Annotated in this window: 40 protein-coding genes and 1 pseudogene (1 of these 41 cut by a window edge); 22 read left to right on the top strand and 19 right to left on the bottom strand. The window is 38.9% G+C overall.

The features are described 5' to 3' along the window. Both pulA and AC0UA9_RS06775 read right to left on the bottom strand, forming a co-directional pair. Positions 1-1,382 carry the start of a pullulanase-type alpha-1,6-glucosidase gene (gene pulA, locus AC0UA9_RS06770; RefSeq protein ID WP_475658732.1) on the bottom strand. The gene continues 1,492 nt to the left of window position 1, outside the view, so only the first 1,382 of its 2,874 coding nucleotides appear in the window; the start codon lies at positions 1,380-1,382; its stop codon lies beyond the left edge, outside the window. A 190-nt stretch (positions 1,383-1,572) separates the two neighbouring features. After that, entirely contained in the window at positions 1,573-5,499 is a 3,927-nt protein-coding gene (locus tag AC0UA9_RS06775) for an alpha-1,6-glucosidase domain-containing protein (protein ID WP_475658734.1), read from the bottom strand. 282 nt (positions 5,500-5,781) lie between these two features. Here AC0UA9_RS06775 and AC0UA9_RS06780 point away from each other — a divergent pair, with 282 nt between their 5' ends. The 3 genes from AC0UA9_RS06780 to AC0UA9_RS06790 all read left to right on the top strand — a co-directional run bounded on the left by AC0UA9_RS06780 (position 5,782) and on the right by AC0UA9_RS06790 (position 10,680). Continuing rightward, the gene (locus AC0UA9_RS06780; protein ID WP_475658736.1) at positions 5,782-8,538 is read left to right on the top strand and encodes a TonB-dependent receptor; all 2,757 of its coding nucleotides are present in this window, start codon (positions 5,782-5,784) and stop codon (positions 8,536-8,538) included. Positions 8,539-8,738: 200 nt separating this feature from the next. After that, a complete protein-coding gene (locus tag AC0UA9_RS06785; protein ID WP_475658739.1) occupies positions 8,739-9,635 on the top strand; it encodes an aldo/keto reductase in 897 nt (298 codons plus the stop codon). Positions 9,636-9,783: 148 nt separating this feature from the next. After that, a complete protein-coding gene (locus AC0UA9_RS06790) occupies positions 9,784-10,680 on the top strand; it encodes a mechanosensitive ion channel family protein (RefSeq protein WP_475658741.1) in 897 nt (298 codons plus the stop codon). 88 nt (positions 10,681-10,768) lie between these two features. On the opposite strand, the gene AC0UA9_RS06795 is transcribed toward AC0UA9_RS06790, so the two are convergent. From AC0UA9_RS06795 to AC0UA9_RS06805, 3 genes are all read right to left on the bottom strand, one after another. Then, positions 10,769-11,302: a DUF2780 domain-containing protein gene (locus AC0UA9_RS06795; RefSeq protein ID WP_475658744.1), complete on the bottom strand. Its 534-nt coding sequence runs from the start codon at positions 11,300-11,302 to the stop codon at positions 10,769-10,771. A 215-nt stretch (positions 11,303-11,517) separates the two neighbouring features. Next, the gene (locus AC0UA9_RS06800) at positions 11,518-13,308 is read right to left on the bottom strand and encodes an alpha-amylase family glycosyl hydrolase (RefSeq protein ID WP_475658747.1); all 1,791 of its coding nucleotides are present in this window, start codon (positions 13,306-13,308) and stop codon (positions 11,518-11,520) included. A gap of 119 nt (positions 13,309-13,427) precedes the next feature. Continuing rightward, a complete protein-coding gene (locus tag AC0UA9_RS06805; RefSeq protein ID WP_475658751.1) occupies positions 13,428-15,119 on the bottom strand; it encodes an alpha-glucosidase in 1,692 nt (563 codons plus the stop codon). A gap of 240 nt (positions 15,120-15,359) precedes the next feature. On the opposite strand from AC0UA9_RS06805, the gene AC0UA9_RS06810 reads away from it, so the two are divergent. From AC0UA9_RS06810 to AC0UA9_RS06830, 5 genes are all read left to right on the top strand, one after another. After that, positions 15,360-17,993 carry a glycoside hydrolase family 31 protein gene (locus tag AC0UA9_RS06810; RefSeq protein ID WP_475658755.1) on the top strand — a complete coding sequence of 878 codons (2,634 nt, stop codon included), beginning with the start codon at positions 15,360-15,362 and terminating at the stop codon, positions 17,991-17,993. Positions 17,994-18,005: 12 nt separating this feature from the next. Then, positions 18,006-18,995 carry a glucokinase gene (locus tag AC0UA9_RS06815; RefSeq protein WP_475658758.1) on the top strand — a complete coding sequence of 330 codons (990 nt, stop codon included), beginning with the start codon at positions 18,006-18,008 and terminating at the stop codon, positions 18,993-18,995. A 268-nt stretch (positions 18,996-19,263) separates the two neighbouring features. Continuing rightward, positions 19,264-19,815: a BON domain-containing protein gene (locus AC0UA9_RS06820; protein ID WP_475658761.1), complete on the top strand. Its 552-nt coding sequence runs from the start codon at positions 19,264-19,266 to the stop codon at positions 19,813-19,815. A 314-nt stretch (positions 19,816-20,129) separates the two neighbouring features. Beyond that, entirely contained in the window at positions 20,130-21,959 is a 1,830-nt protein-coding gene (locus tag AC0UA9_RS06825; RefSeq protein ID WP_475658764.1) for an ABC transporter transmembrane domain-containing protein, read from the top strand. A gap of 277 nt (positions 21,960-22,236) precedes the next feature. Beyond that, complete coding sequence (locus AC0UA9_RS06830) at positions 22,237-23,709, top strand: MFS transporter (RefSeq protein ID WP_475658766.1); 1,473 nt, start codon at positions 22,237-22,239, stop codon at positions 23,707-23,709. Between the two features lie 160 nt (positions 23,710-23,869). Here the strand turns inward: AC0UA9_RS06830 and AC0UA9_RS06835 are convergent, their stop codons facing one another. Together AC0UA9_RS06835 and efp are read right to left on the bottom strand one after the other, a co-directional pair. Further along, on the bottom strand, positions 23,870-24,895 hold the full coding sequence (locus tag AC0UA9_RS06835) for a LacI family DNA-binding transcriptional regulator (protein WP_475658770.1): 1,026 nt from the start codon (positions 24,893-24,895) through the stop codon (positions 23,870-23,872). Positions 24,896-25,217: 322 nt separating this feature from the next. Further along, a complete protein-coding gene (gene efp / locus AC0UA9_RS06840; protein ID WP_475658772.1) occupies positions 25,218-25,790 on the bottom strand; it encodes an elongation factor P in 573 nt (190 codons plus the stop codon). Positions 25,791-25,858: 68 nt separating this feature from the next. On the opposite strand from efp, the gene epmB reads away from it, so the two are divergent. Both epmB and AC0UA9_RS06850 read left to right on the top strand, forming a co-directional pair. Next, positions 25,859-26,899, top strand: coding sequence for an EF-P beta-lysylation protein EpmB (epmB, locus tag AC0UA9_RS06845; protein ID WP_475658776.1), 1,041 nt, complete (start codon positions 25,859-25,861; stop codon positions 26,897-26,899). A 55-nt stretch (positions 26,900-26,954) separates the two neighbouring features. Beyond that, positions 26,955-27,263 carry a hypothetical protein gene (locus AC0UA9_RS06850; RefSeq protein ID WP_475658779.1) on the top strand — a complete coding sequence of 103 codons (309 nt, stop codon included), beginning with the start codon at positions 26,955-26,957 and terminating at the stop codon, positions 27,261-27,263. 69 nt (positions 27,264-27,332) lie between these two features. Here AC0UA9_RS06850 and AC0UA9_RS06855 read toward each other — a convergent pair whose 3' ends face one another. The 4 genes and pseudogenes from AC0UA9_RS06855 to AC0UA9_RS06870 form a co-directional block, all read right to left on the bottom strand. After that, complete coding sequence (locus AC0UA9_RS06855) at positions 27,333-28,403, bottom strand: YeiH family protein (RefSeq protein ID WP_475658782.1); 1,071 nt, start codon at positions 28,401-28,403, stop codon at positions 27,333-27,335. A gap of 256 nt (positions 28,404-28,659) precedes the next feature. Beyond that, positions 28,660-30,852, bottom strand: coding sequence for a prolyl oligopeptidase family serine peptidase (locus AC0UA9_RS06860; protein ID WP_475658842.1), 2,193 nt, complete (start codon positions 30,850-30,852; stop codon positions 28,660-28,662). Between the two features lie 448 nt (positions 30,853-31,300). Beyond that, positions 31,301-31,801, bottom strand: coding sequence for a DUF3016 domain-containing protein (locus AC0UA9_RS06865; protein ID WP_475658786.1), 501 nt, complete (start codon positions 31,799-31,801; stop codon positions 31,301-31,303). 95 nt (positions 31,802-31,896) lie between these two features. Then, a pseudogene (locus tag AC0UA9_RS06870) lies at positions 31,897-32,436 on the bottom strand (PhoH family protein); the annotation flags it as partial. A 111-nt stretch (positions 32,437-32,547) separates the two neighbouring features. Between AC0UA9_RS06870 and AC0UA9_RS06875 the strand changes: the two are divergent. The 12 genes from AC0UA9_RS06875 to AC0UA9_RS06930 all read left to right on the top strand — a co-directional run bounded on the left by AC0UA9_RS06875 (position 32,548) and on the right by AC0UA9_RS06930 (position 46,831). Continuing rightward, positions 32,548-35,820 (top strand): hypothetical protein, encoded by a 3,273-nt coding sequence (locus AC0UA9_RS06875; protein ID WP_475658790.1) that lies wholly within the window; start codon positions 32,548-32,550, stop codon positions 35,818-35,820. Further along, positions 35,810-38,179, top strand: coding sequence for a hypothetical protein (locus AC0UA9_RS06880; RefSeq protein ID WP_475658793.1), 2,370 nt, complete (start codon positions 35,810-35,812; stop codon positions 38,177-38,179). The genes AC0UA9_RS06875 and AC0UA9_RS06880 overlap by 11 nt, the downstream gene beginning before the upstream one ends. After that, positions 38,172-38,876, top strand: coding sequence for a hypothetical protein (locus AC0UA9_RS06885; RefSeq protein WP_475658797.1), 705 nt, complete (start codon positions 38,172-38,174; stop codon positions 38,874-38,876). Before AC0UA9_RS06880 ends, AC0UA9_RS06885 begins: the two co-directional genes overlap by 8 nt. Before the next feature lie 3 nt (positions 38,877-38,879). After that, a complete protein-coding gene (locus tag AC0UA9_RS06890; RefSeq protein ID WP_475658801.1) occupies positions 38,880-39,332 on the top strand; it encodes a hypothetical protein in 453 nt (150 codons plus the stop codon). Beyond that, positions 39,323-41,554, top strand: coding sequence for an AAA family ATPase (locus AC0UA9_RS06895; protein ID WP_475658804.1), 2,232 nt, complete (start codon positions 39,323-39,325; stop codon positions 41,552-41,554). Before AC0UA9_RS06890 ends, AC0UA9_RS06895 begins: the two co-directional genes overlap by 10 nt. Beyond that, on the top strand, positions 41,547-42,896 hold the full coding sequence (locus AC0UA9_RS06900; RefSeq protein ID WP_475658807.1) for a hypothetical protein: 1,350 nt from the start codon (positions 41,547-41,549) through the stop codon (positions 42,894-42,896). The genes AC0UA9_RS06895 and AC0UA9_RS06900 overlap by 8 nt, the downstream gene beginning before the upstream one ends. A 453-nt stretch (positions 42,897-43,349) precedes the next feature. After that, positions 43,350-43,529, top strand: coding sequence for a hypothetical protein (locus tag AC0UA9_RS06905; RefSeq protein WP_473618219.1), 180 nt, complete (start codon positions 43,350-43,352; stop codon positions 43,527-43,529). 134 nt (positions 43,530-43,663) lie between these two features. Then, positions 43,664-44,041, top strand: coding sequence for a MerR family transcriptional regulator (locus AC0UA9_RS06910; protein ID WP_475658810.1), 378 nt, complete (start codon positions 43,664-43,666; stop codon positions 44,039-44,041). Between the two features lie 60 nt (positions 44,042-44,101). Continuing rightward, positions 44,102-44,491: an organomercurial transporter MerC gene (merC, locus tag AC0UA9_RS06915; protein WP_475658812.1), complete on the top strand. Its 390-nt coding sequence runs from the start codon at positions 44,102-44,104 to the stop codon at positions 44,489-44,491. Continuing rightward, positions 44,479-44,703, top strand: coding sequence for a GDCCVxC domain-containing (seleno)protein (locus AC0UA9_RS06920; RefSeq protein WP_138628171.1), 225 nt, complete (start codon positions 44,479-44,481; stop codon positions 44,701-44,703). The genes merC and AC0UA9_RS06920 overlap by 13 nt, the downstream gene beginning before the upstream one ends. Positions 44,704-44,768: 65 nt before the next feature. Next, positions 44,769-45,521: a phosphoribosyltransferase family protein gene (locus tag AC0UA9_RS06925; RefSeq protein ID WP_138628172.1), complete on the top strand. Its 753-nt coding sequence runs from the start codon at positions 44,769-44,771 to the stop codon at positions 45,519-45,521. 443 nt (positions 45,522-45,964) lie between these two features. Further along, positions 45,965-46,831 (top strand): hypothetical protein, encoded by an 867-nt coding sequence (locus tag AC0UA9_RS06930; RefSeq protein WP_138628173.1) that lies wholly within the window; start codon positions 45,965-45,967, stop codon positions 46,829-46,831. Between the two features lie 79 nt (positions 46,832-46,910). On the opposite strand, the gene AC0UA9_RS06935 is transcribed toward AC0UA9_RS06930, so the two are convergent. From AC0UA9_RS06935 to AC0UA9_RS06970, 8 genes are all read right to left on the bottom strand, one after another. Continuing rightward, positions 46,911-49,415, bottom strand: a complete 2,505-nt coding sequence (locus AC0UA9_RS06935; RefSeq protein WP_475658815.1) for a DEAD/DEAH box helicase — start codon at positions 49,413-49,415, stop codon at positions 46,911-46,913. Then, positions 49,412-50,305 (bottom strand): HamA C-terminal domain-containing protein, encoded by an 894-nt coding sequence (locus AC0UA9_RS06940; protein WP_475658818.1) that lies wholly within the window; start codon positions 50,303-50,305, stop codon positions 49,412-49,414. Before AC0UA9_RS06940 ends, AC0UA9_RS06935 begins: the two co-directional genes overlap by 4 nt. A 72-nt stretch (positions 50,306-50,377) precedes the next feature. Then, entirely contained in the window at positions 50,378-51,343 is a 966-nt protein-coding gene (gene kwaB, locus AC0UA9_RS06945; RefSeq protein WP_475658820.1) for an anti-phage protein KwaB, read from the bottom strand. Further along, positions 51,343-51,921, bottom strand: a complete 579-nt coding sequence (gene kwaA, locus AC0UA9_RS06950) for an anti-phage protein KwaA (RefSeq protein ID WP_138628177.1) — start codon at positions 51,919-51,921, stop codon at positions 51,343-51,345. The genes kwaB and kwaA overlap by 1 nt, the downstream gene beginning before the upstream one ends. Then, positions 51,918-52,505: a recombinase family protein gene (locus AC0UA9_RS06955; RefSeq protein WP_475658824.1), complete on the bottom strand. Its 588-nt coding sequence runs from the start codon at positions 52,503-52,505 to the stop codon at positions 51,918-51,920. The genes kwaA and AC0UA9_RS06955 overlap by 4 nt, the downstream gene beginning before the upstream one ends. Before the next feature lie 137 nt (positions 52,506-52,642). Further along, complete coding sequence (fliE, locus tag AC0UA9_RS06960; RefSeq protein ID WP_158088296.1) at positions 52,643-52,951, bottom strand: flagellar hook-basal body complex protein FliE; 309 nt, start codon at positions 52,949-52,951, stop codon at positions 52,643-52,645. Positions 52,952-53,183: 232 nt separating this feature from the next. Beyond that, positions 53,184-53,444, bottom strand: coding sequence for a DUF5676 family membrane protein (locus AC0UA9_RS06965; RefSeq protein ID WP_085282010.1), 261 nt, complete (start codon positions 53,442-53,444; stop codon positions 53,184-53,186). Between the two features lie 39 nt (positions 53,445-53,483). Next, on the bottom strand, positions 53,484-53,726 hold the full coding sequence (locus AC0UA9_RS06970) for a hypothetical protein (RefSeq protein WP_475658827.1): 243 nt from the start codon (positions 53,724-53,726) through the stop codon (positions 53,484-53,486). Positions 53,727-53,900: the final 174 nt, after the last annotated feature.

Consider the following 53,900-nt stretch of genomic DNA (forward strand, 5'->3'; position numbering starts at 1 on the left):
CTTACACCCTTTGGGTTAACGGCATAACTACCCTCTGGTACTGTGTAATGAAAAGGATCATACCCCCAGTTAAACTGGTCAAACTGGCGTAGTTCGCTTACTATTTTTTGCGCATCTGCGCCATTAACATCAAAACTAGCCAGTAATGATTTTAAGCTTTTCTGCTCGCTAAAATCAGGAACATCTGCGAAATTAGCAGTGCAAATTGTTAGGGTTGGTATGGTCGTTGCTAGCGTCAGGGCACATACTTTAGCTTTTACTTGCGCGATTGTGTCATTGATATCTATTACTTGTGTAGGGTCCTCGTTAATAGTCGCTAGATCATAAGTGGGCAGTAAATGGATATTATTTAAACCTGCTTTTTTTAGCGCTTTTAAATGTTGAATACCGTTGGAGTTTTGTTCACTAAAGGCTTGGTATTTACCACGAAAAGCGTGATTAGATAACGCGCTATCATCAGCGCTAAAATCACGAATATGGATTTCATAGAAAATATTATCTTCGACATTTTCAACGGTAGGCACGGTATGATTTTGCCAATTTTCGGGCTGAGTTGCCGCATTGTCTAAATCTACAACTTGTGAGTACTTACTATTAACTGACAAGCTAAGTGAGTAAGGGTCTGTTGTAATAAGCGTTTCAATTTTTCTAGACGCTGGATGATATACAGTGATTTTATATTGGTAGTAGGCACCATTAAGTGAATTATCGCCCACCACAGACCAAATACCCGTATGAGTATCTTCAAGCATAGCTAAGCTACCCGCCTTAGCAGGCGACAAGTCGTCGTTAAAAAGTAACAGCTCAACTTTTTGTGCGGTTGGCGCCCATAACTTAAAACTAACACCTTGCTCTGTGATCGTTGCGCCTAAGTGTGCTTCTTCATTGGCGTCATTTTCGCCTGCTGTATAAAGGGCATCTAACACCGCCCCTGCTTGAATAAAAGAAACCTGTTGTGCTTGCTGTTTGCTATTAAGTGCAACTACTATTATTTGCTGTTTTAGCCAGCTTTTTATTTGAGCAGCAGGCAAATCTACCTTATAAGCTTGAAAGTCTGCAAGGTGGGGATATTTTTCAGCTAATGACACCGGAAAATCAGTCGAGACTAACGCTTGCGTTGTAATACCCTCTGTCGTGGTACTGGTATTGACTAACTGGTAACTGCCAGCGCTGTTAGATCTTGGCAGCACGAGGATATCTGGTGTTAACCAATGCGCGGCACTATCAGTTGCCTGCTGAATTAAATCATTGTGATTTTTTAAGCTTTGCTTTGCCTCGAGCAAGTGTAAATCTTGATTTTGAGTAGGGTTACCACATGCGGTTAACAAGCTAGGTATGCTTAACATTAAATAAATAAAAAGTAAGTTATTGTGCTTTTTCATAATAATAAGTCTAGTCAATTTAGTGTTGTGATTAACTTACTTGTTTGGCACCGATAAACAAACTAGTTTCGATAAATTGCATACGTATTCAATTTATTAGCTTAACCTCGTTAAGTAAAAACAAGGTTAAGCAGGGCTAATTTACACTAATAATTAATGTAAGCTAACAATCGTTACAGGCGCTTGTGCGCTATAGTTGGCATTGTTGAATAATCAAGCTACCTACGTTAAAACCTTCCTCAGGGTTTTCTTCATTTAATGTCAATAAAAAGCTATACTTCCCTGCAACTAACCGAGTTTTATTATTGTTAGTTCCTGCGTTTTGGTATGCAACTGCATAACGAACACCCAGTGTTAAATCAGCTAGGTTAATATCATTACTGCCCTTTGCCTGTGCCCATAACTGGGTTGTCCAAGCACCATCGCTTGAGGCCAACTTAAACTGCATTGCCCCCTCAACATCAGCAACAGCTTGATAAACATTATTGCCTTTGTAGTGCAACCGATATGCTTCTTCCGCGTTCCAACCGCTATGATCACCTTTCACGTATAACTGACCATCACCCGCAATTGTAAATGGTATAGCGTCTGTTGTATCAGGCAAGTGATTACAATCCACTGTAGGGGCAACGCTATTAACCGTTAAAACTGGCGTAGCACTTGTTGCATCAAGAGTAAAAGTAAAGCTCCCACGGGTGCTGGTTGTAAAATTGAGACGATTACTGCGGTTGGCCATAGCAATTGAGTGTGCGCTAATATTTACATCGCTAAAACCTAAGTTAACAGCAACAGCGTTAATTGAAGTAAGTGCAAAGCTGTGTGTTCCTTGTGGAAGTTGCGTTGTTAAACTATACACACCATTGCCCTCATAGGTGAAAGTATCTGCCGCCGTAAAACCACTATGACCATCATTGTTCATTGAACCACGAAGGTAAAGTGTATTATTGCCATAAGGCGCTATATCAGGTGCATCACGTGTTGCGCCTGCCGACAAGCCTGTGCCTTGGCTAACACCTTGCGGTTTAACAAAAACCGCTGTGCTTAATGCAGGTACGGTAAAAGTACCGTCAGTTGCACCAACGCTAAAGCTTGCAGTTTGCACCCGACTATCAACCGATGCTTGTTGTATGGGGTGTAATTCAAAACCTGTTGCCGTTGGTACGGTATAAGATTGTTCCTGACTTGTGCCATTAATGACCACTACAATAGCATCAAAATTTGCATCGAGATCAGTCAGTTTAGGGATGTGTTCAATACCATCATCAATGCTCATTACAATTAAGCCTTTGATTTGATTACTCCCTGTATTATGAAACCCCACACGATCATAAATAGCTTGCGCTGTGGTTAATCTAAATAACTTGCTGCTATGGCGAATAGCCAAAAACTCGCTAAACACTTGGCTTGCAAAATCAATATGACGCGCTTGTACTGATGTTTCAACATTGGCAATAATTGCTTTTACCTCATCAACCGTTTTGCCCTCGTCTATCTCTACTGGCAAGCCGACATTCCAGTTGTTAGTATTTTTAGTAAAATCGACTAAGTTAAACCAATCACCATTGTTGTAACTGTTTTTGTCCATTGATTTTGAACGAATGAAATCACCACCCATTTGTAAAAAAGGAATACCTTGGCTTAGTATTGGCATGGTAATCGCTATGTTTTGTGCGCGTACCCTGTCGTCAACCGACATATCATGCGATAAACCGTATTGCAGTTTATCCCACAAGGTTGAGCCGTCATGTTTAGAAACATAGTTGATAATATCTGCTGGATCTTTGGCGTATGCTTGTTGTGAAAAGTTTTTTCCTGACTCAATAACCCCTGCTTTATTTTGTAACTGATAATCTTGCAAGGTGCCCGCTAGCCCTAAACGCATAATATCTTGCTCATGTAGGCTTGCAGCTTCATTAAATAAAGAAGCGCCACGAATAACATCACGCGGCCTATCATTAAAGGTGCCTATTTCTGAGCCTGCCATTTCATTTTGCCCTGCCTGTTCATACCCTTGATTTGAGCGAGGCCAGCCTTCACCATAAAAATACGTATCTGCATCAACCGCTTGTACAGCAGCACGAGCATTAATAATAGAGCTTTTAGCATGACTGCCCATAATATCAAAACGAAATGCGTCAAACTTATAGGCACTCGCCCATTGTACTAAGGAGTCGGTCATTAACTTTTCCATCATTCGGTGCTCAGTTTCCGTATCTTGACAACAGGTTTCATTACGCACCTGCCCTGTCGTCAAATCTCGGCGGTAGTAATACCCTGGCACAATTTTATCAAGTACTGAGCTATTCCAAAGGCCAGACGCGTTAGTATGATTATAAACCACATCTAATGACACTCTTAGTCCCATATCATGTAAGGCTTTAATCATGGCACGCATCTCGACAATCCGGCTAACGCCATCAGCATTAGAAGAAAAACTGCCATCGGGCACATTAAAATGCTGAGGATCATAACCAAAGTTATAACCATCAAGGTCTTTCATTGCTTCGGTTAATGTTTTAGCTTGCGCTGTTGTGGTGTCATAACCTGCAAACACTGACAATAAAGTTGCTGCTGTGTCGGTAACCGCACCTGCTGTGCCACATACAGGCGCGTCTGCACTAATGGCACAAAGCTCTGCCACTGTGTTTGTTAAGTTTATTTGTTTGCTAAAGTCTTCTTCAATACTGGCAATATCGTTAACAGGCAACACTTGAAAGTGAGTTAAACCTGCTGCAACTAAGGTTTTTAGGTGATTAACTGGCGCTGAGTTACTTTCAGTAAACGCTAAATATTTTCCTCTGTTAGCCTCACTAGTGCTTTCATCACGCACACTAAAGTCGCGCACATTGCCTTCGTAAATGATGGCATCTTCAATATCATCAATCACGGGTACCACATGAGAGTCCCAGTTAGTGGGCTTTAAGTCAGCATCAGCCAGGTTAACAAATTGCGAATAATTACCGTTAGTTGCCAGTGACACTGAGTAAGGGTCTGTGGTTAAAATCGTCTCAAACTGCTGGCTTTGATGATGATAAACAGTCAGTTCATAACGATAAAACAACCTGTCGTTAGTTATAGGTGTTGCGAGAGACCAAATACCACGCGTGCTGTCAAAGTTCATCGTTTCTCTACTTTGTAAGACTTTGGCACTGTTATAAATATTTAACCAAACTTGCTGTGCCGTTGGCGCCCAAACACGGGCAGTTATATCATTAGCACTATAGCTTAAGCCTAACGCGGCTTCATCAGCATCGTTATTACCTGTAGTATAAAGTGCATCTAGCACGCGAGGTGTTTGCACATAGGTTGCATCAATGACCTTATTTTCTACATCATAGGCTATCGCTAATAATTTTCCCCTTAGCATTTGTTTTGCCTTAACGCTATTTGGGTTAGAGGCTTCAAATGCATTAAGCCCATTATAACGGGGTATACCTAAGGCATTAGCCGTATTCGCTACGGGAAAAAATTCAATAAAATTATCACCGCTTATGCCTGTATTACCATCAAAGCCTAAATCATTAACATCTGCGCTATATACCCTTACCTTGGCAGTATGAGTTGCGTCAACCTGCCAAAACACCGTAGTAAGTGTTGCCCAGTGTGCGGCAATGTTTTTAATGAGCACCCCTGAAGGCGGTAATGTTGGCTCTGTGAAGACTTCGCTAATACCATCAAGTAACCAAAACATACGTTTACCAGACAAGGCTGCCTGTTGATCAGCTTCGTTAGGTGCCTTGTTATCCCCGTTATGCATAATGTAATTAACACAGTCTGACGTGGCAAAATCACTTTTTAAGTTAACAACCCAATAGGCGCCATAGTTTGGATCATCCCCCGACTTTTCTTGCGGCTTAGCCCAGTCGGTGTCGGATCCACCATAAGCTGTGCAAGTATCATCAGCCCATAAATGTAACCCCCAACCGGCTTTATTATCGCCTAAGTGGTTATAAAAAATAACCACTTCATTGTCACCTGGGGTAACTACAGGCTCGGGCGGCAAGGTATCTGCTTCAGGTAGGATCGCGCTTGCTTGCTGTTCAGAGCCACCGCAGGCAACTATACTGCTGATGACCAAAATAACCATTAGGTATTGAACGTACTTTATTACTGTCAAAATTTATTCCTTTTTATTATGTGTTTTTTTTAAACATAATGACTTGATAGTTTTTTAGACAGTCACTGCATACGTATTCAATGCCTTTATAGCACTTACCCACCTTATGAATACGTATGCAAGCGCTATTCATCTGCAACACTCCCATCTATATTAAAGTTGTCACCCGTTTACTAGACTCCATAAAAGGAATATAACGAGGTGATAAAAAAACATATAATAATTAAGTCGACAGGAACTGGCTTATAAAAATTAATCAAGGATGGCTAGGGGAGATAATCCATGTTAAATTTTAAACCAAGCAAAATGTCAATAGCGCTACTTTCAAGTGGTTTGTTCGCATTAAGCACACCAACCTTTGCAGCAGAAGAAGCACAAACTGCCGATAACGCAGCTGACGTTGAAGTTATCACAGTCACTGGTATTCGTGGCAGTTTACAGCGCGCCCAAGCAATAAAAATGAGTGCAAACTCAATAGTGGAAGTGCTTTCAGCAGAAGATATTGGTAAATTGCCTGATACCAGCGTTGCTGAATCATTAGCACGCCTTCCTGGGGTAACGGGTGAGCGCCGTAACGGCCGTACTAGTGGCTTATCTGTACGTGGCTTTAATGAAAACTATGTAGGCACTTCATTAAACGGTCGTGAATTACTGGGTATGGGCGATAACCGTGGCGTAGAGTTTGATTTATATCCCACTGAAATCGTTTCTAACATTGTTGTTTATAAAACACCGGAAGCTGGCCTTATTACCCAAGGTATTGGCGGTACTATTGATTTACAAACTGTTAGCCCATTGAATTCACCTTCATCAATGACATTGAATGCGGTATATGAGCAAAACCAGAAAGATTCAGCTAACCCAGACTATGACAACAGTGGTCACCGCTTATCGTTCAATTTCGTTGACCAGTTTATGGACAATACGTTAGGCCTTGCTTTTGTTGTTTCATCTCAAGAAACACCGCGCCAGGAAGAAAACTTCCGTGCTTGGGGTTACGCTGACACACCAGACGGTGACAAAATTTTAGGGGGGCATGACTCTTTCGCACGCTCGGCTTTAATGGAGCGTAATTCTTTTGCTGCCATTGTTGAATATCAACCCAATGACAAACTTAGCGTTAAATTTGATGCCTTATACATAGACTTTGAAGAAGGCGATGTGCGCCGTGGTCTTGAAGAAGGTGGCCCGGTGTGGGGTGGCGCAGACTATACCGCTTCAACCATTGAAAACGGCTTAGTGACTTCAGGCTATTGGGATGGTTTCCACTCAGTCATTCGTAATGACGCCAGAACACAAGAATCTGAATTAACTACCTTTGGTTTAAATGTAGATTATGCCTTAAACGATGACTGGCATGTGGTGGTAGATTTATCAACCGGTGACGTTGACAAGTCTATTATCGATTTAGAAAGTTACTCAGGTACTGGTCGTGCTGGTATTGACGGACGCCCTTCTGCGGCGCGCTCATGGCAAATGACTTCTACCGGCGTTATGTACAGCGCTCATCCTACACTACCAGAGCTTGACTATACTGATGAAAGCCTGATTCGTCTTGCTGGCCCTCAATCTTGGGGCGCCCCGGTTATTGGTAGTGATGCGCAAGATGGTTTTGTTAATCGCCCTGAATTTGAAGAAAAACTAGACAGCCTTAGATTTGAAGTTAATGGTGCTGTGCAGTACGGTATTATTAGTGGTGTTAGCATGGGACTTAACTATTCTGATCGTACCAAGTCTAAAATTAATGAAGGTGATTACCTCACATCACCAGAATACCCTGGCGATGCAGCCATTCCTAATATATTAGGTGTCACTGATTTAAGCTTTATCGGTCTTGGCGGCATGCTTGCCTATGACAGTATAGGCCTATATAAAAGTGGCTATTACAACGCAACAGAAGCGTCTTTAGTACAAACTGACCGCTTGGGCGATACCTATAGTGTTAATGAAGAAGTGTTAACCTTATATACAAAAATTAATTTAGAAGCCGATTTTGCTGGTATTTATATGTCAGGTAACTTTGGCCTTCAATTCATTGATGTTGACCAATCTTCTACTGGTTTTTCAACGGTTGAAAATGCATCAGCTTACGTCGTTGCAACACCGGTAGAAAGCGGCGCTTCCTATTCAGATATTTTACCAACGCTGAATTTAAACTTTGAAGTCGCTGAAAACCAATTTATTCGTACCGGTTTATCCAAAGTACAAAGTCGTCCTCGTATGGACGATATGCGCCCGAATGCCCGTGCAACATTTGCTTACAATGACAATCAAATTCAAAGCACAGATCCTCAAAATGGCCCTTGGAGTGGTAGTGCAGGTAACCCAACATTAGAACCGTTAACAGCGAATCAGTTTGACCTTTCTTATGAGAACTACTTCACTGAAGATGGATATTTTGCAGCCACGTTTTTCTATAAAGACTTAACTAACTGGCATAGAACCACGGATGTATTAACTGACTTTACTGAAGTGTATATCCCTGAGATTCATCAAGACTCTAATGGTGATGCACCTGCAAGCCTCAACGGTTTTATTAGTGCCACTACCGATGGTTTAAAAGGTTTTGTCCGTGGTTATGAACTACAAACCAGCTTACCACTGCGTATAATGCATGATTCATTAGAAGGTTTTGGTGTAGTGTTAAGTGGTACTTTCTTAGACGGTCAGCTTAAAGATGGTGGTAAAGTACCAGGACTTTCACAAGAGAGTTATTCATTAACAGCTTACTATGAAAGAAATGGCTTCGAATTTCGTATTGCCGGCACAAAACGTGATAATTTCTTAACGGAAACACGTGGAACCAGCCTAGCACTACAAGCAACCGAAGATTTAGGTGCCGAAATTTGGGATGCGCAAATCAGTTATGATTTCGATGAGTCTGGCATTTCATCATTAAAAGGATTACGTATTTCATTCCAAGCTCAGAACATTACTGACGAAGATACTATTCAAGCAGAGGCAAGTGATGGTAGACAAATTACCTCATACCAATCATTTGGTGCTAACTACTCGTTAGGTCTTAACTATAAATTTTAATAGGTAGTACCGAGCAGCAATAATATATAAAAACCTGTTAGTTTCATTCACTGACAGGTTTTTTATTTATTAATACCATTAAATAACTTCAACTTGGTCAAATAAGTTCAACACCTATTGACCAAAAGAAGCAACCCGTTAAACCATAAATGCTGTCACGATGAACTATTTATCCTCTTGATGAAACAAGGACATACTAAATGCAAACTTCAACATTACATTCTGCCAACATTCATTCATCACGCCTTATATATGGCTGTATGCGTATTGCAGGCGACAACTCTTCACAAGATAGAGCTAAAGGTAAACTGGCTATTCAAACGGCGTTAAATGCTGGCTATAACCATTTTGACCATGCCGATATTTATGGTGAGGGTGAAAGTGAAAGCTTATTTGGCGAGTTATTAACAGCCTCTCCCCATTTACGTGATAAAATTATTATTACCTCAAAAGCAGGCATTCGACCCAATCCTCAACGTTATGATTTCTCTAATAGTTATTTAGTTCAACAAGTAAACAGTTCATTAAAGCGATTAAATACCGAGTACTTAGATTTATTTTTATTACACCGCCCAGACTATTTATTTAATGCCCAAGAGGTCGCTGAAACTTTTCAACAGTTAAAGCAAAGCGGAAAGGTAAAACAATTTGGTGTCAGTAATTTTAGCCCTTCACAACTGGCGTTATTACAATCTGCTTTAGATGAGCCTTTAGTCGTTAACCAAGTAGAAATTAATATTCATAACATTAGTAGCTTAACCGACGGTACGTTAGACCAATGCCAACAGTTAGGTATAACACCGATTGCATGGTGTCCGCTTGGCGGTGTCGCCTACCCTGCTTGGGGTAATACCTTTTCAGCAATAGATGAACAACGCATCGCGGCAGAATTATCAGCACAAGCCGTGCGCTATAACTGCTTACCATGGCAGCTTATTTTAGCTTGGTTATTAAAGCACCCTGCTAACATTCACCCTATTATTGGTTCAACCACACCTGAGCGTATTCATGCCGCTAAAAAAGCGCTTGATATAGAGTACAGTGCTAAAGATTGGTATCGTTTACTTGAGGCAAGAAACGGCCAACCAGTGGCCTAAAGTACAGGTAAGGTAGGTAACTGCTTACTTGCGTAAGCAGTTCTTGATGCTTGCCAAAATACTTACCTTAATAGAATAAAAATACGCTATTATTACGCTACTATTCAATAGGCACATTGTCTGTGCCACCATAAATTAAGGAATGTTTGTGTTTACGACCCCATTAGCCCAAAGCGCTGAAAAAGATACTACCCCGCTCAATCCTGCCAATTTGCTCAAAGATGAAATAGATCAGGTCACTAATATTTATAATATTATTATTGAGTTTTTCACCAATTATAGTTTTCAGCTTATTGGTGCGCTGATTGTTTTTATTATTGGTTATATCTTCGCAGGAAAAATAGCGAAATGGGTATTAAAACTATGCCTTAAAAATAAACTCGATATTACCTTAAGCCAGTTTTTATCAAACACCACAAAAATGATTATTGTCATCATGATCTCTATAGTTGCCCTAAATAAACTTGGGATCAGTGTTACCCCTTTTATTGCCGCAATAGGTGCTATATCTTTAGGTGCAGGTTTAGCATTACAAGGCTTGCTGGCTAACTATGCCGCTGGTTTTAATATTATTATTATCAGGCCTTTTGTCGTTGGTGATACCATTACTGTACACGGGGTAACAGGGGTCGTTGAAGAAGTGTTACTTGCTTACACCCTACTAAAAAATGAAGATGACGTTATTATTACTATCCCTAATAAACATATTGTGGGTGAAATTCTGCATAATTCACAGCATGATTCACTACTGGAATTAAAGGTAAACATTTCTGCTGAACACAACCCTTTAGCGGTAGTTGAGCTGCTGAAAGAAACCATGTTATCACTTGACGTTACAGGCAAAACTAGAACCCCACAAGTGGGTATAGACGGTTTTTCAGAAGGCACTATTAGGCTAGCGGTGCGGTTATGGACACCAACAGTTAATCTTTATCACGCTAAATATAAATCGTATGCTGCGATTTATTCTGCATTAGACAAAGCCAATATCCATATTCCATTTCCTCAACGCAATGTTCACCTTCGTCAAGTTGCATCAAAGTAGCTGTTAATATTACTGATAAAAAAAACAAAAAAGCCGAAACTTTTATAACCATTAACTATAAAAGTTTCGGCTTTTTTAACGCAAATGCTTATAAAAAGTTTAAGCCTTTTTTCAAAATACTTGCAGCATTATCATAACCATTACTTTCTAAATAGCCTGTCACCGTGCTGATCATCAACGGTAAGCTTTCTGTTGGAATACCGAGTTTTTTAAATGCTGAATCTAAGTAACCGACACTTTGCGCGGTTTTAGACGCTGAGCTATTGCCTAACAATGAACCAATGGCCGACGTTGAAAACTCTGGCGCTTGTTCTAGGTAGCTTCCCATATTAGGTATTGCACTACTTAATTCAGAAAAACTTTCTGTATTAAGGTTATCTTTAGCTACTTTAAAAATTGAAGATAAGCCACCGCTAACCATTGCTTCTGACATACCAAGCTCTTTTGCGGCATAGCTTGTTAACGCACCTTTTGCTATTTCGGTGGCGACATTACTTGCTTTACTTTCAGTTGCCTTACTTTCTGATAATTTACTGCTTAATGACTCGGGTAATTTAATTGCTAAAGCCGGCAAGGTTAAGCCGCTTAATGTGATAGAGAGTAAAATGATAGTTGCTTTCATTGGTACACACTTCCTTGAATAAATTTAAAAATATACTTGCTAGATTAACACAATGTTAACCTAATGCCTTTTATTTTTTATCGTCAATAAGCAATTAGCACACTAAATTAAGCGCAGACAGAGCCTAATCACACTGAAACTTTAATTTGTGCGCGCCTATTAACGCCTTGGTACAATGCTCCATTAACACTCCCCTGCCCTTGTGCTGTTTAACTTTACTCAACTAACCACATCGCAAAACTTAATGGCGCGAGCACCCCTGTAGCGTTTACGGTAGATTGATATAGTAACTTATCGTGCTGAGTATTTTCTACGAGGCCTTTAAGGCGTTGTGCTTGTGTTGATGTGTTAAAGGCTACTTTAATCGTTTGCGTTTTACCTTGTGCTGTATAAGTCCGTTGCAGCGCAAAAATACCAGGCTTATTTTGCGCATATAAAGTGCTTTGTTGACCAAATCGCAATGCTGGGTATTGCTGATAAAGCTCGGCATATTTGGCGAATGTTTGGTAAAACAAGTGCGTTGTGTCAAAGTTATCATCCGCTGTGGTTTTATCGGTAGCGAGTAAATTATCATCATTATAACTCGCGACTTTTGACGGCATCATATTTTGACGTGAGTCTTGATCGCCGCCATCTCCAACAAAACCTTGTTCATCACCATAATAGATGACTGGCACACCGCGGCTAAAATAAATTATCGCATGGGCAAGTAAATTACGTTGAATTTGCGCTTGCTCACTGTAATTGTGCTTACTTTGTTTTAATAAATAGGCAAAGCGTCCCATGTCGTGGTTACCTGTAAAGTTAACCAATTGATTAGCATTAGTATTGTCAATATTTTTATGGGCAGTGGTGTAAAGAGAATCTTGGGAAAATAATGCGGCTAAAACATCGGTTCCTTGTTGCTCCACTAAGGCGTTTTCTAATGACTTTTGCAAAGCAAAGTCTAATACTGAAGGTATTTTTCCTACTGTTGTAAAGCGGCTTAATTCTATTGGGTCAAAACTATACACTTCGCCAAACATAAAAAAATTATGAATACCTTGCGTTTTAGCATGTGCGGTTAATGCGGGGGAAAATGCTTGCCAAAACTCCATGTTTACGTGTTTTACCGTATCAATACGAAAACCGTCTGGCTTAAACTCATCAATAATGGCTTTGTATATTTCGATCATGCCGTTAACGACAATTTCTTGGCTTGTATCAAGATCATCAAGGCCGGCAAAGTCACCACGAAGAGCACTTTCACCCGCCCAGTGTGAGTCGCCTTGGTTATGATAAAGCTCAATATTATTTAACCACTGAGGTACTTTTATATTTTCATTACCGACAGGAATAATGGGGGTATATTTATCGCCTTTATTTAATTGCGCTACTGACTTATAAGGGCAATCTCCCCCTTTGGTCATCTGGCTTAAGCCGTCATCACCATGGCATTCTTTGTATTTAATCACATCAGCGGTATGGTTAGTGATAATGTCAAAGAACACTTTAATATTACGTTGGTGCGCTTGGTCAATAAAGTATTTAAGATCTGCATTTGTGCCAAAGTGAGGATCAATTTCAGTAAAGTCTAAAATCCAGTAGCCGTGATAACCTGAAGTTCCTTCTTGTACCGCTTGGTTTCTTAACACGGGTGTTAACCAAATGGCGGTTATACCCATGTTGTCAAGGTAAGGCAATTTCTCAGTGAGTCCTGCTAAGTCGCCACCGTGATACATTCCTTTGTGTGTTTGATCAAAGCCACCGCGCGATAAAGCACGTTTAGTATCCGTTACCACTGCCCCTAAATCATTACTTGGGTTACCATTGTAAAATCGATCAGGTAAAACAAAATAGAAAACTTCATCTTGAAAATCACGCGCTTGATAAGGTGCAAGCTTGGCCGCTTTGGCTGTTAAGTTTTGCTTTGGCGATAAATTTTGGCTTACACCAGTAGCATGCCCTGTAAAATTACACAGTAAATTTAAAACCAATGCACCGAACACTGTTAACAATAATTTCATTATTTATATTCTCTTTTCTTTGCTCTAACACCTGACACATCGCGCTAAGTGCTACTACTTACTACCTAGCGCCTAAGACCTAAAACCTAATAACTATTATCCATTATAACGAGTACCTCTTATAACGAGGCATAAAAACAGCCAAAAGCGGGCAACGTAATTTGACCACTAACGCTACTGTCATTACCTTTAGCATCATGAACAAAGTCACCTGTTGATAAGTGATGATCAGTGAGCACTTTAAGGTTAACATTGGCTAGCTCATCACTGACTAATTTATTGTTCGCTAGATCAAGTGAAAAGGTTTGTGTTTGGTTGCTAAAGTTAAAACACACCAACAGTGTTTCACTGCGCTCTTTACGAATAAAAGCAAGTATGGGCTCTGCGGTATCAAAAAAATCTATCTCACCGTAAAGTAAGGCATGGTGCTGTTTACGCCACTGGTTAAAGTGACGGTAGCTATTTAAAACCGAATCTGCGTGGTTTTCTTGTATATCAACGGCTTTGGCTTGGTGGTCTGCAGAAACCGGCAACCAAGGTGTGGCCTGGCTAAAGCCGGCATGTGCTTCATTGGCTTGCCAAGGATGCGGTGTACGACAACCATCACGGCCTTTAAACTGAGGCCAAAAAGTAATGCCATAAGGGTCTTGAACATCTTCAAAAGCGATATCGGCTTCAGTTAAACCCAGCTCCTCTCCTTGATAACTACAAAGGCTCCCACGTAGAGAGGAAATCATCGCATATAACATTTTGGCTAAATCAGTATTTTGCTCTGCATTTTGGCTTTTACCCCAGCGGCTAATCACACGGGGAACATCATGATTGGAAACAGCCCAACACGGCCAACCGTCTGACACTCGTGCTTCAAGTGTTTGTACTACTTGCTTAATATAACTGGCAGAAAATTCGTCGGTGAGTAAATCAAAGCTGTAACCCATGTGCAAACGACTATCGCCTTGAGTATATTCCGCCATGGTTTGTAATGAGTCTTCTGAGGTTATTTCACCTAAAGCAACCGTCCCTGGGTATTGGTTTAATAAGGTGCGAACCGACTCAATAAAGCCTAAGTTTTCGTCTTGCGTATTATTAAAATAATGATATTGATAAGCATAAGGATTTTTCTCATCAAAACCGATACTTTGTCTTAACGCTTTTGGTTTCGCTGGGTTATCGCGTAATTGAGCATCATGAAAACAGAAATTAATCGCATCAAGCCTAAAGCCGTCTACGCCACGTTTTAACCAAAATTCAACATTATCAAGTACCGCCGCCCGCACCTTAGGGTTATGAAAATTAAGATCTGGCTGGCTAGATAAAAAGTTGTGTAAATAATATTGCTGACGACGCGGTTCCCACGTCCACCCCGTTCCACCAAAAATAGACAACCAATTATTGGGTGCAGTACCATCTTCTTTGGCATCAGCCCAAACATACCAATCTGCTTTATCATTGGTTTGATCTTCTCGGCTGTCAATAAACCACTGGTGTTGATCAGAGGTATGGCTTAACACTTGATCGATCATGATTTTAATATTACGCTCATGCGCTTTGGCAATGAGCTCGTCAAAATCAGCTAACGTCCCAAAAATAGGGTCTATATCTCGATAATCACTAATATCGTAACCAAAGTCTTTCATTGGAGATTTAAAAAATGGCGAAATCCAGATGGCATCAACCCCCAAACTCGCAATATAGTCTAATTTGCTAATAATTCCAGGTAGATCACCAATACCATCCTGGTTAGCATCATAGAAGCTGCGCGGATACACTTGATAAATTACCGCACCACGCCACCACATTTGTTCACTCATCCTAAACTCCTATACCGTATTTGAAATTCAACAAGTAATTAATACAACCTCACAGGTTTCATTATTGAATTTACACTTCATCATTATCATTTAAGAATACGCAATTCATGTGCTAGGGGACAGCCTTTGCATACGTATGCATCTGCTTTCCTTCATGTTGCATACGTATTCAAAGTACTACACTGGTACAGAGAGGGTTATTATCTTGATCATGGTATAAATAATTAGAGAGCGAATTAAATGGCACGTTTCATTATCCGTTTGCTACAACGTTCTATAGGGGATTTTATCTTGCGTTCACTTTTACTGGCAAAATATACTGGGCTGTTATTTCTCTTTTGGTTAAGCCAAGCTTTTGGTCAAACGATAGAAAACAAAAGCTTTGTTGATTCAAAAGCGCGTTACAAAAATAATACTTATCTAAGTCATCAACTCACTAACAACGAGATAGCAATCACAACAACATTAGGAGAACTCACGTTAACTGCCTATAGCGAGCAGGCCATTGAAGTGCACTATCACTATAAAACCCCAGACAATCAGGCGGCATTTTTACCCTCTTTTGCTATTAAAGAGCACGCCCCAACCTATAATTTTTCGCTCACTGAAACACCACAACAACTACGAGTTTCTGCCGGACAGCTTACTGCGGTTATTAATAAGTCACCGTTTAGCATTCACTACTATCAAAACGAGCAACTACTGCTTGCAGAAGAAGCAGGGTATTTTACCGGCACCGCATTAGAGGATAACCAACAACACCAGGTGCAAGGGTTTCGCTTTCATTTAAGCGACCATGAAAAACTGCTCGGCGGCGGTGAACGCATACTGGGCATGGACAGACGTCATCAGCGCATGCCGCTATATAATCGTGCTCACTACGGCTATGAAACACAATCGAACCAAATGAACTTCAGTTTACCTGCCGTTCTTTCAAGCAAAAAATATATCCTACTTTTTGACAATTCAGCTAAAGGTTGGATGGACTTAGGGAAGTCTGAGAAAAATATTATGCAATTTGAAGCCGTATCAGGTCGCATGTCTTATATTATTTTTGCTGGTAACACTTACCCTCAATTAATTAACAACTATGTTGATGTAACTGGCAAACAACCAATGCCGCCAAGGTGGGCGCTTGGTAATTACGCCTCTCGTTTTGGCTATCGCAGCGAACAAGAAGTACGAGATACTGTCAATAAATTTATCGATTTAGACTTCCCGCTTGACGCCTTAATTCTAGATTTATACTGGTTTGGTAAAGATATTAAAGGGCACATGGGTAATTTAGATTGGGATAAAACGACCTTTCCGACCCCAATAAAGATGATCAGCGATCTTAAAAAACAAGGGGTAAACACTCTATTAATTACCGAACCTTTTGTTCTCACCAGCGCTAAAAAATGGGCTGATGCAGAAAAAAATCAAGCGCTGGCAAAAGATGCCAGTGGCAATCCAAAACGTTTTGACTTTTATTTTGGCAATACCGGATTAATTGATGTTTTTAGCACTCCAGGCCAAAACTGGTTCAATAACATTTATACCGATTTATATAAACAAGGGGTTCGCGGTTGGTGGGGTGACTTAGGTGAGCCAGAAGTTCACCCTAGCGATATTCTGCACACGCTTGACAATGGCCGTGTGGTAAATGGTGATGCTATTCATAACGTTTATGGTCACCAATGGGCAAAAATGCTCTATGAAAACCAGTTAACCTTGGCACCAAGTGAACGCCCTTTTATTTTAATGCGCTCAGGTTTTGCCGGCTCACAACGCTACGGTATGATCCCTTGGACAGGCGATGTAAACCGTACTTGGGGTGGTTTAAAGCCGCAAGTAGAGTTGAGCTTACAAATGGGCGTATTAGGCATGGCATATACCCATTCCGATTTAGGCGGTTTTGCCGGTGGTGAAAGATTTAATAAAGAGCTCTATATTCGCTGGTTACAATACGGGGTGTTCCAACCCATTTATCGCCCACATGCACAAGATAACATCGCCCCAGAAGTGGTCTTTCATGATAAGGAAACCCAAGATATTTTGCGTAAATTTATCAAACTCAGATATAAAATGCTTCCCTACAATTATACCTTAGCATACCAAAATAGCAGCACTGGCATGCCGTTAATGCGCCCACTCTTTTTTGATAAAAGCTTTGAAAATGCGCTTAAAATTAATAATAACGACCTTAGCTTAATGGATAATACCACCAGCTATTTATGGGGCAATGACTTGTTAGTTACCCCCATTGTTGATGCTGGTGTTGAGTCTGTAGCCGTGCCTTTACCTAAAGGTGTTTGGTTTAATTTTTTTAACGGTAAACGCTATCAAGGCGGGCAAACAACCCCCATTAAAACCCGCTTAACAACCTTGCCTGTACTTGTGCGTGCCGGTGCTTTTATTCCTATGATTGACGATATTCAATCAACCAAAGATTATGACAGCAGTAAACTTGCAATACATTATTACCATGACAAATCAGTAAAACACAGCCAGGGCCAAATGTATGAAGACGATGGTAAAAGCTTTCAGTCACTGACAAAAAACCAGTATGAAATATTACACTTTAGCGCCAAGCAAAATAGCCATAGCAAGGCAAAGGATAACATAGTATTCTCGTTTAACCGCACGGGTAAAGGTTACCCTACTATGCCTGAAAATAGGCAAATGTCGTTAGTGATTCACCATTGGCTTATGCCGCCAAAAAGCGTCACTATTGCAGGGAAATCCATGCCGGTAATTAGTGCGCAAGTAAGTACTCCCCCAGTAAGTAGCAACACAGAAACGTTTACTGCCTACTGGAATAACAATAACAACACACTGACAGTGCAATTTACTTGGCAACACCACCCCTTAACGTTAAGTATAGAGAACTAGGTAAAGTGATACATGAACATCAAAAATAAAAAAATAGTTAATTTAATCGCCGACATTGGCGGCACCAACATTCGATTAGCCCAAGCAGATGCTCAGGCTGACGCTAAATACACTGACATTGAAGCTTATCGGTGTGCAGATTTTGCCAGCTTAATTGACGTTATTGCCTTGTACATAAAAAGCAAAAACATCGCTGATGCATGCATTAATGCTTGTTTAGCTATTGCTTGTCCAACGGATAACGATATTATTTCAATGACAAACCTGCCTTGGCAGTTTTCACAAAAAGCGTTGATCAAAACACTTAACTTAAATAGTTTAACTATGATTAACGACTATACCGCCATTGCGATGGCGATTCCGTTATTAAATGAGAATCAAAAAGTAAAAATTGGTGGTGGCGAATTTGTCGCGAACAAGCCCATTTCTGTCTGCGGCCCAGGTACGGGCTTAGGTGTTGCTAATATAGTGCCAGTATCTATAGCAGGAAAAAGCCAATGGCATTGTATTAGTGGTGAAGGCGGCCATGTCGACTTTGCTCCGGTAGGTGAACTTGAAATTAGCGTACTGCGATATTTAAATACGATAAAAGAACGCGTTTCGTACGAACAATTACTTTCAGGTTATGGTTTAGAGCAAATACATCAATCGCTAACTAACACTGACCCAGATGAAGAAGAGCCGCGGTTATCAGCGCAAGAGATTAGTCAGCGTGGCATTGAAAACACCTGCATTATCTGTCACCAAGCCATGTTAATTTTTTGCCAAGTATTAGGTAGTTTTGCCGGTAATTTAGCCTTAACCATGAATAGCCAAGGCGGTGTTTATATTGCAGGTGGCATTGTGCCACGTTTTATTGACTTCCTTAAAACCAGTAAGTTTAGAGAGCGCTTTGAAGCGAAAGGCCGCTTGTCTCATATTACTTTACAAGCACCTACCTATGTGATTACCGAAGAGCAACCGGGCCTATTAGGTGCAGCTGCTTATTTACTACAACAATAACAGTTTAGCTGGGTCAGCAATATAATTAGCTGACCCTTTTCAAATCTGCACTCTTCTTTGATAAACATTCCCTCCCTAGCAACTCACCTGGTATGAGTGCTGTTTAACACAATACACTATGTATTTTTTACACTCACCGTGTATAAAAAACCATAGTAACGCGCAGTCCAACTCGATACAAACAAAACAAAGCATTCAATTTCAACAGGTTACACATTGGCACAATTACAGCATTGCAATAGATGATTCATTCAAAAAGGAGATTACTATGAAAAACTCAATTAGCTCAATCATCATTGCAACAGCTCTCACTGTAGGTTCAACTACCGCCTATGCGGAAAATACTTGGCAAGATCAGTCAAAAGATGCATGGATTGATGGTAAAGCAGAAGCCACTTTATTATTTAGCGGTAATTTAAACTCTTTTGACATTAATACTGATGTTGCTCAAGGTGTGCTCACACTGACGGGTAAAGTTGACAGTAAAGTAGACAAAGCACTCGCTGAAGAATTAGTAGAAGGCTTAGACGGCGTTAAGTCAGTTGATAATCAATTAACTGTATTAAAGAATAAGGAAGCAAAAGATGATTCTATGCTCGCCACCCTAATGGATTCTAAAGTGGCCACTGTCGTTAAAACTAAACTGCTGGTTGAGTCTGAAGTGAATGGCTCAGATATTGACGTTGACGTAACTGATGGTACTGTTGTATTAACGGGTGAAGTGCAGTCTGACAGTGAAAAACAATTAGCGATTACCATTGCTAAAAACACGAACGATGTTAAAAATGTTATTAACAAACTCACTATTGTTAATAGCTAAAGCCTGCTTGGCTTTATGTGGAGCTTGTGTCGATAGCTTGTAGCTTACTGGCTCTTTTATACTCTAGTACTGCATTAACAGACAAATAAACAACGTAAAGCTTACAAAGTCAGTGGTTCTGCCACTGACTTTTTTATGCCTGTGCTGTTTCAATATACTATATCAATAGCCTTCTACAACAGTCACGTTAATAAGCCTTGCTCATAAAGTAATGGATTAATTTCTTACAAATTTTAGAACAGTGGTAACATACGCGCATACTTTGTTTATTGCCCTTCTGCCAAGCTGGTTACTGATTAAAAAACGAGACTAAGATGACCAAATCAACACAATTACCTGCTCAAGTTGATGCAGCTAAAAAAACCCATACAGCGCCAGCCGAGCAAGTAGTAGCGCAACAAAACTCTTTTAAAAGCCTAAAGCCTATTTTTAATTTTATTCGTCCCTACAAATTAATGGTATTTTTCGCACTTATTGCGCTGGTATTAACTGCAGGTGTTTCCTTGTCATTAGGGCAAGGCGTGAAAATGGTTATCGACAACGGCTTTGTTGCAGGCTCAGCAGAGCAACTTAAATCAGCCGTGTTTGTTATGATAGGTCTGATTTTCTTGTTAGCGTTAGGTACTTTTAGTCGTTTTTATTTAATGAGTTGGCTTGGTGAAAGAGTTATCGCTGACCTTCGTAAAGCCGTTTTTGAAAAAATCGTTATCCTACACCCTAGCTATTTTGAAAAAAACAGAAGCGGTGAGATCACCTCAAGATTAACAACCGACACCACACTATTACAGTCTATTGTTGGCTCGTCATTTTCGATGGCACTGCGCAGTGTACTCATTTTAGTGGGGGGATTGATTATGCTACTAGTGACCAATATTAAACTCACCTTAATCGTCCTTGTTTGCGTACCTGTTGTATTAATGCCCATGCTTATTTTTGGTAAACGCGTACGTAGCTTAGCTGCCAGTAGCCAAGACGCTATAGCAGATATTGGCACCTATGCCGGTGAAGTTATTCAACACATTAAAGTAGTACAAAGCTATACCCATGAAAAATCAGAGGCTACCGCTTTTGGCGGTGAAGTAGAGGCTGCCTTTTTGGTTGCCAAACGTCGAGTAAAACAACGCGCGTTTCTTATTGCGGCGGCGATATTCTTAATTTTTACCGCCATTAGCGCCATGCTATGGGTAGGCGGCAATGATGTTTTAGCAGGACGTATAACCGCCGGTGAATTAGGAGCTTTTGTTTTTTATTCCGTCATGGTGGCCATGTCGGTTGCCACGGTGGCTGAAGTTTACGGAGAGTTGCAACGCGCAGCTGGCTCTGCACAGCGACTACTGCAATTATTAAGTGTCACAAGTGCTATAGATGAGCCTAAAACACCTCAAACCTTAAATGCTAACAACAGCCTTAGTATTGCCTTTAATCATGTTAACTTTTGCTACCCGTCTAGGCCTGATAATTTGGCACTGAGTCAAATTACAATGACGGTTGCACAAGGGCAAGTCGTCGCCATTGTTGGCCCCTCAGGTGCAGGCAAAACAACCTTATTTGAAATGCTGCAACGCTTCTATGACCCACAGCAGGGCTGCATTACTTTAAATGACATCAATATACGTGATATCGCATTAGCTGAATTACGAAACTCTATGGGTACGGTACCGCAAAATCCGGTCTTGTTTAGCTCAAATGTATTGCATAATATTCGCTATGGTAACCCTGACGCCAGTGATGCCCAAGTAATAGACGCGGCTAAAAAAGCTTATGCTCATGAGTTTATTGAACAACTCCCTCAAGGCTACAATAGCTTTTTGGGTGAGCAAGGCGTGCGACTTTCTGGCGGGCAAAAACAACGTATAGCGATTGCCAGAGCAATATTAAAAGACCCCAAAATACTCTTACTCGATGAAGCAACCAGCGCACTAGACTCTGAAAGTGAGCACCATGTTCAAGCCGCCTTAAATGAACTCATGCAAAACCGTACTACTTTGATCATTGCGCACCGATTATCAACGGTTATGCATGCCGATAAAATCGTAGTGATGAATAACGGTAAAATAGTTAATACCGGCACTCATCAGGCATTATTAGCCAGTGATCTTGTATACAAACGTTTATGTGAATTACAATTTTCAGTTGATAAGTAGTGGCGGTGTTTGTTTATTGAATACGTATGTAATGAATGGCTGTTTCTCAATATTATGCGTATATTGAGATTATTGAAATGATGTTATTCAGGCGGTTCTCTTTTCCTTGTATGTCGGCGCTTTCTAAGTAAGCTGACCGCTCTTGGTCAATATACTGCCTATGCATTCCAATACCCACGTTGTTTAATATCTGTCTTGCCACATTAGACCCTAAGCACTCTTAATGGGTGCTTTTTTTATTAAACAAGTTTACATGATTTATATAAGAGTCTAAAACATGACCACGACGCATAACCTTAATAGTAGTGATATCTCTCAACGCAAGCCCCGCTTAAGCTTTTGGCAAATATGGAATGTAAGCTTCGGTTTTTTAGGGGTGCAATTTGGCTTTGCGTTACAAAACGCCAATGCCAGTCGCATCCTTTCAGACTTAGGAGCTGATTTACATTCTTTATCACTATTTTGGTTAGTCGCTCCTATTATGGGCTTGCTTATTCAGCCCATTGTTGGCGCAGCTTCAGACAAAACATGGAACCGCATTGGTCGCCGGAACCCTTATATTTTAGCTGGGGGATTTGCTGCCGCCATTGGTATGTTATTAATGCCCAACTCGGCCACCCTTGCGAGCTTTATTACGCCATTATATTTTGGTGCTATGATGCTTGCCTTGATGGACGCTTCCTTTAACTTAGCTTTTCAACCTTTTCGCGCCCTAGTCTCAGACATGGTGCCGTCAGAACAACGAAATGTTGGTTATTCTATTCAGTCATTTTTAATTAATATAGGTGCTGTTTTTGGCTCAATTTTACCGTTTGTGCTCACCAATGTTATTGGTTTAGAAAACACCGCTAGTGCAGGCTCTGTTGCACCATCTGTTATTTGGGCCTTTTACATTGGCGCTTCTGTTATGTTAGGTTCGGTCTTATGGACTGTTTTTAGAACCAAAGAATATGCACCTGGCACCAATGGTTTAGCGCTTTTAGACACCCACGTTCAAACACAGTCTCTGACTCATAAATTATCTGATTTTTTTGGTCTAATGAAAACAATGCCAAGCACGATGAAGCAATTAGCCATAGTGCAGTTTTTCTCTTGGTTTGCGTTATTTATTATGTGGGTTTACACCATGCCTGCAATTACACAACACATTTGGGATATAGAAGCTAAATGGTTTGACCCGCATTATTTAACCGCTATTGGCACTATACCTGAGCATATAGCGAAAGCGAAAGGTACTGCTGGCGACTGGGTCGGTATTATTTTTGCTGCTTATTCATTGTTTGCTGCTATTGCCTCTCTTTTTATGGCTAAAGTTGCCAATAAAATTGGCCGCAAACTCACCTACTCTTTATCATTACTGGCCGGCGCTATTGGCTACCTAAGTATTATGTTAATGCAAAACCCTGAATTAACGATGGTTAACTTAGTAATAACTCAAATTGAAGTACCTAAAGGTGCCGTTGCTTTGTTTTTACCTATGGTAGGTATTGGCACCGCTTGGGCTGCCATATTGGCCATGCCATACGCTATTTTAGCGGGTTCGTTGCCGGTAAAACAAACAGGCGTTTATATGGGGATTTTCAACTTCACTATTGCCGCACCGCAAATAATTTCAGGTATATTTGCCGGCTGGATTTTAACAGCTGTGTTTGATAATCAAGCGGTTTACATTATTATGCTAGCAGGGGGGTCGATGCTATTAGCCGCGCTGTCGGTGTACTTTGTTAAAGAGGGTGTAGAAGAGGCTTAAAAGCTACAATACGAGCTAAGTATGCCAATAATCTGTCTACAGGGAAGTAGACGTATAGGCTTTATTTGACACAAGACAGCATCCTGCTTATGTCTGCTTGATGCTATGCCCTGCATAAATAACAGCAAGCGTTGTTATTTAAAGAGTTAATCCTTGCACGCTAACCTAAGCCGCAAGACTTTCTTACAACCAACTCTGGTACTATTAAGGTGGTTGAAATTTCTTTTCCTGCTATAGATTCCAACAAGGTATTGACCAGTAACTCTCCCGCTAACTTGGTGTCTTGTTTGACGGTTGTTAAAGAGGGAAAAGTAAAGCTCGCGATCGCAATATCATCAAAACCGACTAAAGCAACTTGTTCTGGAATTGTAATATTATACTCTTGTAAAGCTCGCATAGCGCCGATGGCAATTAAATCACAGGCGGCACAAATAGCGTCAAATTTCTCGCCACTTTGAATCAGTTCACAAGCGGCTTTATAACCTGCTTCCTCTGTGTATAGTGCATTAAACTGCATGGCACTATTAACAGTTAAGCCATGGTCTTTTAGTGCTTGGCAGTATCCTTTATAGCGCTCAAAAAATTCAGGAGCATGGCTTGATGCCGTTCCTAAAAAAGCAAAATGTTGTCGGCCCGCTTTAATCACGTGCTCTGTAATTTCCTTACCACCTCTAAAGTTGTCGCAACCAATAGATACAATGGGTAGTTCTTTTACTTCTGCGCCCCAGCGAACAAAATGTGTGCCTTGTTCATTGAGTTGAATCAGCTTTTCTTGAAAATCAACATAGTCACCATAACCTAGCAAGATCAGACCATCCGCTTTTTTACTGTCTTCAAAATCAGCATGCCAATCATTACTTGCTTGTTGAAATGACACCAATAAGTCGTAACCTTTTTGCGCACAAGCTCTGGTTATGCTACCTAACATAGACAAAAAGAAAGGGTTAATGGCCGAGTCATCATTGGTAGGGTCTTCAAACAATAACAACGCAATTGTATCGCAATGTTTTGAGCGTAAATTACTGGCATTTTTGTCTACCTTGTAATTTAACTCTTTGGCAATCGCTTGAACCCTAAGCCGTGTTTCCTCATTCACTAAAGGACTGTTTCGCAACGCCCTAGACACTGTTGACTGAGAAACGCCCGCCTGATGGGCAATATCAAAAGAAGTAGCTTTTTCTTTCACTGGAACATCTCTAAATAAAGCGTTTAAAAAACAAAGTGTTTAAAAACATTGATTCAAGAATATACCTTAGCAAAGAAAAGAATACCAGTTTCATTCATTAGGTGAATTACTTTATAGGAAGCGCAAATGCCTAAAGACAAAGCATCAATGTTAACAGCCAGTAGCGATGCTGACGTAGTAGCTGAGATTGCTATAGGGATAAGGACAGCAAAAGATAAAAACCAAATAGAAACTATTTGGTTGTTATCAATATTTATTTTAGATGTCGCTTGCTGGGTTATCGAGTTTAAAAGGTGCTCTACCAGCGGTCAGCTCTCATTATTTACTTCGTTGTCGCGCGTGATACATATTCACCCGAACGAGTATCTATTTTTACTTTCTCGCCAATTTGCACAAACAAAGGTACACGAACTACCGCGCCCGTTGCTAATGTAGCAGGCTTGCCGCCTGTGCCTGCAGTATCGCCTTTTAGACCGGGATCTGTTTCTGTAATATCAATTTCAACAAAATTCGGCGGTGTGACAGAAATAGGTGAGTTGTTCCACAGCGTAATGGTACAAATGTCGCCTTCTACTAACCACTTAGTATTATCTGACACAGCTTTTTCATCGGCAGCAATTTGCTCAAATGTTTCATTATTCATAAAGTGCCAAAACTCACCATCAGCATATAAATAAGCTAACTCAACATCCATTACGTCGGCGCCCTCAACTGACTCGCCAGATTTAAACGTTTTTTCTAATACTTTGTCAGAGACCAGTTTGCGAATTTTAACTCGGTTAAAAGCTTGTCCTTTTCCCGGTTTCACTAACTCGTTTTCAATGATATTACAAGGTTCGCCGTCAAGCATGATTTTAAGACCGGCTTTAAATTGGTTGGTACTGAAGGTAGCCATAATGAATACACTCTTTAATTAATTGCCTATTACCTTCATACTACACAGTATCTCAGGTAGAACATAAGTTGAATTTAGAATTGTCGCAGATAATACCTCAAATTGACCCACAATTGCATCTTTGTGATGAAAAATCATGGCAAAAAGATTTACGTCAGGTCATCACTGACCCAAAAAAATTACTCTCTTTGCTTAATATAGATGCCGAAAAATATTTAGATCACTTTAATGCTAGGCAATTGTTCCCTGTACGTGTGCCTTTGCCTTTTATTCGCCGCATGAAACCAAACGACTTTAATGATCCCTTACTAAAACAGGTTATGCCTTTATCAAGTGAGTTCTTGCGTTCTGATGGTTTTATAACCGACCCTTTAGCAGAGCATGATACAGTGGCCGAAGGTTTGCTGCATAAATATAAAAACCGAGTATTAATGATAGTAAAAGCAGGTTGTGCTATTAATTGCCGCTATTGCTTTCGTAGGCACTTTCCTTACCAAGACAACAGCCCGAATAAACAGCGCTGGCAGCAAGCTTTACATTATATTAGCCAACACAGTGAAATTTCTGAGGTGATTTTTAGCGGCGGCGATCCTTTAATGGCCAATGACGATCACTTAGCTTGGCTCGTTAAACAAATAGAGCATATTACGCATGTAAAGCGATTACGCATTCATAGCCGCTTACCGGTTGTTATCCCTCGCCGTATCACCCAGGGGTTAATTAACTTATTAAAAGATACTCGTTTAAAAGCAACAATGGTATTGCATATTAATCATGCTAATGAGATTGATGATGATTTTGTCAATGCCCTAGAACCATTAAGAGCCGCGAGAATACCTTTATTCAACCAAAGCGTGTTACTAAAAGGCATTAATGATAATAGCCCAACTTTAATCACGCTAAGTGAGCAATTATTTGATGCTGGTATTCAGCCTTATTATTTACACTTATTTGATCCTGTCCAAGGGGCTAGTCATTTTGACGTAAAGGAACAAGAAGCCGTACGCATTGCTCAAGAGATGCTCGCCGCTCTACCCGGTTTTTTAATGCCTAAATTGGTGCGTGAAATTGCCGGACAAGCTAACAAAACCCCCATTAATCTGGCATAATTGTACGAACTACTTACCTCTTTTAGCAAAGACATTTAAAATAAAGTTAACCAATATGACAAAAGCAATTGAACAACAATTAATAGAGAACATTTCATTAATTTTAAAAAGAGCATTAACTGCAGACGCCACTTTGGCTGATTTACGTGAGCATAAAAAAGCGGGCTTTGAAGCGGTATTTAAAAAAGATGCTGGTTTTACTTGCTCTGCTAATACTTTTCAGCCCTACGTTGAAGAAGTGGCTGATGACTTATTGCATTGGCAAGCCAATAAAGAAGATCAACTGTTATTGATTCCGTTAGTGAAAAAAATTGAGCAATTATTTACTGTACTCGCTGGGTTTGAGCAAAGTCACAGCGCCTAACACATTAGGTCAAAACACTCAATACTAGCTAGCGGGTAGCTATTTTACCCGCGCTTGCTAACTAGATTACTAGATTACTAGATTACTAGCCAAAAAATACCCCGCCACCATTAGATACACAAACAAAGCACTGGCAAGGTAAACGGGTTTCAAGCCAACCCCTTTAAATTGACTAAATCGGGTTTCCATACCTAATGCCGTCATCGCCATGGTTAAGAGAACGTTATCAACTTGGTTAATACTGTCAACCACCCCTATAGGTAATAGGTTAAGTGAATTCACCCCAACAACACCAATAAAGCCAAAAGCAAACCAAGGAATAACTATTGCAACGTTACCGTTAGGCGCTAATGCATATGCTTCACTTTGGCGCTGGCATGTCGCTTTGTTTCGTTGCACTACGGTGGTTGCAAACCATACGCTTAACATCAGTAAAAAAGGGGCTAACAACATTACTCGCAGCATTTTAACAATCACCCCAGTGTGGGCAATTTCATCACTCATGGACGCACCTGCGCCCACAACATGAGCCACTTCGTGCAAGGTACCGCCAGTATAAGCTCCCATCACCTGCTCACTTAACCCTAAGACACTATGCTGATATAAAAAAGGATAAATAAACATAGCCGTTGTGCCAAAAACTACCACGGTTGCTACTGCAATGCCCGCCTTATAAGGTGCAGCTTTAATAATAGGCGCTGTTGCTAAAACAGCTGCAGCCCCACAAATTGAACTGCCCGCGCTAATTAAAATACTGGTATCACGATCAAGTTTGAATACCCGAGTACCAAGCCAACAACCTAACAAAAACGTAGAAACAACAATAATAAAACTGAGTAAAACGCCGGCAATACCGACCTCAAGCACATGTTCAAAAGTGAGACGAAAGCCATAAAAAACGATACCTGCGCGCAATAGAGTTTTAGTAGAAAAAACAATGCCTGGTTGCCAGTTTTCGGGCATTTTATTGCGTAAGCTATTTGCATAAATAATACCAATAGTAATACCAATAATTAAAGGGCTAACCGCCAAGTGTTTAAAAAATGCCAGCTCTGCTAGATAAGTGGCAGCCATCGCTAACAAAGCCACAAACAACAAGCCATTTAATATATCGCCGGGCTTATTTTTTGGAAGTGTCATACTTACGCTCTTTGTATATTTATTGTCGCTATAATGTTGAGGTTAACAACAGATGCAACGATGGACCTGAATTGCCCATCGTTTCTAGAAGACTGGTTGAGACACGTTTTATGCAGCGTTATTGATTTTATCAAGGTTTCTAAATGCATGTAGCTTATTAGGCTAACGCAGGAGCAGTAACCAAAAAACCTGCCCTGAAATATTTTTCCTTGCTGCCAAAAGATCACAAACTTAATGAAACTGATATAACATGGGGCTAAGGTAATGTTTCAAAGCCCATATTAAATAAAGTAAAAGCAAATAAATCTGCGTAAAGATCAATCGTCTTAGAAACAGGTGTACCAGCGCCGTGACCACCATCCGTTTCAATGCGAATTAACGTGGGTGCAGTACCTGCTTGTTTCGCTTGTAACTGAGCAGCAAACTTAAATGAATGTGCAGGTACAACACGATCATCATGGTCACCGGTGGTGACCATAGTCGCAGGATAACTTACGCCAGCTTTTACATTATGTACTGGTGAATAAGCTTTTAAATAGTTAAACATTTCTTCACTTTGCTCTGCAGTACCGTAGTCGTAGGCCCAACCAGCGCCAGCAGTAAAGGTATGATAACGCAGCATGTCTAACACACCAACAGCAGGCAGCGCTACTTGCATTAAATCAGGGCGTTGTGTCATTACCGCGCCAACTAATAAGCCGCCATTTGATCCTCCCTGTACGGCTAAATAGTCGCTCGACGTATAATTTTGTTCAATTAGGTATTCGCCTGCAGCAATAAAATCATCAAAGACATTTTGTTTATTTAACTGTGTGCCTGCATCATGCCATTTTTTTCCATACTCACCACCACCGCGTAAGTTGGCCACGGCATAAATACCACCTTGCTCCATCCATACTGCACGCGTAACACTAAATGATGGGGTTAAACTGATATTAAAACCACCATAGGCATATAAAAGAGTAGGGTTTTTACCATTTAACTCCAGCCCTTTTTTATAAGTAATAATCATCGGTACTTTAGTGCCATCTTTTGATGTATAAAACACTTGTTTAGACTCAAAAGCATCGCTGTTAAACTTAGCGCCAGACTTGCGGTAAATATCACTCTTACCTTGTGCTACATTATAACTATAAATAGTGCTGGGGGTTTTGTAATTGCTAAAAGTATAATACAAGGTGCGATCACCTTTTTTACCGGTAAATTCACTCACACTGCCAACGCCAGGCAAAGCAATTTCTCCTGTTTTATTACCTTGGTAGTCGTATTGGTACACTTTTGAAATAGCGTCTACCATATATTCTGCAAAAAAGTACCCACCACCCGTTGAGACACTTAATACGTGTTCAGTTTCAGGAATTAACTCTTTCCAATGTTCACGTGCAGGTGCGCTAGCGTTCACTGTCACAACTTTTTTGTTTGGCGCATCAATATTAGTCACTAAAAACAAGGTATCACCGTCGTTATCTATAACGTAGGTATCACCAAGAAACCCTTCAGAAACAGTAATTAATGGACTATTTGGCTTAGTTAAGTCTTTTAAATAAAGGTTATTACCAGAGGTGGATACTGCCCCAGATATTAATAAATAGCGATTATCTTCTGTGACACTACCGCTTACATAGCGGTGTTTTTCTTGCGCAGTTGCCCCAAATATGACTTTGTCTGAGGTTTGTGCTTGACCTAATTGATGGTAATAAAGCTTATGTTGATCCGTTTTTGCAGAAAGCTCGCTACCTTCAGGTTTGTCATAACTTGAATAATAAAAACCTTCGTTTTTATACCAAGATATACCTGAGAATTTCACATCAACTAACGGCGCTTCTAATACCTTTTTAGTGATGGCATCAATAATAATAATTTTACGCCAATCACTGCCCCCTTCTGATATTGCATAAGCAGCAACTGAGCCATCTTTAGAAAAGCTTAACTGCCCCATGGACGTTGTACCATCGTCACTAAATGTATTGGGATCTAAAAAAACTTCGGCTTCACCGCCTTCTTTTTGCCGATAAACAACATATTGGTTTTGCAGCCCGTCATTCTTATAAAAATAGGTGTAGTTACCTTCTTTAAAAGGCGCACTTATCTTCTCAAAGTTCCAAAGCTCTCCTAAACGCGATTTTAGTTGGTCGCGGTATGGAATTTGTTTTAAATAGTCAAACGTTACTGCATTCTGTTCTTTAACCCAAGCGCCAGTTTCGCTGCTGCGATCATCTTCCAACCAACGGTAAGGGTCAGCTACTGGGGTATTAAAGTAAGTGTCAACTACATTGCCTTTTGCTGTTTTAGGGTAAATCACATTTATGCCTTCTGCTTTAACGGCAACAGTTGTTGCCTTATTGTCTGTTGAATCACTACTCATTTGGTCACTGCCTGAACATCCGGCTAACGCACTAATACATAGTACCGCACCAACTAAAACCGTAGTGACTGTAGCTGGTTTCATTAAGGCCATAGTAGCCACGAAAGAAGCTCTCTTTATTATATTATTTTTCATTCAGTTTCTCGCTCAATTATTAAAACAGTATTACCCTTATATAATTACGCTTATTTGTCTGCGCTGTTGGGAAAGTTGCCTTTTGCGACCGTTAAGGAAGCATAATTATCTCACTAGTAATACTTTATCATCATATAGCACTTTACCAGACGTGATATAACCAAGCCTAGGCTTGGTGGAAACACTTAAGACACGAGCTTGAGCGTTTTTACCAGGAAACGGAATTTTATTGTTACAGTCGTTAGCCCTAATAGCGAAACTGAATGGTAAACTCATGGCGAGATCAAACGGGTAATGTTGAAATGAGGAGCATTACCCGTTTAATTTATGTGGCTGTTATACAACAGTTGTCTTGGCACTAATCATACATATGCCTATACGATATTTTTGCTTATGTTTATTTTACTAGCTTGTCTTCAAATGTCTCAGCAAACCATTTATCAAGCATCTGTTTCTCATAACCTAATGCGTCATTACGATACCTTAAGCGCCCACCCACCATAAAGTTCATATCTTTAAGCTCAACTGTAGCAGCCTCTATTTCGCTACCATCAGCATTTTCTAGTTGATAAGTGAAGTGCATGCGAGGAAAGTATATATTTTTAATAATGCGTATTCGGTCGATACCACCAGCATTAGTGTCGCCAGCTAAGTCGACATCAGTTATCTTTAACTTCAGCACTTGGTCTTCGGGTAGTTTTTTTGCAAGTTTAGTGAGGTGTTTTTCAAAATTAGCGAAGATACGCTCTCGAAAGTGTTTTCGGCCTTCATTGCCTGGGTGTATGTCACGATACTTTTTATAATCACTCCAGGTTACCTCAAGTGTCGCCGCAGAGGTAACGCTAGTGAATGATAATGCAATAAGTGACGTTAACATCATTGTGCTTAATATTTTCATAATCAAAGCCTTTTCTACTTAGCGTAAATAGAGCATAAGGCATTAGCATATATTAGTCATAATGACATTGTAAACAAATGTGATCGGTAAAAAGGCTATAAATTTTCCTCGGCAAATGAAGCTAACCGGCTACGTACAACCCCATTTAAATTAACTGTTGCGCTGCCCTCAAAATCCTTAAACCTTTCAACTATATAGGTTAAGCCCGAGGTGATGGCAGTTAAATAATTACTGTCTATTTGCGCTAAGTTACCAGAGCACACTATTTTAGTGCCTTCACCACAACGGGTAATAATGGTTTTAAGTTGTGAAGCGGTTAAGTTTTGGCACTCATCTAAGAGCACTATCGCATTTTGAATGCTGCGCCCACGCATAAAGTTAACAGATTTAAACTGTATATTCGCTTTATCCATAATGTACTCTAAACTGCCCGACATGCTTTCATCTTGCTGGTGTAATACTTCTAATGAGTCGGTAATCGCCGCTAGCCACGGCGCCATTTTCTCTTCTTCGGTGCCGGGTAAAAAACCAATAGACTCTGCTATTTCTGGCGTGCTACGAGTTACGATAATTTTATCATACAAGCCGCGCTCTACTACTTGCTCTAGGGCTGCAGCAAGCGCCAATAAGGTTTTTAGGTATTATAAATTAAAAATATACACACCGACCGACCGATTAAATGCTATGATTTATATTCATTTATCTAAAAGTCGATACGAATTTTAAGGTATACCTAAATCAGCCCTATGAAAAACTATAAAAATAAAAGCATCCTCAACATCGGCAATACAATTTTCCAAAGCTTAGCCCCAAAAAGCAGCTTTTTACAACATTGTTTAATCAGATCAAAATGGGATGATGAAAACGAAAAAAGCTCTTCTCTAGCGCATTACAATTTACGATTAGCGATATCAAAGCTACTGCAAGTGATAAATACTGACGAAGAAGAGCACCAAGCATTAATCCATTTATTAGTGAGTAAACCAGAGACTATAACCATCACAGATCTTATCCAAGGTTACAAGTCAGTTGAGCTAGCATTAGTAAACAGCTTTCCTTTGAGCAGGGCCAAAAGCTACAGCACCGCAGTCAGAAACTTTTTCAATTCATTCAGTGCCCCCATAGAAAATGGATTTAATGCGACAGAATTAACATATGAAACACTATTATCAACAAATGTAGACTTTAAGAAAAATCCAAACATCGACCTTTTTGCCATTAATTTAAAAAATGGCACCAAGTTTACCGTTATTGATCCCGATACTTTGCCAAATCTATTTGTTAAAGACTCGATTTTACACGATCTTCTGATCAATTTAGAAAACGCTTCAAAAGAACAGCCATTTGAATACTCCGTCATCGCAGGCTTTAAAAATGTGCTACGCGAAATTGACAAGTGGCCTGAAAATTCTCAGATAAAAATACTACTCAACAGCCCATTAAACCAATTAACGCTAAATACAATTATCGATGCGCTAATCGATTTTGAGAAAAACTTATATAAGGCTTTGCCAAATAGAAAGTTAAATCAGCTAAGTACACTGTTTAGACAGAAGCTCTTTGATCATGGACTAACTGCTCCTGATCTAAATAAAGCGAAAGACCTCTTCAAAACCAATTTCAATAGCTCAGGTCAGTTAAAATTTAAACCACGGTTCATAATTCAATGTGAAAACTATGAGCATATTGTTGATTCATTCCAACTACCATCCATTCTGCCATTGGAAAGTGTAGGCGAGAATTGTTTTAATCAGTTCGAAAAAATATCAGAAACCAGCGCTGTCGATACAGACAGCGTAACTGACCTAATAGAAATCTTGATGCTGCTTCAGCAAGGAGAATATAGTGATGCGAGATTACTATTTGCTAAAAAGCCCGAAGACTTGATTACTTATAATGTTTCCAAGGGCTTAATCGCTCTAGAGTTATTAATCACCGAACACTTCCCAAATAAGAAGCAAGAAAAGCTGCAACTCCTTCGTGACTTTCTGAACCTATGCGATAGTCCAACTCAAAACGGGAGGTTGCTAAAAGATTTTGAGATTGATTCAACTATTAATCCAAAAGAAAAAATTAACACTATGGCTTTTCAAGGTTATTCCAAAGCTAACGGTAAAAAGAATGATGTCACCGTAAAGTTTAACCTTACTAAATTAGCACCATTGTTAAAGCCAAATAGCGTTCTGGTTACAGCATTGAACAACCTACAAATTCACACAACCACTACGCCAATTCCTGCTACCTCATTATCTGACATAGAGAGAACTTTGGGCTATGTCATAGATACATCATTAGAGTCAGCACAAATAAAGCATATCCTTGTCAGCCCTTTATCTGACCTAGAGCAGCGAGATTTCAGGTTGGGTTTTGCTCAGCTAGAAGACATCATCGATGAGCAAGATATACAATTAAAGGCACCTAGAAGCCAAGGTCTACGTACATTCTTAAGTAATCACGCGGGTAAAATCAATGGCCTGATTGATATAAAAAACTGTGGTTTTAATTCTCGGTTTAGTGCTTCTGATGAAATGAATGCTCAAAAGCTCATTGAGCCTGTTGATGAGAATGGTGATGTTTTACCCAGCCCTATTCAAAATCAACAACAATCGCTATCAGAGTTAAGAAAAAATGTACAAGAGTACTTTGAAAAGCCAATTAACCAGATACTAAATGCGTGTAAGAAAGAAGTTGAATGCTATAAACAGCTTGTATCTACTTTTAACACTTACACGGAAAAAGACGAAAATGGGGTTCACATCAAAGATATCCCAGAAGAAGTTCTTGCTTTAGTTAAAGATAATCAAGTTGACGAAGGTCGGTTAATCCTAAAGTCACAAGCGAGTGCCTTTAGAAAAGAGTTTACACGTGAAGTTGTGATGGGAGCTTACCTTCGGCATCAACTATCCATTGGAGCAGCAAGCACAACCTACTGCTCTCAAAAATCTGAATTAATCCCAACTTATGTAAAACACTGGTTTCCTAATACTGGAACTGGCATGAGAGACTTCTTTTGGTCAGGCATATTTTTACCAAAAAACATTCTTCTTGTGTGCTTTATCAGATTAGTTATCAGAACCACTTGGAATAAAGATGTAATAGCTACGTTGACTCGTGCAAATTTGCCAGAGCAAATACCAGAAGGGCCTTTTGTACTTGCTGGTTTCAAAGAAAAAGTAGGTAAAGAGACTACGCCTGTTACCATTGAGCCACATGAAAAAGAAATTCATGAGGTGATCAGCTTCCTTATCCAACATCATGACAACATGGTACGAATGGGCTTTCACCCAGAAAGTATTTGGGATACTCCGGGTTCGACAAAGCTAAATTTCCTTTCGGCAAATGTTATCGACAGGCTACGCGATCACTACACCCTTCCATATTTTCGGATGGAGTTATTAGCCAAACATCAAATGAATCTTAGAAAAGGTATCGACGGTAGCTTGGTTAATTCACAACGAGAGCGGAATCATGCAACCAGTAGAGTAACTTCTGCTTATCTAACGCACCCTATCGCCGTGATTGAATATGAAGCCAACAATGCAGATTTTCAGCGAAAATTTGAGACAACCGTTCAGTTTAGACATAAAGAAGCATCTATAGAGAAATACGGCTTAGATCGTAGCAACATTGACGAGGATTTGATCGTAGCACCAGCGGATCATAAAGAAGAATTGCCAGATTGGTTCATTTTAGCGGACGGCTCATCATGCACAGACATCTTCGCTGCTGTTGATAAGTCTAAACAGGACAGTATATGTAAAGGTCGAAAATGCCATTCAGGAGAAGGTTGCGAGTTCAATCGCGTTGAACTAGGGGTTGATGAATTTGTACGAACCCTCCGACATCAGGCTTATTACATAGCACGTGGCGAAGTGCTATTGGCAAAGCATGGTAGAGAATATTTTGATGAATATATTGCACCAGACATGCGATTTACGTTTGGTTTAGTGAAGTATGTAGAGCTATCCAATCCTCTAATGTTCAAAGACGCTAAAGGGAGATTAGAAAATGAACAGTAATCTTAAGTACCAATTCTTAGAAGATATTAAGCCAGAAGACATACTGGAAGAGCATGACGATCTACTTTTAGAAAATGCAAAACTGTTGCAAGTTACGGATGAAAAGCTCGCTATTGAAGGTACTGTTTTACATTATCATGCAAAGATCACTGGCGCGAAAGCCAATGAAACGGTATTGCAAAAAGGCTCTGTAGATCTGCGTGATATATGGGTTCCCGGTGCTGCTGGGTGGCAGCACCCAGTGCCTATTTTGGTTTACCCTGACTATGCCAAGGCACTTGTTGAAATCATCGATATCTATGCAAACAGAGCTAAACATACGCCGACATTTGTAAAAACAGGGGTAATGTCGCAAGTTAACGTTGCAGCGCAATTCATTGAATATATGTGCTTACATGGTCATCTCGTACTAAATGGAGTAAATCAAAAGCAAATCGATAAGATGAAAGTAACGCTCAAAGAAGGTGGTATTCCAGCAACGCTGGCCTTGCATGACCGAGTTAATTCATTTGTCGATTTGTTAATCGAGAATGACGAACTAGAGCCATTTTTAATCAAAGACGGTAATACCGAAAACTCTAAAGTAACGAGTATAAGAGTACCTAAAATTGCCCAATGTATCGGTGCGGTTAGTCTTGAAAATCAAGTTCCAACTAGTGTTTACCAAAGAGTAACAGAACACCTAAAATCAAAGGGAGTTAAAGTCGGTGCTCGTTTAGCATCCAAAGGCGCATCTTCACCTTCTCAACCAGCCGTTAAATCTTTGAATAACTGGTTTGGTACTTGGAATAGGTTTGCAAAACTAGATAACGAAGATCGGATGCAGTTTATTCCTTTTCCTAACCCTAACCAGCTTTCTAAAAAGCTAGGTAAAGTAGCTGGTCGCACAAAAAACTTGGATTTAGAACATGTTGTTGATCTATTGGGCGGTTCACACCTTTGGGTATACGAATATTCATCCAAAATAATTTCATTAGTAAATGAAATTACCAACTTAAAAAATCAATACCTTGATGAAGGGCTTCGCCATCGAACACTGACTGAAGGTAGATTTCCAGAATTTTTAGTTAGCTCAAAAAAAGTTAAAGAGCTTGAAAAGCTGCTTGGCATTGAAATCCATAAATCGAGTTTAACTGCTTCAGATAAAGAATCAGAGGCGTTCTCTGTAACCGAGGTAATCACGTTATTGATGACCGCATGTTATGTCATATTGCAAACTTACAACGCAAGAAGACAAGCAGAAATCCAGCACCCTCTCATCGGTATTACAGAAGAGTTCTTCCGTTGCAAAGATAAAAAGTTCAATTGGTATCAAGCCTGCTTTTATAACGAGAAAAATGGTGAGCGCCGCTGGTACACAACTAATAACGGTAGTACCAAAGCAATTCAATGCTTAATTAAATTGAAAAAAGCATGGGGGGCTGTTGATGTTGACGGCTTGTTTAATGTGCCAACCTTTAGAATTGATGAACAAGATAACTTCAAACACTATAAATATCATTTTAATAAGGGAAAAGATTCAAAGATCACTGGCAACGCCTTCTTAAAAATGATGCTAGGTGATGCAGAAGTGGATATGAAAAGCCACCCATTCAGACGTATCTATGCCGTTATTTACCATTATCAGTACAAAAACGCAGACTTACTAGCATTATGTCACCAGCTAGGACATGTTGATCCCGATGAAACAACTGTGTATGTGACGGAGCCTGCCGCTAGAGAAACGCATGAGCAACTTCATCATAAAACCAAGCTGACTCGAAATGAGAGAGCTGAATCTACCATTGCGATTAAAGAAGAAAACAAAGCACTAGATAAAATAATTGCTGAAGTAGGTGTTGAAACAACGGCAAAAGATATTCTGGCTCTACTTATGGGCACCGAAGAAATGGCAGGTAAATATACTTCTTATTTGAAAAAGGTTTACCGAGTTTTACAAAAGAGTGTCAGATTCAACAACTATACCAAAGACAAGTACGGTAAAGGCTTTAGCGAATTACCTGACGAAGAAAAAAGTAATGAAATGGCTCAAGTGCTGGATGCTAGAGGCCACAAACACAAACCTAAACCACATGCTACTTGCCATAAAAAAGAGGGAGAAGCTAAAAAGCATAAGGCACCTTGTGAACCATCTGTGTGTAAAGGCTGTGCATACCAAGAAGTAAAACGAACCCAGCTTAATATTATGAAAGAAGACTTAATCGCGCTAAAGGCAGTCCAAGCTGATTATTTGACGCTCCCTGTTGAACGTATGCGAGCTAAGGAACAAAGCGCTAATTTAGAGATTTTAATTGAAAGCCATGAACGCACAATGAAAAGAAGTAAGAGTATTTTCCAAGCGGAGCAACCTAATGGCTAAGACAAAACAAACCCAAGATCCCCAACAAAAAGAAGCTTTTGAGCGCATTGAAAGAAAAGTGGAAATACTTGAAAAGTGGGCAAGCGAGGGAATCCCCTTTGTATTAGTTAATGGTAACAAACAGGTTGATGACAAAGGAAAATATGTCCTTGAATTCTTCCCTACCAGCCCTACAGGACTTAGAAAGTGGAACGGTAAACAAAATAGTAAGGATGTTGTTAAGCAATATGATATTCCGACATATACAACATCTGCAAAGTCTCTGGATGCAATACCTACGAGCTTAAAGCTAAGAATTTATGGCGATAAAAATAAACTAAACATTTGGGAAAGACTGAAGTTTAAGGCCAAGCTGCAAGCCAACACTAAAGAAAAGAACGCCCTGCAAGAGCTAGAGGAAGAGCTTAAAGTATCTAAAGTTAATCACCAAGGGCTAGCAAACGAATTAATTGAACTTAGAGTGACTAACAAATACTTGGAAGAAGAGAACTGCACGTTAGAAAACCAGATTGAAAGTGTACGTTTGTCTATAAAATCCCAGCTTGATCTGAAGAAGAAACAACTTAAGCAATCTGAGCTAAAGAGCAAGCAGCTCAGCATCGAAAATGCAAAGCTGAAAAAGCTTTTAGACGAACATGGTATCGGCTACGAAAATGCTGACGAGAGCACCTCTATTATTGATTTTCCGGGGAAGTAAATCATGGTGAATAAGCGCAGAAAATCTTCTCAGGATATCGGTAAACAGAATGCTAAAAAGATAGCTGATTGGGTAAATACTTCGCCTATTATCCCTTTGTATCAAGGTCGGGTTAACAAGACTCAAATTTTCAAGATGCATAATGTGCCTAAATCAACCCTAGATACGAATGAAGATCTACAAAAATTATTTGATCCTGATGGTCCAATAGAGAAGCTAGTTCGAAAACAAAAAGGGCTTGAGATTGAGCTGTCTAATGATGTTGAAGAAGAAAATTCAGTAAAAGAAAATCTAGAAAATACGGTTTCAAATAGTGAGCTTGAATTGAAAGTTAAGGCATTAGAGACACAGCTTAACTCTATTCAATTAGATCTGGCTTCAGAAGAGTTTTTGTTGGCAACAGGTCGGTATATTCCAAAACTTTACTTGGATGATGGTGACGTGTCATGCAAATAAGCAATATATCGTTTCACGAAGATGTTAAGCAATTAACAGGCGTAGTCACTTTAGTTCGGCACCATACACAAGATAAACGTGGTATTTCATCTATTTTTTTATTAAAGGTTGCACGTGAAAAAATAATCGTGAAGGCTGAATTCGGTGCAATCACCTCAATCCCACAAACAGGAGAAATCTGGAGGGCGACTGGTGATTATTTCTTTGATAAAGAGTATGGCTCACAGTTTGTTGTTAATGAGGCTTCAAAGCAGCACCCCAGCGCAGAAATTACAACAGATGTTCTTTGTGATTTTCTTATCTACAACGCCCATTTCGTCGGGATAAATAGCTATTGGGCGAAGAAACTTAAGCTCGCTTTTGGTGAAGATTTATTAGCAGTTTTACAAAGTTACTCAGCTAAAAAGTTATCTAACTGTAAAAAGCTAAAAATCTCACCAGTTATGGCCCAAAATCTTTGTGATGGTTGGGCTAAAGCTGTTGGTGAAACTGAATTAAATCTATTTTTTGAACGACACGATTTACCAGTTGAGTATGTTGAAGCGACTCGTCAGCTATTAGGACATGACGCAAGTAGCCTGATAAAAAAGAATCCATATCTGCTCTATCCTATAACCTCTGTAAATGCTGCAAAGCGGACATGGAAATCACTAGACAAAAAATTAAGAGTTAATTTTGATATCAATTTGAACGATAAGCGTAGAGCGATTTCATTTATTGAATCACTACTCTATTCAGCACTAAGCAATAACGGTGATATGGCATTACCTGCTGATGAAGTCAAAGCTAAGCTGATTGAAGCGGGAATTGAGCTAGAACTTGATGAAGTTGAAGACTGTGCTTTTCAGACGCTTTGTTTCAACAAACAAAATAACACTATACAAATTTTAGGTCATCAGGCGATTGAGAAGGCAATAAATGCATTATTTCACAGGCGTTTATCTAAGATAAAGCAGCTATTTGATAGGAGTTCATTGGCGTTTGGCGAAACGTTATCAGTACTAGAAAACAATAATATTGAGCTAAATCCTCTCCAGTTACAGGCATTAGGTAATGCCTTTAATCAGCCTGTTTCTTTTATTGTCGGGGAAGCTGGAACAGGAAAGTCTTTGCTATCCCAGATCATCATTGATGTATGCCTTAATAATGGTATTAACGTTTGGAAAGTTAATTCAGTTGTTCGTAATGAAGATAATATACTGCCTAATTTAAAGGGAGAATCTATTAATCGCTTCATTTCACAGGCAAAAAAGCGAAACCTAAAAGGCGCATTGTCTGAGGCACTTATCCTGATAGAAAATTCAAATTCAGTTGATATGTTAACGCTGTATAAACTTTTAAAGGTTATTCCTCTTAACGTTCACATTTGCTTTATTGGTGACAAATTTAAATTACCTCCTATAGGTCCGGGATCGTTTTTCAAACAGGCTGTTGAATTAAAAGATGAAGTCCTAACAGAGTTAATTGAAGTGAAAGGTGCCGAGTCCCAGTCTGATATCCAACGGCTGTATAGCTCTTTAATTGGTGGTGCTGCATCATCAGTATTTGATGCTATTCCTGCATTTGACGTGTCAGAAGAACAAAGCCTAAGTATTTACCATACTGAAGATAAATCTCACGAGATGCTTAGTACCGTTGCGACCAATATTTGGTTTGAATTGACTTCAATGCTAAGTGATGTACCTAAGATCATTTGCTCTAGTCCTCAATTGTGCGATGGCATAAATTCCCAAATTCAACGGGTTCGTTTTGATCGGAAAAAAGTAGCAAAGCTAGAAATTGGAGAATCTATTTTCTACGCGGGGGAGCCAATTATTTTTGCCAAACCTAATAAATTTGTCGATGTACCAGTTGGCACATTAGCAGACATTGTAGAAGTTTACGAAAAGCCTGTCGTTGCATATGGACGTGAGTGTTGGATGAAGATAGACATTGGCGGTGATTGTATCGATTTGTCATTGGATGATATTGAAAGTATTGCACTTTGTTATGTAATTACGGCTCAGAAGGTTCAGGGTAATCAATTTAATCATTCTTTTGTTATTTTGGATAATTTCTATTTGATTGATAAATCATGGCTTTACACATGTATAAACGCATCTAGAGAGTCGATGTTATTTATCGGCAATAGGAGTCAATTAGTCAATGCGGTTGATGCCTCAGAGTTTAGCGCTAAGAGACATTGTGGCGTTCCGCTTAAATTGGAGGTTTCAGATGAGTAACGGTATTACTGAAACAAAGATACGCTATGATCGTCAAGACCACTATGTTTACCAAGATATCAACGGAGAGGTCCTTTGGGGGCCTACTGACTTTCTAATCAATCTTGATAGAGATCCTAAGACCAAGCGCACTTATCGAAAGGCTATCAGACGATTATTTAAATTCTTAAACTCTGGCAAACATAAAATAAGCTGGCTTGAAATGAACGACTCACGGATGAGGGAGTTTAGGGCATTCTGTTTAAAAGCAACAAAAGCAGATTCTCGCTACAGAGGTAATGAAAACGTTGCCAAGCAAACGGTCAACAGTGATTTTTTGATGCCAATCTATAACTTTTATCATTGGGTACAAAAGCAAGGTACATATCACCCAAATATTCTTGGTTTTGATCCTGCCAATAAGTTTTCATATCAAATAACATCATCATTATTATTGAAAGAAATCGCCGTATCTAGAAATGAAAAGCCAAATAATAATTCACTTTATCCAGAATTATTTAGAGATTGTGATACGAGAAGCCGAAACAGAAAAGATGCAAGTGAGTATGAGCTAGAAGAACTAAATAATTACATAGTTAATGAATATCAGGGCTATGAGCGAGCGTCACTACTCTTAATTGCACAGATCATGAATGAAACGGGTAGCCGCCCGATTTCAGTTAGTAGCTATCGTAGACTTCAATTTTCTAAAGAAATCATCGAAAAAGAGTTCTTCCTCAACAAGCAAGATAGTTTATCAATTGTTCCAAAGCTGGCTAAGCAAGGAAATACTATGCCAGTGAGCTTTAGATTCTCAACAGTGCTCGCTGTCAGGAATTTCGTTGAGAATGATTTGGAAGAGTTTCTCACCAACATTGATACTGGCAACTACGATGGTCATTTGTTCATAGACCCCAACAACTTTAAACCATTAACGGCGGAAAATATCAGCAAGCTCTTCAGTGAAATCACCACAGAACTTGGCTGGCCTAAAGGTAAATCGATATACTCATTACGTCATAAATTTTCAGGCGATAGCCTTGATAAGCATTTGGACGCTGCAATAGAGCTAGGCTTTAGTGCTAATGAAACCGCAATTGCACTTCAGATGGAAAAAGAGATGACCCATCGTAGCTCCGGCTCTCTAGAAGACTATATTTCGAGTCGTAAAAGAACGATGCAACAAACTGAATCTTTTAAGAAGTCATTAAAAATTAGTGAACTAGAATCAGATAAAACTCGCCTTGAGTTAGAAAGGCAAAAAGCGATAGAAAGCGCAGAGCAAAAAGATGCAGAGAATCAGGCACTGTTATTAGAAATTCAAAAGCTACAAAACCAACTAAAAGACGGCGATATTAATTAGTAAATATCTGAATCGGGGATCTCAAGATCTCCTAGATCACCAACCTGCGAATAAAAAGGATGAGTTTCAAATGTATATATTTTATCGTCATCAGACTCGTTATCTTTCGAAACGATATAGTCAAAGCTTGTAGTGTCGGATTCTAATGAGTCGAGAACGTCACTAAGTTTTGGGTACTTGAATTCAAGTTTCCTATTCATCGTAAACCTCTATAGTTCGCCCTGAGTAATTATAGTATAGAATGAGGGTCATAGACTCTCCCGTTCAGCAAATGCTAAGAAGTGGTGCTTACGATTGAGTTTTTGAAAAAGTAACCTTTGAGAGGTTACTTTTCAAAGGAGTACAAAATAGTAACCGTTGAAAGGTTACTACTTGGCGGCAAACTAAATCTATAGTAGATCTCAATTCTAGTTTTGGTGTTACTTTGAATACGCAAGCTTAAGACTATAATCAGTGAAAATAAAAAATCCACACACGCTCAAACAAGCTTTAGCAAATATGAAGCTCGAAAACTTGTCTCCATCTCCTGAAGTTAGTGTACTTCTGCAACAAGCATTAGTGGATGAGAACATTGACACAGATGACATAAGAAGCCTATTACGTGCTGCTCACCTAACTGATGAAGAATGTTAGTACACTGAATATCAATCGACTCGGTGAGCAATTACAAAACCGTGACCAATAATAATTGAGAGAATTATTTCTTCAACATTAAGGTCAATTTTGAATATTGGTATAATGACACTTATTAATTGAAGAGCCTGTTTATGAAAACCATAGGTAAACTTGCTAAAGAGCTTAACATTAGCGTTGAAACAATCCGTTTTTATGAGCGTCAAGGTCTGATAGAGCAGCCTTTAAAACCAGAATCTGGTTACCGAATGTATGGCGATGCCCTTGTCAATCAACTCAAATTTATTCTGAAAGCTAAAGCATTAGGGTTTACGCTGAAAGAAATTGAATCACTGATGTCACTCAGCGGAAATTGCGCAGATATAGAGTCGATGGGGTTGCAAAAGCTGCAACTCATACGAGATAAGATCGATGATTTACAGCGATTAGAGAAAGTGATTCAAGATATGACAGATTCTTGCAAGGCCAATCAAGACCCAAAAACCTGCCCCATTATAAATTCACTTAAATAGCTATTGACCCCGTACTTATGTACGGAGTTTATACTACCTTAAAAATTGAGGTAGATAGTTATGATCAATAAAATTCTAGATAAAGTAGGTTCTGGTGGCGTTTGGCTAGCCGCCCTTAGCTGCACAGCATGTTTTCCGGCACTCGGCTCATTGGCATCCGCTCTTGGGTTAGGTTTTCTTTCACATTTTGAAGGGATAGCGGTGAACACCTTATTGCCATTATTTGCTTCACTAGCGTTGTTATTTAATTTCTATAATTGGTATCAACATCGAGATTCATTGAGAGGCGTTTTAAGTGTCATTGGCCCAATTGCAGTATTGCTGACCCTGTATCCTTTATGGCAATACGACTGGAGCACTTACTTATTTTACTTTGGGATCATTTGGATGGTCGTAATGTCTATTTTAGATATTGTTAAGCCCATTAAGGAACCAGTATGCAAGGTATAGAACTAGAATCTAAAATCACTTGCCCCGAATGTGGATTTAGCAAGGTGGAAACCATGCCAACAAACGCTTGTCAGTGGTATTACGAATGCGAAAGCTGTAAAGCACTGCTTAAACCGTTAAAAGGTGATTGTTGCGTTTATTGCTCTTACGGAACAGTTAAATGCCCTCCTATTCAAAAAGGGACGACCTGTTGTTCAAAAAACGAATTGTGAAGATTCCATATTAGCCAATAAATAGATAGACTGAGTACAATAATTACATCTATTTGAGGTGACAATTGGGGCTTATAGTACAAGGAAATGTCGTTAAAGTTGATCACGATAATAAAGAGTGGTTGAAAACCAGACCTCAAGGAAATCCAACCAAAGAAGAGATAGGCGGCCTAACAATTTATTCTTTGTTTAAGAGATTATTAGCTTCGGCTAAATCAAGAAGAAAGCACCGTAAGATCCCCGGTGATAACTGTCCAATAATCTACGCATTAAAAGGCAAAGATAACCTTACTACTGATATTACCAGCATTAAACTACTCAGAGAAAGCTATAGTGTTATTGTTAACAGTTTTCAAGCTGAAGAGCCTAATGGCTATGACCTGATTATCTCGATGCCCTCTTCACACAATATTAGCCGCCTTATTGGCAAGCGTTTAGCAAATATTTTTACTGCGCATCACTCATCCGACTTTTTACGTAAGTTGACTATTGAAGAAGCTCTTGCACTATTAGATAGAGCTGATATCAGCGTGGAAGAGCATAAAACATTATCACATAGGCTGAGAAAGCAATTGACCGAGAAAGGATTTCAAGGCGATTTTTCTTTAAAAGGAATTCCCGTTCCATACAGAAGTGAATTTCCTCCGTTATGCTTGAATAACACTACAGTGGTTAATAACGAGCCTCAACGAATTCTATTAGTAGATGATCTTCTTGCCACTGGTACTACATTGAAAACAGCACATGATCTGGTAAAATCCTGTTACCCACACGCAGTAGTGCATGGTGCGAGTCTAATCAGCTCATCTGCTAAATGATCTTGACGAATACGCCAATTAACATCATAATTGTAAATACAGAGTGTGCTTGAGTCTCCCCGCTCTTAAAATCCAGACGAGACCCGCGTAGGCACCTTGCTGAAGGTCGGTTCGTAAAGGACGAGTATTTGGCAGGTTAGGCAGCGGCTAACCCTTCAACTTATTGTTGTCGTATTAGTAACTTTAGGAGAGCCTTTGCTCTCCTTTGTTCTTTCTGGAGATTAATAATCTAAATATATTACATTCTTCTTCGCCGTTAGCGATGTTCAAGAACGATCTATTTTTTCTTGAACAATTTAAAAAGAAATCCATAGATTCAACTATCACCCAACACAACCACTGTACATTAAAACAGTTATTATGGACTTTTTCTTATAAATGTGAGAAGTTATCCTACAATCATTAAAAACACAAAAATATTCTTGATTACATAACGGATTATTATGAACAAACTAAAAAAGAGCATTACTGTCAGGTTTTTCTCCATTGAAGCTGAGAACTCTTTTTTTTCTGAGTTTGTTTCAAATTATCAAGCGAATCAAAATAATGACAATCAAACTCGAATAATTAATATTCGAAACAAAAAACACTTGCTAAAAGCCTCCAATTTTATCCGTCAATCTGATTCAGATGTATTTCCTGTAACGGTTGTTCGTGAAAGAAATACATGGCAAACCAAAGCCACAAGCGATGGAAAAATTTCTTCAATTGCAATAAATCAAGGCATAATTGGTGATCCATATTTCTTTTCAATTATTCCAAAATTAAAAGTTGTTATTGGCTTTACTTCTGGACCAAGTGTTAGTTTGAAAAGTGTAGGAACTTCTCTACTTGAACAGTTCTGCAACAATAGATCTACTAAAGTTAAGTTAGAACTAATTCCGAAAGAGAAAGAGTTTTCTCGGTTAACTGAAATCGATGACTACAGTAGCTTACATTTTAAGATAGGGACAACTTCACTATCAGATGTAGCTGAAAATGCACCTCAACTAATTAGGGATCTAAGTAGTGCTCCATATTTAGAAAGTAATATGCAACTAGCACTAGATTTTGCTATTGATGAAAAAGAAGATACTGGTTTATCTAAAGAAAATGTCATTGAAATTGTTAATTATTTGTCAAATCATGACGATTGTACCCTTCTTAAAGTTAAGGGTAAAAATGAAGATGGTTCAGTTGTTCATTTAGACTTCGGCAACGCGTTCATTAACTATAAAACAGAGATCACAACACGTCATAAATATATTGACGAAAAAGTTGCCCTAGAGATACTTGAGGACGCATTAGCCAACTTTAAATCACTAGACTGATTGATAATTTTATTGACTTAGAATTTGTATATTACAAAGTGTAAGTCAATAAAAAACGCGAAAACCAAAATCGAGTTCTTTATTTAGACATTGCTAATATTTCTTTTCTAGTAATTGGGTGCACATCGGCCAACGCGTCGGTATTCAATAATTCTAAAAGTTTATGTAAAGAACCAACATCTATATTGTCTGTGAGCTTTTCATTAATTTCCTTAGCCGCTTCACGAGAAAGGCCGATGTTAATCAACTCAATCATCCTGTCATCACTCGCACCAATTTCCAAATAAGTATGTAATTTGATGCTTGATATTTCTAATTGTTTTAGAGCAATAACATTTGATAGTAACACTTGATAACAGCGCAACGCATTTGCCATTCTGAATCGAATATCATTATTGATAACTTTAATGACATCCCTCACAGCTTTGTTGGGGTTTATCTCATCGTCTTTTTTCTTTTTACGCTTTTCCATCCATTCAATTTGTTCATTGATAATTTCTTTTAAACTATCACCTTGAACCCATTTAGCGGCAATGACACACATATATGACATAAAATATTCGCCAGTGGGTGTGTATACACCAAGCTCTTCTAATTTCCCACAAACCTTTACCAACACACCATACAGATCCTTTGATTTTGGATGCGGTAGCGTCCATTCGTTCAAATCATCAACATTATTTAAAAAATTAAACAATTTATTTTGCTGTATGTAACCAATCGTTGGACTTGCTTCAAGTGTAAAAGGTGCAACTTTTAAACTACGATGAGCATCTTTTACAGCATTTTCTAAGGCATCTAGTTCTTCTGTGCTTAGCTCTAACTCTGGTGCATCAAGTGTTTTATTTAACTTACCTTCAGCAACTTCTTTAATCAGTTTATTTGCTATAGTGTAGAATTTATATTGATTCTCTTCATCATGTGCATATGCTCCACTTAGAGCCTGAAATACGCTAAAAAGCTCCTCATTTAAAGCCTTAAAATATGTCGGAATTTTTTCTTCATCGCCTTCCTTGTCATCAAAGTAATCTTTTACCTGCCACTCATCCGGCTCAACAATAAATATGTTGCCTGCGAAGTGTTCAAGCATTCTACCCGCTCGACCTGTAATATTGTTGATTTTCACGTCATCAAGTCTTTCTGGTGCTCCCATTCCCTTTGACTGCATTGGTTTATATAAAAATAAATTCTTCGCAGGTAGATTAACTCCTTCAGCCAATGTACTCGTACATGCAACAAACTTTATCTGATCTTCTTTAACTAGGTTTTCGATCATAACTCTTAAAGAGCTAGGCAATGGACCATAATGAAAGGCAACACCTTTACGTAGGTTGCTAGCCAATGTAAAACGATTGTGGATAAACTCTTCTACATAGTCAGCGGCTTCTTCAAGCTCATCAGTCGTCTCAAAACTAACTATTTTATTAGCAATGTTCTGTGCAATATCTTCACAATGATCGGTTTGATTTCTATAGATAATATTACTGTGGCCTTTACCAAGTTTTAAAGCAATGTCTGATAAGTGTTTTTTCTTGAACCCTTTAGGTATGCTTATATTATCGGCTGTATTTAGCCTCTTAATGACTAAATTTCTCCCTACGGGCTTAACTTCCATTAATATTTTGGCAACGGGTGAAAAGGACGTAATTTCTTTTTTAAATTCAACGTCTTCGAAAACCGTAGAAAAAGAGTCTTGATAGCTAGCAGAGGGCATACTTACAATTACTTGAGGAAAACTATCTTCCAACAATTTATCAATTGTTAAGTGCAACAGTACACCTCTGCTTTCATCAGTAATATTATGAGCTTCATCGATAAATAAGTAGTTAAAAGACAAATCCCCGGCTTGTAACGCATCAAACAACCGTTCTTGAGTCATCACGAAAAACGTTTTATCTGCGTAGCCTTTATCTTGAGGAACAGTACAAATTTCTATTTCCTCTTCATAGTTTTGCTCTTTTGCTATTTCATATAGCTTACTAGCAACTTCTGAAATTAGCGCTCTAGTTGGAACTATTACCGCTGCGAAAGCTCCATCTGATTCAATCATTCTGCGAGTTAAATAGCTCAATATTATGTGCGTTTTCCCGGCTGACGTAGGTGCAACTGTTATTACATCTTCATCTGAAGTCAGGTTTTCCCATAATGTTCTTTGAAAATCTGTGAGAGGAAAACTAAGCTCTTCTACAGTATTGAGTTCCTGTCTGAACTCCATTTCAGCCTCAGAATAAAAGCTATATCGAAAGTTTAGTTCAGGGTAATTATTTTCAATAAGCTTTATATTTGGAAAGTCACCAGCGCTGGAAAATACTCTATTAGCAATTCCAATAATCTCTGGGTACGAATCACCACATACGTCTATAAGCATTGAAAGCAATACTGCACCTTCTTTGCGAAATTTGCTGTCATTTACCTTGTATAGGTATTGAGCAACCGATGCCAATTGCATTACATGTGATCTATCTAATTCTGCTTTGTCACCAACCATTTTGTATATGTATGAGCGAAAAAGTTCGTTACTAGCACATTTGTAATTTTCGCTAGCTATAGCTCTTGTTGAGAGCTTTTTTGCGAATTCACTCATTTTTTAATATCCATATAATTAATAAATTGCGCCACAAGATCATCTACGCATTCAAACGGCAATATCATTAGTACAGTTTTATTAACTGCCAATTCTTGGTTTTCCAGCTTCTTGTAAAAGTCAGCTATATATTCACCAGCAAGATCAATATACTTTTGATGGAATTCACCTTGAGTGCACTCGCGTAACTCTGGTTTAGCAAACCCAATAAAACAGGAGTTATGCAAAACATCATCTATGTCGGAGTTAGATACCGGGTTCAAAACGTCTAATAGATGCTCTTCCAATTCTGCATTTAAATTTGGAAAGTCCATGAAGCTATCTATCAAATCAAATTCATCTTGATACTTGTCCTTTGCTGATTTAATTGATTTAGTAGCGTCACTTGCGGCAGATTTAAAATCCTTGTACAGCTTAGATTCCCCTAAGAATAACTTAAACTGTCCATCATAAAATTGCCCATGTACGCCATCAGCACCAAATACAGGAACTCTTCGAGAGGTTTTAGTTGATATTTTGCTAAGTAATTTTGGGGCTTCTAAATAAACATCCATTAATGTAAATAGTATTAGCTCTCCCAGCTCCCCTTTAGCGGTATGTTGACTTAATTTTCGAATTGCCTTTTCAAATAGTCTATCGGCGGCACCGTCTTTCTTAATGCCAAGTTTCTTTTCTATCTCAGAACACTTAAAAACAAAATTAGCCATTATTCCGTTTTTAATTACTGAGAAGAATTGAGTAAGTGAATTAGTAGTATTAAAATTAGGCAAATAAACCAACAAAGTTTCGACATTTCTCTTATCAGCTAATTGATAGGTAACATCAACTTTTCTTAAAATAGCTTTTATTTCTTCATTATTTCGTAGCTGTGGTTCCAGACGTGTTTCCATATTATTTTTTATTCTTCCCTTTAATGTAAACTTACTCGTATCAAAGTTGCCAATAACTATGATCTAGGTATTCTAATCAATATTTTCATCAACATGCTCATCAGCTTCATCTTTTGCAAGGCTAGTATAGTGGAAACTGGTTAATTCAGAAGTTAAGAAATCATCCATTAATAACTTAATAAATAAAGTCTTTGACACCTTAGTATCCAATTGTATTTTGTCGTCGGCAGCATTAAACCTAATTTTTCCTTTCAATGATGGAAATACCTTACAAAATGCAACAATACGTTGATTTTCAATACCCGCTTTTAACACAGGAGAATCCTTTGCAATCTTTGTTAATTTTCTAGCTGTTGTTACATCCTCAATTAATTCGTGTAACGTTTCTGGGTTCTCCAATATTTCTATAGCCTCAACAGCTTCAACACCTAGCATTGCCTCTTTTTGAATAACTTCTTGGAAACCAAATGACTTTTCCAAAGTTTTTAGATCGATTACCAATAAAGAACCATCAACTCTAATAAATTGAAAGTTAGGACTTAGCCGGAAAAACTCTTCTTTTAGCTCTTCAAACCGATGAGGCGATTTTTTTAGAAAGAAGCTAGAGCGACCATAAATATTAACCTGAGCCATCGTTTTATATAATACAACTTGTTGTCTTTCATCGCCCAATTCAATAATAATAGCTGCTACAGAGCTAATTTCATCATGCTCAAGATCAAAAGTTTCCTGCTCATCTGATTCCAATACCGCCTGTAAGCTATTCAATGTTTCTGGAGTATCTATATCATATTCATAAATAACATTTTTTCTTTCATCTGAAGTAGACAACGGTACAACGCTAAGTTCTTCATCATTAATGATGGTATCTACAAGACTTCCAACAAACATGGATCTAATACTAGGGAGATCTTCAGCCCTTATATCAAGTTTTTTGGGATTATTTTCTCCTTTCAAAAGTACATATACAGTAGTGCCGATTTGTTCAATATTATCCGAGAAGTATTGTAGTTTGGTATTCAACTCTTCCTTGTTCATTATTTAACTATCGCTCCGTAGTAAATTCTTTCATCTAATTTAATGTATGAAACTCGATCTAAATTTTTCAATTTACATCGAGTTATGATTATTATGTTTTGCCTTGACTCATTATTTTTAAAGTTGCCATCCGCCTTGTATATGTGAAAGCCCAATAATGCTAGTGACGGGTTGGCATAAAACAAATCCGTTTTTATGTATATTATCCCCATAAAAATCAATAACAAGCCTAGAACAATCAAATATCTAGTGCTTTCAAAATCAAAGGTAACTAAAGGGATTATGTACGTCGCCAAAAACGTTAGATGTTCGTAATTAATGCTTTCAACTTTAACCAATTTAAATGGAAGATTGGTAGATCCTTTAATAGCAAACTCAAACCTTTTGAGTTCATAAATGCCCCAAATCAAGCATAAAAAACATATCGCAGGGACAACTATGGCCGAATTAAAGTTAGAAAAACCAATAAAATGACAATCATCGCCCCAACACATCGGTATATTCACCGTAATAATTATTACTAGTAAAAATAACAACCAAAGAGAAATAACATATAATCCAAATTTCCGCCTAATCATTTCCCTTCCCTTTTAGTTGCACTTTTCGCCACACGCTCTAGTGTTCGATGGACAGTTGGTCTACCAACTCCATATTTTCGTGCAAGTGCCGAAATAGAGTCACCATTTAGTTTATCTTTATATAATTCCTTCGCTTGTTTATCAGACAAAGCAGGCATTCTCCCCATATGTTTGCCTTTAGCCTTAGCCTCTTCACGACCTTCTGCTGTTCTGGCTTTTATTAAATCCCGCTCAAGCTGAGCGAAGACTCCACATAGGTTGATCATCGCCGTCGAGAATGGATTATCATTACCAGTGTTAAGAGAGCCGTCGATGATATTTAAACACGCTCCTTTTTTATGGATACTTTCAATAGCTTCGAGAATAGTCTTTAATGATCGGCCAAGCCGATCAAGGCGAGTAACAATTACTTCATCGCCTTCTCGTATAAAATCTATGAGATCTTTTAACTTCTCATCATTTTTAATCGAAGCACCACTTTGCTTCCCTTGAAATACTTTCTCACAACCATAACTGTCCAACTTGGACAGTTGAACTTGTAAATCTTGTTCTTGAGTCGAAACTCGTGCAAAACCAACTTTCATATGTACGAAACCTATACCTTTCGTACACCATAACAATTACATGAACGAAAGTCCATTTAACAATTTCGTACATGAACGAAATAAAACGATGACTTTCTATCATAAATTCTAGTTGTTTACTCTAACATACTAAAAGTTTATAGAGCCATATTCATAATTTCTTTGTACCCTTCTATTGCTTTATTTCTAACTTGTATAGTGGCTTCAGTAGCAACTCCTGCTTTTGATCTTGCAATCATAACCTCTGCTAAACTAATGTCTGTTGTCCCTAACTCGAATTCTTTTGTCGCTTTACCTGCTTTTTGATGCAATTCATTTACATTGTCAATCGCTTTAATAAGTAGTTTAGAGAACTCATTATTATTAGTTTTTTGTTCCTCTAAGCTCGATTTATAAACAGATGAGTTTTGGAGCTGGCTAATTAAAGTGTTTTCGATATGAAGCATAAACATACTCTTCGTCAATTAATTGTCTCTCACTAAGACTGCAAATTGAGTGCCAAAGAAAATAACTTTACCTTATAATTCAATAACTAAGGTGTGTTTAAGACACACCTTAGACTTCATATTTAAAACTGAAAAAAGTTTTTCATTCTTGCTTAGCGTCATTCAATTAATGATTGATTAAATGGGTTCGTTGTTGTTAATTTAATTATTTCCACCAATCTAAATGCGACTGCTATTTCGAATTCAGGTTATTGTAAATCTTTGCTACAATTCCCCCTGTTACACCTGCAAATAACACCCAAAAAAATCCACCAATAAATACTCCTATAAAGGACATCTGCCAGCCCAGAATTTTCCAGTCAGTATGCAACATGTTGCCCGTCATACTAGACATCATATCAGGCAGCATCATTACCACCATTGAACAAACCAACCAAACAATGCCAAAAGCGGCTGCACAAGCCAACGCAAAAGCTTTCTCATTAAGTTTCATCGTTATTCTCCAGTGGTGGCTTGCGCCACCACTTAATTACTATTCAAGCTCCACCATATCTTTCGCTGCAATATCACCTGATAGTAGTTTTACCGTAGCGAAGTGATCATTCACAATTTTAGTAATTTGAACAGTTCCCACTTTTTCTATGGTATACGGATCATCACCTTCACCCGGCGCTATTTCCTCATGGAATCTAATAACACTGTATTTTTGTCCAACCTCCGCGCCATGTTTGGCACCAATACAAATCAGAGTTCGATCAGTAGACTGCTCAACCACTTGACCCCTCATCATATTTTTGTGATAAAACGCAGTATTGGAACAACCGTAAGCGTCCGAGTAACCACACCTAGCAGATCATTTTGATTCGTTTAATTATACCCTCTGATTTTTCAGGAGGTATTATGAAGCTAAGAAGAACACTAGAAGATTGGCAACGTTTAATTGAGCAGC

It is taken from the genome of Colwellia sp. F1 (assembly GCF_056238625.1).

Bases quoted from the DNA above. Each gene is read 5' to 3' on its own strand.
- AC0UA9_RS06935 (WP_475658815.1), bottom strand. From the start codon at position 49,415: ATGAGTGAATTCGCAAAAAAGCTCTCAACAAGAGCTATAGCTAGCGAA.
- AC0UA9_RS06785 (WP_475658739.1), top strand. From the start codon at position 8,739: ATGCAAACTTCAACATTACATTCTGCCAACATTCATTCATCACGCCTT.
- AC0UA9_RS06820 (WP_475658761.1), top strand. From the start codon at position 19,264: ATGAAAAACTCAATTAGCTCAATCATCATTGCAACAGCTCTCACTGTA.
- AC0UA9_RS06900 (WP_475658807.1), top strand. From the start codon at position 41,547: ATGAGTAACGGTATTACTGAAACAAAGATACGCTATGATCGTCAAGAC.
- AC0UA9_RS06940 (WP_475658818.1), bottom strand. From the start codon at position 50,305: ATGGAAACACGTCTGGAACCACAGCTACGAAATAATGAAGAAATAAAA.
- AC0UA9_RS06865 (WP_475658786.1), bottom strand. From the start codon at position 31,801: ATGAAAATATTAAGCACAATGATGTTAACGTCACTTATTGCATTATCA.
- AC0UA9_RS06965 (WP_085282010.1), bottom strand. From the start codon at position 53,444: ATGAAACTTAATGAGAAAGCTTTTGCGTTGGCTTGTGCAGCCGCTTTT.
- AC0UA9_RS06880 (WP_475658793.1), top strand. From the start codon at position 35,810: ATGAACAGTAATCTTAAGTACCAATTCTTAGAAGATATTAAGCCAGAA.
- AC0UA9_RS06955 (WP_475658824.1), bottom strand. From the start codon at position 52,505: ATGAAAGTTGGTTTTGCACGAGTTTCGACTCAAGAACAAGATTTACAA.
- kwaB (WP_475658820.1), bottom strand. From the start codon at position 51,343: ATGAACAAGGAAGAGTTGAATACCAAACTACAATACTTCTCGGATAAT.
- AC0UA9_RS06780 (WP_475658736.1), top strand. From the start codon at position 5,782: ATGTTAAATTTTAAACCAAGCAAAATGTCAATAGCGCTACTTTCAAGT.
- AC0UA9_RS06815 (WP_475658758.1), top strand. From the start codon at position 18,006: ATGAACATCAAAAATAAAAAAATAGTTAATTTAATCGCCGACATTGGC.
- kwaA (WP_138628177.1), bottom strand. From the start codon at position 51,921: ATGATTAGGCGGAAATTTGGATTATATGTTATTTCTCTTTGGTTGTTA.
- AC0UA9_RS06910 (WP_475658810.1), top strand. From the start codon at position 43,664: ATGAAAACCATAGGTAAACTTGCTAAAGAGCTTAACATTAGCGTTGAA.
- AC0UA9_RS06895 (WP_475658804.1), top strand. From the start codon at position 39,323: ATGCAAATAAGCAATATATCGTTTCACGAAGATGTTAAGCAATTAACA.
- AC0UA9_RS06885 (WP_475658797.1), top strand. From the start codon at position 38,172: ATGGCTAAGACAAAACAAACCCAAGATCCCCAACAAAAAGAAGCTTTT.
- AC0UA9_RS06850 (WP_475658779.1), top strand. From the start codon at position 26,955: ATGACAAAAGCAATTGAACAACAATTAATAGAGAACATTTCATTAATT.
- AC0UA9_RS06920 (WP_138628171.1), top strand. From the start codon at position 44,479: ATGCAAGGTATAGAACTAGAATCTAAAATCACTTGCCCCGAATGTGGA.
- AC0UA9_RS06825 (WP_475658764.1), top strand. From the start codon at position 20,130: ATGACCAAATCAACACAATTACCTGCTCAAGTTGATGCAGCTAAAAAA.
- AC0UA9_RS06930 (WP_138628173.1), top strand. From the start codon at position 45,965: ATGAACAAACTAAAAAAGAGCATTACTGTCAGGTTTTTCTCCATTGAA.
- AC0UA9_RS06855 (WP_475658782.1), bottom strand. From the start codon at position 28,403: ATGACACTTCCAAAAAATAAGCCCGGCGATATATTAAATGGCTTGTTG.
- AC0UA9_RS06875 (WP_475658790.1), top strand. From the start codon at position 32,548: ATGAAAAACTATAAAAATAAAAGCATCCTCAACATCGGCAATACAATT.
- AC0UA9_RS06805 (WP_475658751.1), bottom strand. From the start codon at position 15,119: ATGAGTGAACAAATGTGGTGGCGTGGTGCGGTAATTTATCAAGTGTAT.
- fliE (WP_158088296.1), bottom strand. From the start codon at position 52,951: ATGCTTCATATCGAAAACACTTTAATTAGCCAGCTCCAAAACTCATCT.
- AC0UA9_RS06810 (WP_475658755.1), top strand. From the start codon at position 15,360: ATGGCACGTTTCATTATCCGTTTGCTACAACGTTCTATAGGGGATTTT.
- AC0UA9_RS06795 (WP_475658744.1), bottom strand. From the start codon at position 11,302: ATGAAAGCAACTATCATTTTACTCTCTATCACATTAAGCGGCTTAACC.
- AC0UA9_RS06860 (WP_475658842.1), bottom strand. From the start codon at position 30,852: ATGAAACCAGCTACAGTCACTACGGTTTTAGTTGGTGCGGTACTATGT.
- merC (WP_475658812.1), top strand. From the start codon at position 44,102: ATGATCAATAAAATTCTAGATAAAGTAGGTTCTGGTGGCGTTTGGCTA.
- AC0UA9_RS06830 (WP_475658766.1), top strand. From the start codon at position 22,237: ATGACCACGACGCATAACCTTAATAGTAGTGATATCTCTCAACGCAAG.
- AC0UA9_RS06890 (WP_475658801.1), top strand. From the start codon at position 38,880: ATGGTGAATAAGCGCAGAAAATCTTCTCAGGATATCGGTAAACAGAAT.
- efp (WP_475658772.1), bottom strand. From the start codon at position 25,790: ATGGCTACCTTCAGTACCAACCAATTTAAAGCCGGTCTTAAAATCATG.
- AC0UA9_RS06800 (WP_475658747.1), bottom strand. From the start codon at position 13,308: ATGAAATTATTGTTAACAGTGTTCGGTGCATTGGTTTTAAATTTACTG.